Here is a 57,671-nt window from a genome sequence, read left to right on the forward strand (position 1 = left end):
ATGAGTTTGGGCCAGGTTATCCCTCGCCTCAAGGTCAATCCGGAAAGGGCGGACGACGATGTCATCGACCAGGACATCATTTTGTACTGGGGGGAAGAAAAGCACGTTATCACCGGCTCGGATATCCTGGGTCGGCTTTTGCGGGGAATTGTCCGAACCGCCCCTGTCTCAGGAATGAAATAAAGACCTGTTTGCAAAACAAGGCTTCCTTTGACTTAAAGTACTTGGCAGATATCGACCACACCAAACTTGAAAGAGTCTAAAAATTCCAGACTCCAAAGATCGTACAACCCACAGGAGGTGCAGCTTGGCCGAGAATAAATCTGACCACCAGCGTTCCTGGTACAAAATCAATCCCCCGGTCTTTTTTGGATCCGCTGTAATTACGGTCCTGTTCGTAGTGTTTACCCTGCTCAGCCCGGACAAAGCTGCTGAGATATTCGGGAGCATCCAGGGATGGATTACTGAGACAGTGGGCTGGTTTTACATCCTGGCAGTGGCCTCCTTTCTTTTATTCGTGGTCTTTCTGGGTCTGTCCAAATTCGGCAGCATCAAATTAGGGCCGGACCACAGTGAACCCGATTACTCCTACATGTCCTGGTTTGCCATGCTCTTTTCAGCCGGCATGGGCATTGGTCTCATGTTTTTCGGGGTGGCAGAGCCTGTCATGCATTACATGAGTCCCCCGGTGGGAGAGGCTGAAAGTATTGAGGCCGCCCGGGAGGCCATGAAGATTACTTTCTTTCACTGGGGAGTCCATGCCTGGGCCATTTATGCGGTGGTGGCCATTTCCCTGGCTTACTTTTCCTACCGCCATGACCTTCCTTTGACCATCAGGTCGGCCTTTTACCCCCTGATCGGGGAGCGCATCCACGGACCCCTGGGGCATGCCATCGACATCTTTGCCGTATTCGGGACCATGTTCGGCGTGGCCACATCCCTGGGACTGGGGGTTATGCAGGTCAATGCCGGTCTTGAATACCTGTTTGGTGTACCCAACACGGTGTTTGTGCAGATAATCCTGATTGCAGTCATTACCGCCATGGCCACGATTTCGGTTGTGCTGGGGCTGGACGGAGGAATCCGCAGACTGTCAGAGCTGAACATGATCCTGGCTGTGTCCATTGTGGGCTTTGTCCTGGTGGCAGGGCCAACAGTATTTTTGATGCAGGCCTTTACTCAGAATGTCGGCGCTTATGTGGCTGACATCATCTCCATGACATTCAACCTCTATGCCTATGAGCCCACCACCTGGCTGGGCGGATGGACCCTTTTCTACTGGGGATGGTGGATTGCCTGGTCCCCCTTTGTGGGCATGTTCATTGCCCGGGTCTCCAAAGGCCGGAGCATCAGGGAATTTGTCATGGGAGTGCTCATGGTCCCGGTGGGCTTCACCTTCATGTGGATGACCTTTTTCGGCAACACAGCCCTGCACATGATTCTGGTCCAGGGCATAACCCAGCTGGGAGATGCCGTGTCCGCAGACACCACTGTGGCCCTTTTTCAATTTTTTGAACATCTTCCCTTTTCCACCCTGGCCTCTCTGGTTGCCACCATCCTGGTGGTGACATTCTTTGTCACATCTTCAGACTCGGGCTCTCTGGTCATTGACATGCTGACTTCAGGGGGTGAAGAGGATGCTCCTGTCTGGCAGAGAATTTTCTGGGCCTGCACCGAAGGAGTCGTAGCTGCAGCCCTTCTTTTGGCAGGAGGACTGGGTGCCCTGCAAACCGCAACCATTGCCAGCGCCCTGCCCTTTACCGTGATCATGCTTCTCATGTGCTGGGGCCTGCTCCGGGCTCTGCGTATTGAAGTGGTCAAACGGGCAAGTCTGCGCACCGCCACCCTGATGCCCACAATTCCTCACCACAGTCCGGATTCCTGGAAAAAAAGGCTAAAAACTCTTATCCACCAGCCCACCATGGATGAAGTTAAAACCTTTATCAGGGATACTGCTAAGCCAGCCCTGAATGAGGTGGTCCAGGAACTGAAAAAAAGAGACGTCAAGGCCAGGGTTCTGGACGAAGATGATGGCCGGGTCTGGATGGAGGTCCTGCACGGTGAAGAGATTGACTTTTTCTATTCGGTCCGGCCAAGACCCCACACCCCGCCCGCCTTTGCCCTGCGCGACACCAAAAAGGACCGCACGGAAAAACTGAAGTATTACCGGGCCGAAGTCCATTTAAGTGAAGGCGGCCAGGACTATGACGTAATGAACTGGACCAGGGAACAGATCATCACTGATGTCCTGGATCATTATGAAAAACACCTTCATTTTCTGAGTGTGGTCAGGTAGAGACGCCCTTCAGCAGATCCTGTCCGGGCCTCTAAGACCAGGCCCGGACAGGAAACAATCCAGAAACAATCAGGTACCGGAAAAAATTAATGGTTTCCATTAAGGCCAGCCTGGAGATATCTTTTAGGCCTGGCCCAGGGCAGCCTTTTCAAAGACCTTTAATCTTTCCCGGTAGGGAGGATATCCGAAAAAAGCCGACCCAGATACCAGAACATCAGCCCCCTGACTGACCAGTTCATATGTATTCTCTGGAGTAACCCCCCCGTCCACCTGGATCAGGGTCCGGGCATTTTTTTTCCTGATCATTTCCTTGAGATCCCTGATCTTGTCCATGCTGAACGGAATAAATTTCTGCCCCCCGAATCCGGGATTGACACTCATGATAAGAACCATGTCAAGCTGTGGCAGAATATACTCAAGGACATTCAAAGGGGTATGCGGGTTCAGGGACACAGCCGGTTTCACTCCCAGGCGGGCGATTTCAGCCACTGTACGTTCCAGGTGAGTACAGGCCTCAGCATGGACACACAAAAGATCAGCCCCGGCCCTGGCAAAGTCCTCCAGATATCTGTCGGGGTCCTTGATCATCAAATGGACGTCAAAGAAGAGGCGGCTTTTTTTCCGACAGGCAGCCACCACCGGAGGGCCAAAGGTGATGTTGGGCACAAAGGCCCCATCCATGATGTCCCAATGGACCCAGGTCAGGCCTGCCTCTTCCAGATCAGTCAGTTCCTGGCCCAGCCGGGTAAAATCAGAAGATAAAAGGGAAGGGGAAATTATAACTGAATTATCACTTTTCATCACGCTTCTCCAAATGGTTGCAACAAGGCATTGCCCGGCCTAATGGGGTTCCCATGAGGCTGGGGCTGCCTTTATGGGAAAAACCTGGACCAGGCCGGCTGGCAATGGGTTTATTAAACAAGGTCCGGCAGCAGCCAGGACCGGACAGTGGTCAAAAAAACAGCCAGAGTCATCTGTACTTGATGGCGCTGACCCGCATGAGCTTGTCAAAGGAGTGCAGGGCCTCGATGCGTCTGAAAGTTCCTGTTCTACCGCGCATAACCATGGAATGGGTAATGGCTCCTTCTCCGGTAAACTCCACTCCCTTGAGAAAGGTTCCACCGGAAATGCCGGTGGCTGCAAAAAATACGTCATCGCTGGAAATCATCTCTTCCAGGGTCAGGACCTGGTTCAGATTGTACCCGGCATTCAGCAAGGCCTTGGTTTCCTCTTCTGACTGGGGATCAAGCATGCCCTGCATCTCTCCGCCCATGACCCGGATGGCCGTGGCTGCCAGCACACCTTCGGGAGTGCCGCCGGTACCCATCATTACATCCACGTCTCCTCCCGGAGTAACAGCCATGAGGGCTCCGGCCACGTCTCCATCTGTATGGAGCTGGATCCTGGCGCCGGCCTGACGAATCTCACTGATCAGATCCCTGTGCCGGGGCTTGTCCAGGACAAAGACCACCAGGTCGTCCACTGCCTTGCCAATGGCCCTGGCCACCTTACGCAGATTTTCAGCCACCGGCATTTTGATGTCCACCTGGTATTTGGCCTGGGCCGGAACAACCAGCTTCTTCATATAATAGGCAGGGCCGGGATCGTACATTGACCCTTTGGGGGCCAGAGCCACCACTGCAATGGCATTGGGCCGCCCGTAGGCCAGAAGCCTTGTTCCTTCAACCGGGTCAACCGCCACATCCATTTCCGGACCTTTGCCGGTACCCAGTTTTTCGCCATTGTAAAGCATGGGGGCCTCATCCTTTTCCCCTTCACCTATAACCACTGTTCCCCTGATCTCCAGAGCATTGAAACTGAGGCGCATGGCATCCACTGCAGCCTTGTCCCCCTGGACCTTGTCTCCCCGGCCCAGCCAGCGGGAGGAAGACAAGGCAGCGGCCTCAGTAACCCGAACCAGGTCAAGGGCCAGATTTCGATCAGGTGCTTCCTGAATCATGGCTACTCCTTTGTTATTGTTGGCAGTTTTGATTCTCTTTTTTCTGGACACTGGACTGTCCTTTTGCTGGTTCAAAAACATAGGATATCTCCCCTGGAAATTAAAGAGAAAAAATCCAGTACTCCAGGTCCTGCTAAACTGTTTTCTCAGCCTTTGAGGATTGAGCCCTCTGACTTCCATAGATGCCAGGCAGCAGATTGAAGCAGTCCACCTTTTTCCTGTTCTTGAAAATCAGCCCACAATTGTATACATAGTGACACATGTGCAACAAAAGACAAAAGCCCTTGGGCAGAATCCATGGATTCCTGGCCAGCTTCAGCCTCCGGGCCGCCCTGGTGGCATATGTCATCATTCCCCTGACCCTGGCCCTTGGCATTACTGGTCACCTGGCTCTGTCCGCCCTGGAAAAAAACGTCGAACAAAGCATGCAGCGGGATCTGGAACTCATTGCCAAGTCCCTCCAGCTTCCCCTGAGCTATGCTCTGGAATGGGACGAAACAAGGGCCATCTACAGTGCCCTGGATTCAGTCTTTTCCATTGGTGAAATCTACAGTGCCTATCTTTATGATCAGGATGGAAAGGAAGTGGCCCTGGCCGGAGCTCTGGAGGCTGAACCTGAAAGCGAAAAGCTCATCGGGCTCCTTGACGAAGGTGAAGAGCATGGAGAATACGGAGACGTGGCTGGAAGTGAAGTCTACTCTTACTTCATACCTTTGACGGATTCAGGGGGAAGGGTAAGTGGAATGCTCCAGCTGACCCGCAAAAAAAGCGATTTCATAGAATACATCCAAAGCATCAGGACCCAGGGACAGGTGGTCATGGGCCTAGGCCTGCTCATCATGACCGGCCTGGTGCTCTACGGCCAGCACCGGGCCCTGGGCAGACATTTTGCCAAACTCATCAAGAGCATGTCCAGAGTGGCTGACGGAGATACCAGACACCGCTTTGAAGCCAAAGGTCCCAGAGAGATCATGGTCATCGGCCGTCAGTTCAACCAGATGTTGGACAGCATTGATGAAGCCCAGATTGAGCTGAAAAAGAGACGCCAAAAACAGGAACACCTCCAGGAGCAGCTCAGAAGATCTGAGAAGCTGGCCGCCATTGGCCGGCTTTCAGCCGGCATAGCCCATGAACTGGGTACACCTTTGAGCACTGTCAGCGCCAAAGCCCAGCGGGCCCTGCGGCACAAGGATATTCCCGGACATCTGGCTGAATCCTTCCAAAGCATCCGGGGTGAAGTCAGCCGCATGGAATATATTATCAGACAGCTTCTGGATTTCAGCCGAAGTTCCTCACTTCAGAAAAGGCAGACCTCCTTGAGCATGCTGGCCCATTCATCCCTGGCTGCGGTTTCTGAAGAGGCTGTCAGGCTGAACTGCCAGATCAGGGCAGATGGAGAACGCCTGAAAAAAAATATCCTGGTTGATCCCATCCGCATTGAACAGGCCCTGGTCAATCTTTTGCGCAATGCAATCCATGCAGCCGGTCAGGGCCAGGTAGTTCTTTCCTGGGGGATGGATCATAAAAATGCCTGGCTCCAGGTGGATGACAATGGACCAGGAATATCAGCCGAGATCAGACAAAGGATATTTGAGCCTTTTTTCACTACCAAAAACGTAGGCTCTGGAACAGGACTGGGGCTGTCAGTGGCCCATGGAATCATTGAAGAACACAAAGGTAGGATCATGGTGGTTCCAAGCAGTCTCGGCGGAGCCTGCTTCCGGATCACCCTTCCCCTTAACAGCCCGGAAAAAAACAACCAGACCGGCCTGGAAAGCAAATCTGACCGGTCTTCTTTAGAGGATGGATCATGACAATCCACACCCTGCCGGATAATGCCCGGATACTCATTGTTGAAGACGACCAGGAACTGGGAAATCTGCTCAAGGAGGAAGTTCTGGACCATGGACTTGAGGCCCGGTGGACCGGAAGTGCAGAAGAAGCAGCCCAGATCATGGAAAAATGGCTTCCAGACATGGTCATCACCGATCTGAGGCTGCCCGGGGCCAACGGACTGGATCTGCTCTTGAAGACCCACAGGGATTACCCTGAAACCCCGCCCGACTTTCTGGTCATCACCGCTTTTGGCACCATTTCCAAAGCTGTGGAGACCCTCAAGGCCGGAGCTGAGGATTTTCTGACCAAACCCCTGGACCTGGACCACTTTATGATCACTGTCAGCCGGATCCTGCGCAACCGCAGGCTTCGCATGGAAATAAGCATGATCAAGAGCCTGCTCCACGACGACGGATTTCACGGTCTTTTCGGCAAAAGCAGGGCCATGAATCTTCTGTTTGATCAGATCAGAAGGGTGGCCAAGGCTGACGGTCCGGTTCTTATTGTCGGTGAATCAGGCACTGGCAAGGAGCTGGTGGCCAGGGCTATCCACCAGGAGAGCCGTCATCATGAAGGTCCTTTTCTGGCTGTAAACTGCGCAGGGGTGCCGGAACACCTTCTGGAAAGCGAATTTTTCGGCCACAAATCCGGAGCTTTTACCGGAGCCGGCAGATCCAGAGACGGACTCTTTGCTGAAGCCCATAACGGAACCCTTCTTTTAGATGAAATTTCAGAAATGCCTCTGCTGCTGCAGGCCAAACTTTTGCGAACCCTGCAGGACGGAAAAATCAGGCCGGTGGGGGCCAACCATGAACAGGAGACCAATGTCCGCGTCCTGGCCGCAACCAACCGGGACCTTGAGCAGGAAACCAAAAACGGCAACTTTCGAGATGATCTTTTTTTCAGGCTGGAGACCTTTACCTTAAATATCCCTCCCCTGCGAGACCGCCAGGAAGATCTGGAGCTGCTGGCTGGAAAATTTCTACAGACATTTAATGTCCAAACAGGCAAAAACATTCAGGGGTTTGACGAATCATCCTTGCTCCTGCTTGAACAGTATCCCTTTCCAGGCAATGTCAGGGAACTGAAAAATGCCGTGGAAAGGGCCGTGACCTTTTGCGACGGCAAGCTGATCCTGCCGCGGCATCTGCCCTCAAGGATACGGAAATCAACTGCCCTGATCCCCGGGATAAAAGATCTGCCCACCCGGACAGCCTGGAACTCTGAACATCTGAAATCCCTGGCCATGGTCGAGCAGGACTACATCAGGCATGTCCTGGAAAGAGTCCAGGGCAACAAGAGAAAGGCGGCCTCAATCCTGGGCATCGGCCGAAGAACCCTTTACCGGAAGCTGGACCAGTCCGGCCGGGAAGAGCAGGATGGTTAACAGAACCTGGTCAGACTGGTAAGGGTCCAGGGAGGGCTCATGCATCAGGAATTATCCGGCCGGCAATGTCCCGGACCAGAGACAGAACTTCAAAAGGCTTTTTCCCGGCAATGCGACTGACGGTCCCTGGACAGGAATCAGTCATCCAGAAATGGGTGAAGTCATCTGCTGCAAACCTTTTCCAGGCACCATCCGGAAAAACTCCATGGGTGACAAAGGCACTCACCTTTGCTGCCCCGGCCTTCATCAAAACCTCCCGGCACTGGATCAGAGTACCTCCAGTCATAACCAGATCGTCAACAATCACCACATGCCTGCCTCTAGGCTCTCCATCCCTGATGACCACTCTGCGCCCATCCTTTTCCCGGACCTTGTGGGCCGTGACCAGGGGGTAGCCTTTGAACATCCGCCCAAACCGCTTGCAGGCCCCCTGGTCGGGAAAAGCTACTGTAATATCATTCATTCCTCCAATCCGGTCCAACAAAAGGGGGATCGCTGTTTCCAGCCTTGGAATGATCTGGTCGGAAAAATAAAATCTCTCCTGCAGGGCATGGATATCATAAATAAGAATCTGGGCCGGCCCGGTCATGGTACCTGGAACCCGGGAAAGCATCCTGGCCAGGGTGGCTGCTGTGGCGATTTCCCCTTCTTCATCCACCCTTTCTTTGGTTCCAGTGGGGAAATAGGGCAGAACGACCTTCAGAGACTTTACTCCCAGTCTGGGAAGTTCGTAAATTATTGAAAGCTGTCTGAATATTTCTCCTGGATCTTCCAGAGATGCCAGGAACACCACCGGCTTGTTCCGGAGGGACGGGGCATCCAGGACCTTGAGATCTGGAAATCCGTCTCTGAAATTCCGCCAGGATATCTCGCCCAGCTCAAACTCATGGCTGATCCGGCCAAGCTCCTGAGCCAGGGTGGCCATCTGGGGGCAATAAAATATTTTGATCACAACGTCCTCTTTTTTAAAAAACAATATGTTTTTTAAACTTTATCCAACCTATCCAAATCCGGTGGAAAAATAAAGTGCTGGAACCAGATATCCTGTATTTCACTTTTTAAACTGCAGTGCTATAATATTCAAACAATAACATTGACAAAGGCACTTGACCCAAGATAAGGATATTAAAAATCAATTTTATACATACAGGTACCATGCAGGAAGCACGAGACCAATTCTTCAATTATCTGGCCAAAAAAAAGCTGAAGATCACATCTCAGCGAGGCATTATTTTTGATGTGTTCTGGAATGTAAAGGATCACATCTCTCCTGAAGAACTCTACGGACTGGTCAAGGAAAATGACCCCTCCATAGGGCAGGCCACTGTGTACCGCACCCTTAAGCTTCTTTCAGATTCAAAGATAGCCAGGGAAGTTGATTTCGGAGACGGAGTCACCAGATATGAGCCTTATTTCGGCCAGAGCCATCACGATCACCTCATCTGCAAGGAATGCGGCAAAAGTGTGGAGGTCGTGGATGAAAAAATCGAACGGCTCCAGGAGAAACTGGCCAAGAAACACGGCTTCACCCTGAGTGGCCACTGCATGTACCTTTACGGCCACTGCAGTGAATGTGCTAAAAAACTGACTTGACAAGTCCTGCCAGTCCAGGCTAGCAGAACTACCTGCGAAAGACAGTCTAAAAAAGTCAACTTTGCTTGACTTTTTTTTAATGCAAATTTAATGATTATGAAAATCAGTCCGCTAATCAAGAAGAGGTTTAAGATGAGCTGGATACCTCCTGTAATTAAAGCCTGGGAAAAATTAAGCAGTGCCTCCAGGGTATTGACCTGGGTCTATTCCAAGCCGTACAAGCAGGTCCTGGAGAATGAGATCCGCCTTGGCAGACTGTGCTCCACTGATGTTGTTTTAAACATAGGCTGCGGAGCAGTACCTTTCACGGCTCTCTATCTGGCCACTTTGACTGGAGCCAGGGTCTATGCTGTGGATATTGATCCCCGGGCTGTGGCTCTGGCCAGAAAATGTGTGCATAATGCCGGTCTTGGACACAGGATTTCAGTAATCCGGAAAAACGGTACAGAGCCTTTTGACAGGCCTTTTTCCGCCGCCATTGTTGCCCTGCAGGCCGAGCCCAAGAACCGGATCATGCAGGTCATGAAAAAAACCGCCTGCTCCGGGGCCAGACTCATTTTCCGGCTTCCCAGCCCGGCCTACAGAGATCATTACGACAACCTTTTGACCGACCAGACGGCTGCCGGAGTGGCCAGCCAGCCCATGCGCACCTTTGACCGTTCGGTCTTATACCTCAACGCAGCCTGAAGGATTCATGACCAGGATAATTCTATTTTTCTTGGGAGTGGCCGGACTCATAGTCCTTGCCCTGGCTTTTGGCGCCGGGCAGGTCAGAGAAGCTTTGACAGTCATTACCGCGCAGTCCGTGCTGATCCTCTTTTCCCTGCAGCTGGCGACTCTGCTGGCTGGCGCCTGGATATGGCACTTTCTTCTGAGCCGCAACTCCAGGATATCCTTTGGAACTGTTTTTTTGATCAACCAGGCCGCAGCGCTGGTGGAAAGTCTGACTCCGTCAGTTAAGCTTGGAGGGGAGGCAGCCAAGATATACCTGCTCAGAAAAAAGACCTGCCAGCCCCTCGAGGGGCTGGCAGGGGTGATGCTTGTCCACAAATTTCTGACCATGTCACCTTTTGCCCTGCTCTGCCTGCTCCTTCTGGCCCCTGGACTGTTTTATTTTGACCTGCCCTGGGTCTTTTATGTTTCTCTAGCCGGACTGGTCCTGATCTGCCTTGTCCTGGGCCTGATCTGTTACCGGCTTCCTTCTTCGTCCAGCCCCAAAACAATCAAACCAGCCAGGGCCGAACTTTCCAGACTGAAAAAGTTTTTTTCCAAAGCCGGCCTTTTTCTGGCTCAGGCCAGGATTTCAGCTTCTGGGCTGCTGGACTTCAGGCAAACCATGGGGGTCTTCACGGTTTCCCTGGCTATCTGGATACTTTACCCGGTCAAGGTATATCTGGCCTGCTCTTTTCTAGGCATGGATGTCCACCCGGTGGTCATCGGGCTGGCAACAGTTTTTGCATACATGATCAGCATGATCCCGATTTTCCCTGGAGGCCTGGGCAGTTATGAGGGCGGCATGACCTTGCTCTTTACCTTGGGCGGATTGAGTCCGGCTGAAGGGCTGGCCATAGCACTTGTTTCCAGACTGACAACCTTCTGGTTTCCTTTGCTTCTGTCAGCAGGGTCCTGCTTGGTCCTGCTCAGAGAAGACAGCCTGGCCCTGCACCGTTCTGAGCCTGACCAGTCCACGATCCAGGCCTGACCATCAATCTTCAACCAAAACACAACTTCAGGAAAAAAATGAAAACCATTCCCGTAACCAAGGAAACAGCCTGGGCAGAAACCGGGCAAGGCAGCATTAAGCTAAGCTCCCTGTTTCTTTTTTTCATTAAAAAAATGGAGTCACTGGGTTCTGCCTGCCCCTGGCTGGGCAGGGCATACTTCAAGTTTTTTTATTCCAGCATGGTCCAACGAGAATTATCCCTGTCCAAAGCTCTTCCCGGCATGAAAGTACTGCACATTGGCTGCGGCCCCTATCCCATGACCGCCCTTTTTCTTGCCTCCAGAGGTTTGATGGTTACAGCTGTCGACACTGATGAAGGTGTTCTGGACCGGGCCAGAAAGACCGTAGCTCATCATAAGCTTGATCATCAGATCAGAATTACCCAGGGCTGTGGCACATCAATGAAATATTCCGGGTATGACTTTATATGGTTGTCCCTGCACGTCAGTCCCATGGGCCGGGTAGTTGAACGGGCCCTGAATTCCATGGATCAGGACGCAGGCATAATATTCAGAGGTCCCAGAGGCAGTTTAAAAACCATATATAAGGAAACCAACCCTGCTGGAACAGCAGACCGGGTCGTTTGTCAGGAAGTTAGCCAGCCTTTGGGTAAAAAAAGTGTTCTCCTGAAAAAAACTCCTCTGAAGGATTAATTATGATATTTGCTCTTGACTTTTTCTAAAAAATATAATTTGATAATTACATTCAAAGTCAAGCCAGTCCTTGACTTTTTTATAAAATTTCCTGGTGATATTGAAAGTCAAATCGGCAATCACGGCAATCGCACTGCAAGTTGCTGATTTCGCAGAAATAAAGGAGCCTGAATATGTTTAAGCAATGGTTTGGACGAGGAAACTGTCCTGCTGACGCTCAATGTTCTGACATTGCTGCCTCCCCTGATACAATGACTCTTGACTGCCTTCAGTTGAATGAGACAGGCGAAATTGATGCTGTTCCTGAAGAATCCCTCCTGAGTGCCCTGGGTTTCAGGCCTGGAAAACAGGTTTGCCTGCGTTGCCGCACACGGTTCGGAGGACCGGTGGTAGCTGAAATTGAAGGCCGGCACACAGCTGTGGCCAGGTCCCTGGCCCGGAGGATCCGCCTGAGGAACCGACACGCATCCTGCCCTGCGCATGACTAAAAATCATATTCTGCTCATGGGCCCGCCTAATGTGGGCAAGAGCGTTATTTTCAATCACCTGACCGGCCTCAACGTAAGTTGCGCCAATTATGCCGGAACCACGGTAGAGTTCGTGGCCGGAAAAACAAACTTTGGCAATGGAAAGCTTTTTCTGGTGGATGTCCCGGGTACTTACACCCTGAGTGCCACCAATCAGGCCGAACAGGTAGCCGTGGACATGCTTCAGGGAAAACACAAGCCCGGAGCTAAATCCACCTGCGCCCACTGCCGGGAGGACACAGAGGTCTGCGCTGACGACCTCTCTGCCAAACCGGCCGCTGTTGTCTGCGTTGTTGACGCCAACAATCTGGAGAGCAGCCTCTACCTTCTGCTGCAGGTCCTGGAATTCAATCTTCCCACCATTATTGCTCTGAACAGAATAGACCTGGCCAGGGACAAAAACCTGGACATCGACCTGGACGCCCTTGGCAAAGAACTCGGCGTGCCAGTCGTCCCCATGGTGGCCATTGAAAAAAAGGGGCTGCCCGAGCTGGAAAAAGCTGTTGAGTCGATGTTAAGGGCCCCGTCTGCGCCCAAAGTCAATTGGAAGCCAGGGGATGCAGATCTGTGGTCCATGGCTGAGCAGCTGACCAGAAAGGTCTGCCGCCCTGGGCAAACCCAACAAATTTCCAAAAGAAAGGTCTGGGGGGAAAGACTGGTCCATCCCTGGCCGGGCCTGCCTCTGGCCATCCTTATCCTGATCCTGTCCTTCGCCTTAGTGGTGGGCATCGGCATGCAGATGCGCCAGCTCATCCTTCTGCCCCTCTTCCGCGGCCTGATTATTCCCCAGATCGTACAGATCGTGGAGGCACTCATTGCTCCAGGCATCATCCGCAATATCATGGTGGGAGAGTACGGCTTTCTGGTCAAAGGCATTGAATGGCCCTTCACCCTGGTCATGCCCTATGTGCTGTCATTTTACGGGGTCATGGCCGTGCTTGAAGACAGCGGCTACCTGCCAAGGCTCGGGGTGCTCCTGGACGGCCTTTTAAATAAGATAGGCCTGCAGGGATCAAGCATAATCCCTTTACTCCTGGGCTACGGCTGTGGAATTCCCGGAATCCTGGCCAGCCGGGCCCTGTCTTCGGGCAAGGAAAGGATTATGATCGCCACCATGATCTGCATGGCCATTCCATGCATCTCTCAGACCGGGGCCTTCATCGCCATGCTTTCGGAACGTTCGGTCAGCGTTGTGGTGGCAGTATTTCTAGTCTCCTTTGCCGCCCTGATCCTGGTGGGGATCATCATGGACAAGTTCTTTAAAGGCCCCAGGCCTTTGACTATCATGGAAATCCCTGAACTTCTCCCCCCAAGAGTGGACGTACTTTCCAAAAAGATCTGGGTCAGGCTCAAACGCTACGTTACTGACGGAGCCCTGCCCATGGTGGTGGCAGTGGGAATTGCAGCTGTGCTCTATGAAACAGGAATCATGGCTGCAGCGGGCAGCTTCCTGAGTCCCCTGGTGGTCCACTGGCTCAGGCTCCCGGAGGAAGCATCCATTCCTCTTATCCTGGGAATCATGCGCCGGGAACTGGCCGTGCTTCCCCTTATTGAAATGCAGCTCACCACCCTGCAGCTCTTTGTCGGGGCGGTGGTGGGTCTATTTTATGTGCCATGCATTGCCATTGTGGCTACCCTGGCCAGAGAGTTCAGCGTCAAGACCGCGTTTTTCATGCTTCTGGTGACCAGCACCACTGCATTCCTGGTGGGCGGAATTTTTGCCAGGATGAGCTTTCTCTCCCTGATTTTCTCCTGATCATCGCTAAAAACTCTTATCAGCCTCAGCCCGGTCCAGACCGATGAGCCGGCCCATCCTTTCTGGAAACCGGCTAAAATTCATTGACCTGTGAATTTTTTCCTTTTAGTACAAAAATTCACATTAACATTAAACGCAGTACTGTTTTAAACGAGGTCATGTCATGCAAAATGTTTTCGGCCCGGGTGGCCCCACCGGACCGGGTGGTCCACACCAGCAAACTCCCCAGTTTAACCTTGAAGACCTGGACATCTCCAAGATCTACCGTTTTACCAGGTATGGTCTATTTGCCCTGGCCCTCATCTTCCTCTGGATGGGAATCAGCTGGGCCCAATCATTCTACACAGACTGGCTCTGGTACCAGGGCCTTGGCTATGAGTCGGTCCTGCTGAAAGTTGTCACCACCAAGGTCGGACTCTTTCTGCTGGGAGTTGGCCTGGTCCTGGTCCTGATAGTGCCCAACCTCTATCTGGCCCATACCTATGCCGGAAAGTACAAGCTCATCAATCCTCAGGTCCCTGCTCATCTTTACCAGTCAGCCAGAAGGCTCCTGGGCTGGGGCCTTGTTGGAGTCACCGTTCTTGGAGCCTATTTCCTGGGCCGGGCCCCTGCCTATGAATGGGAAATGGTCCTTCGCTTTCTGAACCACGTCTCCTTTGGAGAAACCGATCCAGTATTTGGCAGAGATTTTTCCTTTTACGTATTCGTGCTTCCAGCCCTTGACTTTTTCCGTTCCTGGCTGGTGGCCGTGTTAATAGCTGTCATGCTCTTTGTAGGAGGCTACTACTATATCAGCGTAACCATCCGGGGAGAAATGTTCTCCTTCACTGGAAGGGTCAAATCTCACCTGGCCCTCCTGGGTGCCGGGGTCATGGTCCTGGTGGCTCTAGGACACTGGCTCAGCCGTTACGAACTTCTTTATTCTCCCCTGGGCGCTGTCTATGGTGTCGGGTACACAGACCATAATATTGTGCTTCCAGCCCTGACCACCATGACCCTTGTGGCCCTGGCCTGTGCCGGAATCCTGGTGGCTGCGGCATTTTACAAAGGCAAAAAGGCTATCCTGGTAGGCGTGGGCCTCTGGTTCGGCCTGAACATCCTGGCTGGAAGCGTAGCTCCGGGCCTGGTCCAGCGTCTGGTGGTCGAACCCAGCGAACTGGCCAGGGAAAGAAGCTATCTGGCTGAGAACATTAAGCACACCCGCGATGCCTTTAACTTGAACCAGATGACCACCAGAAGCCATCCAGCCAGGGGTGCTCTGGACAGGCAGACCATTGAAGACAACCCCGGGACCATTCAGAACGTCCGCCTCTGGGATGAAGGTCCTCTGCTCCAAAGCTACAACCAGATCCAGTTTTTCCGGCTGTATTACGACTTTCTGGCCGTGCATACTGACCGGTACACTGTAAATGATGAACTGCGGCAGGTCATGCTGGCCACCCGGGAACTCTCGGCAGACAAGCTGCCCACCGAAGCCCAGCGCTGGGTTAACAGGCATCTCCAGTTCACCCATGGATACGGGGTGGCCATGACCCCTGTTACTGAAGTTGAGGAAGGCGGCAGACCCGGCTTTTTTATCCAGGATCTCCCTCCAAGGGGCGAGATTGGACTTGATCGGCCTGAGATTTATTATGGACTCAAGAGCCTCAACTACCTCATTGTCCGGACCAGGATGCAGGAATTCAACTACCCGGGTGAAGAAGGACCGGTTTATACCCACTATGAAGGCGAAGGCGGTGTTGCCCTCAATTCCTTCTTCCGCAGGCTCATGTATGCCTGGGAATTCAGAGACATCAACATCCTGATCTCCGGCGAAATAACCCCTGAAAGTCTTATTCAGTACCGCCGGACCGTGCCCCAGAGATTCAGGACCATTACTCCCTTTTTAAAGAAAGACCGGGAAGCTTACAGTGTGGTTGCTGACGGACGGCTCTTCTGGATCCAGGACGCCTACACCACTACCACCCGCTATCCATACTCAACCCCGTGGCAGAACTCCTTCAATTACATCCGCAACAGTGTCAAGGCTGTAGTAGATGCCTATCACGGCACCATTGATTATTATGTATCAGATCCTGATGATCCCATTATCCAGACCTATCAGGCCATCTTCCCGGACCTTTTCAAACCCATGGAAGAAATGCCTGAATACCTCAGGGAACATGTCCGCTACCCTCAGGACATGTTCACGGTCCAGACCCAGATGCTTCTGCAGTATCACATGGAAGATCCTGTTGTATTCTATAACAAGGAAGATCAGTGGTCCGTTCCGGTCCAGCACTCCTTTGGCCGGACCGAGGTGCTAAGGCCCTACTATATCGTGGCCAGGCTCCCTGGCGAAGAAAAAGAAGAATTCCTCCTTATTCAGCCCTTCACTCCCATCAACAGGCACAACCTGGTGGGCTGGATGGCGGCCAGGAGCGATGGAGAGAACTACGGCGAACTGATGCTCTTCAGATTCCCCACTGGCCGGCACGTGGACGGACCCAACCAGGTCGAGGCCAGGATTGACAACGACGCTATCATCTCCGAGCAGTTCACCTTGTGGGGTCAGGCCGGTTCCGAGGTCTTCCGGGGTATCCTGCTGGTCATTCCAGTGGGAGATTCCCTGCTGTACGCTGAACCGGTATTTCTGACGCCAGACGCCCTGGAGTTCCCGGAACTCAGGCGAATCATCCTGGCCGATTCCAGGCAGGTGGTCATGCATCAGACCCTGGACGATTCCATTGATGCTTTAGTGGGAAGGCTTCCAGCTGTGGCCCCTGTGGTCGAAGTTGACGAGCCTGACCAGCCAGCAACCCGAATCCTTCCGGACCTCAGAGATAATCTGAAGGACGGACTCACGGAAGCCATTGACAAACTCCAGGAAGCCCTGGACCATCTCAAGGGGCTTGTCAGATAGAATAAAGCATCCTTGATTCCTGCGGGAAAATACATATAATCTGTATATGCCCAGCATCAAGACAACCCAGGCGCCACCTGTCCGGACACTTTTTATAATCCTGTCCGGGCTGGTGGCCCTTGTTTTATCCTTTAAACCGGTCTTTTCTCATCCCCATGTTTTTGTGGAGTCAGAACTTGAGATTGAGCTGGACCAAAAAGGAATCAAGGGTTTCTGGCAGCACTGGTCCTTTGATGAATATTTCAGTGCCTGGGTCATTGATGAGTACGACACTGACAAGGACGGTCAATTCTCTCCTGAAGAGACCCAAAGGCTTTACCAGGAGGCATTTAAAAATTTAAAAAACCACGGCTATTTCACCAGAGTACTGAACAACGGTCAGGAAATCCCGGTCAGGGAAATCCAGAACTTTTCCGTCAGAATCGAAAACAACATGGCTGTGTATTCCTTCTTTGTTCCCCTGAACATCAGCATTGATTCCAGTACAAAAGATATCTTCATTGCTGTTTATGATGAGTCGTTCTACTGCCAGATCTTTTTCCCGCCCCAGGAAGTCGAATTCAGGGGAAGCACCGCTGAGTGGAAAACCAGCGTCACTACCCAAAAAATGCCCGAACTGACCTACTATTTCGGATTCGTAACCCCTGTTGCTGTCAGGGTGTCCATTGTTCCTTCATGATCAGACCCTTATCCATCACTCTATTTTTTCTGCTCTTCCTGGGTCTTTCCGGCCAGGCATCAGCCCAGAGCCCTTTCCAGGCTCCAGCAGCAACTGATCAGGAAAAAACAGAACAAACTTTCTCCCCAGGGAATCTTCTGCCTGGATGGATCAAGGAGCAGGGTCAGAAGGCCATGGCCAGAATAATTCTCTGGCAGTCCCAGATCAGACAGACAGCAGGAACTTATGCCCGCCAGATCAAGGAAAACCCCTGGGGAACTGCTTTCTGGTCTTACCTGGGGCTGGCCTTTGCATACGGTGTGATTCACGCCCTGGGTCCGGGCCATGGCAAGGTCTTTGTCAGCACCTATTTTTTAAGCAGAAGGGCCAGAGTCAAACAGGGGGTGCTCATGGGCAGCCTCATGAGTTTTCTCCACGTCCTCTCAGCCGTTATCCTGGTCTTTTTATTCTATTTCGTGCTCAAATCAGGAGGACTGGGATCAGTGGACGATGCCGGTGGGCATCTGCAGAAAATCAGTGCCGGTCTGATTGTCTTGGTGGGGTTATTTTTGGCCTGGAAATCGCTGCGCTCAATTTTTCAAGACTCTTCTGATCAATGCGCCTGCTGCAATTCTGATCCTGACAACAAAGGCATTCTCTCCCTGTGTCTGGCTGTGGGACTTGTGCCTTGCCCAGGAGCAGCCCTGATCCTTTTCTTTTCCATCAGCCTGGATATCCTTGCTGCCGGAATCCTGGCCATGTTTTTCCTGGCTGCCGGCCTTGCCCTGACCACGGTTTCCTTTGCCCTGGTCTCCCTCTGGGCCAGAAATATTCTGGCCAGGGCTTTTTCATCAACCTTTCTAAGCTCAAGGATTTACCATATCCCTGCCTTGATAGGAGCAGTGTTCATCACTTTTTTAGGAGCAATTCTTTTTTTTAACCCGGTCGTCTGATCCCCCCTTACCAGGGCAATCATCAAAAACCTGAACCATCAGGAAAAAAGGCCAATGAGCAGGGGCATTGATCCTGCAGCAACAACGGTTTGAACTGTGATGATGGCAGCCATCATGTCCAGACCTCCGCCCAGCTGTCTGGCCATGACAAAGGCTGCAGCTCCACAGGGCAGAGACGCAAACACAACCACCACCAGAATTGAGGGCTGGTCCAGGCCCACCCAGACAGACATCAGCCCCATCAGCAGAGGGAGCAGAACCAGTTTGAATACTGAAGACCATAGAATTGGTCTCCATTTGGAGGCAATGCCCCTGAACTCCAGTCCTGCCCCAACAGCCAGCAGGCCCAGGGACAAAGACGCCTGGCTCAGAATTCGCACCACCTCTTCTGTACCCAGAACAAGTCTCAGTCCGCTCAAATTAACTCCGATCCCCAGAAAGCAGGCCAGAATCAGAGGATTGCTGACCAAAGAGATAAAAGCTTTTTTCCACCCCTTGCTCTGATTATTTCCAAACCTGGTCACCACTGCCACACTGATGAAATTGGCCAAAGGAATCATTACAGCTATGACCATGGCCGCCAGGGCCAGGCCCTCGGCCCCCAGGAATACAAAGGCCGCTGAAATACCTACATAGGTGTTGGGCCGGAGCCCACCCTGAAACAAGGAGGAAAAATCAGCTTCACTGACCCTGAACACAGGCCGAAGCAGGAGCATGATCAGACTGGTAGCAAGCATGGGAACGCTTACAGCCAGGGCCATGGACCAGAACCGGGTCTGGCTGAAGTCGGCGCTGTACAGGCTGAAGAACAAAAGGGCCGGGAAAAAAACATAATATGTGATTCTTTCAGCCATGGGCCAGAATGATGATCCTGGGAATCCAATGCGCTGAAATACCCATCCCATGAGGATGAGGATGAATATGGGTGACAGGGCCAGAAACACGCTGTTCAAATCCATTCCTTTGCAAATATCCTTGACAGGAGTTTTTTCATGTTCTTAGCATGTAACTAGTTTTAACCGAAACCGGTCATTTGAACGTATCCTTAAGGAATGCCTTTCATTTCGAGCACTCAAGGTGGAGTGGGAATCTCGTAATAACCGGCCGAAATTGTCTTAGCCAGACCTGAATCTCACCAGAAGGATCTCAGCCTGATGACCGCCAAAAAACCGCCCCTCGATCTTAACATGTGAAAGCATAACCAGAGTCCAGGCTACCTGCAATATCCGGATTTTCAAAGTCCTTCAGGAGTCTGGTGCCTTGAATAAACAAAGGAGGTTCTCATGTCCATCACCAGAAGAAAGTTCATGCACAGTTCAGCCCTGGCTGCAGGAGGACTGGTGTTCAGCTCCATGGGCATGCGTTTATACGCCTATGATCCGGACCAGATCAGCCCTGACCGGGACGAAACCCGTAAAAGCTATTGCGGGCTGTGTCATCCCAGATGCGGAATCCTTTTGCATATGAAAAAAGGGAAGGTGATTCAGGTCACTGGTGACCCGGACCACCCTTTGACCAGGGGGGTCATATGCCAGCGGGCCCTTTTGATGCCCGAGCATATCCACCACCCCGGACGGATCAATTATCCCATGAAAAGAACAGGTCAACGCGGACAGGGACAGTGGGAAAGAATCTCCTGGGACCAGGCCCTGGACGAAGTGGCCGAAAAGCTCTCCCGGCTCAGGGATGAACATGGACCTGAAACCCTGGCCTTTACCCACGGAACCAGCCGGACCCACCATTGGGACTGCAGGCGTTTTTTCAACTTATTCGGATCACCCAATATTGGTGGGGCCAACAATATCTGCATGTGTCCCAGCTATGCTACTGAATTTGCCACCTACGGAGGCATGGCCAGAGGTGACGTCAGAAACGCCAGGTGCGTGGTCATCTGGGGCAGGGCCGCCTCCAAGTCAGCCCCGGTGACTTCCTATCCAGCCCTGGAACATGCCAGGCAGCAGGGTGCCAGATTCATCGTCATTGACCCCAGACAAATTGAGGAAACCAAGTTTGCGGATAAATGGCTTCAGATCCGACCCGGAACAGATCTGGCCCTGATGCTGGCCTGGATCAGGATTATCATTGAGGAAGACCTTTACCACAGGGAATTCGTGGAAAAATGGACAAAGGGATTTGACCGGCTTAAGCTGGCAGTCCAGGACTACACCCCGGAAAAAGTGTCCAGAATCACCTGGATTCCTGAAAAGGATATCCTGGAGTCGGCCAGGATGTATGCCACCACGAGCCCGGCTGTAATTCCCTATGGATATGGCCTGGACAAGCAGGGTATCAACTCCAACCAGTGTGCCAGGGCCAGAGCCATATTAAGGGCCATAACCGGAAACCTGGAGATCCCCGGCGGCGAAATCATGAGTCAGGCCCCGGAAATGGCCAGGGTCAGGGGTGAGTTCGACCTGGTCCAGAGCGATGCCATAGGGCCGGAACAAAGGGCCAAGCAGATCGGCATTGACAAGTATCCCTTTTTCGGCTTCCCGGGTTGGGAAAAAAATGTCCAGAACAATAAACGGCTTCCCCAGGGATACATTGACCCGCCCTCCATGTACCGGACCTGTGTAGGTCATCTGCGGGAAATCTTCAAAGCTGCCATAACCGGAAAACCTTATCCAGTCCGGGCCATGATGTCTGTGGCCAACAACCCCATGCTGGCCTTTCCTGACGTCAACCTGACCCATAACGCTCTTACTTCCCTGGATCTTTATGTGGTCATGGAGTACTATATGACCCCGTCAGCAGCCCTGGCCGACTATGTATTTCCATCGGCAACCACTGTTGAGCAGCCTCAGCTCTGGACCAGCGGAGGCTTCTGCATGACCTGCCCCCAGGGACTTGAACCCCTGTATGAACGCAGGGATACCTATCAATTCTACCGGGGTCTTGGGCTTCGTCTGGGGCAGGGACAGGACTGGCCCTGGAAAAACCTGGAACAGGTTTATGACTACTGTCTGGAGCCGGCAGGAGTGACCTTCCGGGAACTGAGTGAAACCTACGGATTCTTTGGCAAACGGGAATACAGACAGTATGAAAAATACGGCTTTGGAACTCCTTCAGGCAAAGTGGAGCTGTATTCCACAGTGTTTGAGGATCTCGGCTGCGATCCCCTGCCCAGATATAAGGAACCCCTCTGGAGCCCCGAGGCTGATCCGGAACTGACCAAACAATACCCCCTGATCCTGATCACCGGCAGCCGATTCATGCCCATGTACCATTCTGAACATCGCCAGATTGAATCAGCCAGGGAGCAGGTGCCTGACCCGCTGGTCTGGATGCATCCAGACACAGCCGTCCAATATGGATTAGCGGAAAATGAATGGGTTCATGTTGTCAACCCCAAGGGCAGAATAAAAATGCGTCTCAGGACTTCGACCATCATGCATCCTCAAATGGTGGATGTTCAGCATGGGTGGTGGTTTCCTGAAAGAAAGGAGGGAACGCCTGATCTGTTTGGAGCATTGGAGTCCAATGCCAACGTGCTCTGTCCCATGGACGAGGAACACTGCAGCCCTGAAATCGGCAGCTGGCCCCATTCAGCCCTGATATGCCGGGTGGAAAAAATCAGCTGAACAAACCATGATCAGCAGGCAGGCCGGGCCGCCAAGAAACATCCCAGCAGCCCGGCCCGGCTCAAAAAGAGTCCATTTTCTCCTAGAACCTGTACCTCAGACCCAGGACATAGAAGTCCGAGGCCCCCCGGACTCCTCCGAAAAGTCCGAACACCCCGGATCGGTGATGGATTCTGTAAACCAGACTGTACTTCGGATATCCGGGCAGGGTCAGGGCCAGTTCAAAGGCCAGATAATTCAAAAGCCGCTGGGACTTTCCCCTGATCTGAACTTCCCGCTCAGGAGTCTTGGAAGTAAGAGACATGCCATCGCCTATAGCCGCTGACGTATGCAGGACATGATTCCATGGAAAGTTGTCATACCTCAGCAAAAAGGCCAGCACGTACTCTTCGTAATCCTGATGACCCTCTTTGTGCCTTCCATGATGCTTGGCAAAAATGCCTTCCAGCTCCAGGGCGAAATCATCCCAGAACCGGGTCAGCTCCCTGGAAAGACCCAGACCATGCAGATACTTTCTCTCAAATTTGCCCGGGATATTGAAAGTGGTCTTGCCAAGGGTCCGGTTTGTGTAAACGCCGTTGTAAAGGGTCAAGGCCCATTGGTAATCTTTTACCCTGGCTGGGGGAGAATCATTCTCACCAGCTGCACCTGGTGCAGCCGTCAACAACATCACCATAAGGCAAAACCATGCCCCAAAAAATTTCAAGCCCACGTCATTCCTCCCTTGGGGAAAACCAGTTCCAGAAAGAAAAGCAGTTTTACCAGAATGCACCAAAAGCCGTTTGAAAAGGAAAAATTTCAAGCCAGGTTCAAATTCATCTGGACATGCGCTTCTGCAGAAATTCCAGGGAGTTTTTAGAGAGACCCAGCTCTTCCAGGCTGCCATCCAGCATCTTTGAATCTGTGTATCCGCCAAGGATGCCGTTAACTCTGGCTGCAGCCGTAGAACGGACCAAATCCTTGAAGTCAGGATAGATGACCTGAAATTCATCCCTTAAACTGGAATATCTCTGCAGGTAAAATTTCTGATGATAGTCTTCAGCTGGAAAAAATTCCACATATCTGAGTACCTGGGTGACCACATTTCCGGAAAGCCTGTCCATGCTTTTAAGGATCTTTTCCTTTTGCTCATCCGTGTGATAAAATACCGCATTCATATACTGCCTGGACCAGGGCTGACTGTTGTAGTCATGTTCGCCCCAGAATTTCCTGAGCAGATCTTCATAAGAAATCCTTGCTGGATCAAACCTGATCTGAAGGCTTTCCATGTGATCCCCGATATTGCGATATGTGGGATAAGGACTTGTTCCCCCGGTGTAACCCACTACAGTTTCATAAACCCCGTCCATGATGCCGAATCCGGCATCAGGCCCCCAGAATCAGCCCAGGGCAAAGGTTGCTGTTTCCAATTCATGGGGCCTGGACCCGTCTACAGGTGGAATTGCTTTGGGGATAAAATCTGATTGACTTGATGCAGTGCCCATGCTTCCTCCCATCCCGAAAATATTAATCAGCAAAACAATTGTAAAAGTCAGCCGGAAAAAGAAATATCTTAAAGACAAACCAGAGCCTGGCCAGCAAGCTCCGGCATTGTTCATTCCAGGCCTGTCAAGGGTCAAAACGGTTGTTTCCAGCCGGAATGCTTATGTTGTGTTTCTTGATCTTGTAGTGGATGGCCCTGCGGCTGATTCCCAGGATATCAGCCGCATGTTTTTGAACCCATCCGGTCTTTTCCAGGGCCCGGATAATGGCCTGCTTTTCACTTTCATCAAGGGACATGGGGTCCTGGTTCAGACTCTGACCGGTTAAGGATTCCTCAAGCTGCAGGTCCTCAGCCCTGAGCATCCTGCCCGGACAAAGGAGTACCCCAGCCTCCAGGACGTTGGACAGTTCCCGCACATTGCCTGGCCAGTGATATCCCAGCATCCTGTCCATGGCCTGGTCAGAGATCACCGGCCGCTCCAGGCCGCTTTTCTTAGAGAGGCTGTCCAGAAAATAGTCTGCCAGAATCGGCAGGTCTTCCAGACGATCCCGCAGCGGGGGAACCTCCAGCTTGACCACCTTCAGCCTGAAATAGAGATCCTCCCTGAATTTTCCGGCCCGGACCAGATCCGGCAGATTGGCATTGGTGGCAGCCACAACCCTGCACTCAACCTCAATGGACCTGGTGTCTCCCACCCTGCGCATGGTCCGCTCCTGTAAAAAACGCAGCAGCCTGGTCTGCATTTCAGGAGAGATGTTGCCTATTTCATCCAGAAAAAGAGTGCCGCTGTGGGCGGTTTCAATGAGTCCTTTTTTGTCTTGAACCGCATGGGTGAAAGCACCTTTAACATGTCCGAACAGTTCGCTTTCCAGAAGGGTCGGCTGGGTTGAACCGCAGTCAATGACCACAAAGGGGCCATCGCTGCGATGGCTCCACTTATGGAGCATATTGGCCACCAGCTCCTTGCCTGTACCTGACTCGCCCTGAATGAGGACCGAGACATCACTGGGGGCGATGCGGCGCATCATCCGGCTTAATGCGGCCATGCACGGACTTTTTCCCAGGACCATGCCCTGTCCGGCATCCAGAGCAGCTCCCTCTTCAGGATAGGCCCGGGCCAGCAGCCTATTGATCCTGGATACCAGCTCACCACCGTCAAAGGGCTTGGAAATGTAGTCAGCCGCCCCCTGGTGCATGGAGCTCACCGCATCGGACACATTGCCGTAGGCTGTCAGCAGGACAACTGGAATCCCTGGCCAGGTCTCGGTTACGGTCTCTAAAAGCTCTCTGCCGTCCATTCCGGGCATCTTGACATCTGAAAGCACCAGATCCACAGCCTGACTGCTCATTATCTCCAGGGCCTGACTGCCATTTACAGCGGTCAGGACCTTGTATCCGGCTGAGCCAAGCCTGGCTTCCAGAACCTGGACAATGCTCGGATCGTCGTCAACCACGAGGATTGACAGTCTTCCTGGATCAGAAGGCAAAAAAGTTTGACTGGCCATTATTCCAGAAGCTGCCTTTTCTGTTGCTCTATCAGGCTGGAAAGCTCTTCCAGCTCCTGGATCTGCCGCTGCAGGGTCAGTTTTTCCTCTTCCAGCTCACTGATCCGGTTTCTTGAGGCCCTGTGCCGGGCATTCAGGGATCGGTTCTCCATTTCCAGGGTCCTGTTTTTCTCAATGACCTGGGCCAGTAAGGCCAGCAGTTCCGGGTACAGACTGTGGTCACTGCTGATTTTTTCAATCCCTTGTTCCAGTTTTTTCTTCCAAGCCTGGAAATCCGAGTCGGTTTCCGAGGTCAGCATTTCAGCCAGAATCACTCCCATCCTGGCTTCCAGCCTGGTCAAAGGCTCAGAAGCAATGTTCTGGGCTTCCTGGAACATCTGCCCGGCCTGGTGGTAATCTCCTGAACGCATCCTGACCATGGCCTTGTCCAGGAGGTCATGGGTTAGTTTCTGCAGTTCATGGGCTTCCTGGGAAATGGGGCGGTCCTGAACCTGGACCTGAGTTTTGAATACAGTACATCCGCTCAAAGTCCAGGCCAGCCAGACAAAGATGATCAAATTCCATGAAATGCGAAGATATGACAACAACCTGTGACTCCTCTTATCCGTCCTGATCGGCTTCAGCCGGGAGGTTAAAGCAGAATACGCAGCCGGATGAAGAATTTTTTTCCAGCCACAATTCACCTCCATGCGCCCTGATGATATGCCTGGATATATTCAGGCCCAGCCCGGCCCCGTCGGTCATGTTGCTGATGTTTTTGCCCCGGTAGTATCTTTCAAACACCAGATCCTCTTCTTCTTCAGGTATTCCAGGGCCCTGGTCAACAACACAGACCACAAGGTCCCTGCTCCCGGAACCAATTGACGCGCCAAGGATAATTTGACTCCCGGCCGGGGAAAATTTCACTGCGTTTCCCAGCAGATTAAAGAGCACCTGCTGGATATGGCTGGGGTCAGCATGTAGAATTGTGCTTGTCTTTGGCGTGGTTACTTTTATGTCCACCCTTCCGGCTTCAGCTACCGGCCTGATCCTTTCTACAGCCTCCTCAAACAGTTCATAAGCCTTTACCCGGACCGGTTCAAGTCTGATCTTTCCGGACTCCAGACTTGAGGCCTGCATCAGGCGCTGGAGCAAATCAGACAGCCTGATGGTTTCCTTGTGGGCGATTTCCAGGAATCTGGCCTGATCCACGGAACTGCTCCCAGCCACTCCATCCCTGACCAGGTTAATGGACTCCCTGATGCTGGTCAGGGGCGTCCTGATCTCATGGCTCAACATGGATATGAACCTGGACCGCATTTCTTCTTCCTGTTTGAGCCTGATCCCCATCCTGTTGTAAGCCTTGGCCAGCTCCCCCAACTCTCCATATGAACCTACCCTGACCGGCTTGAAATCCTCACTCAAACTCATGGCTGAGATACTTTTCCTGAATTCACGCATGGACCGGTTCAAAAAATAGGCAATGATCAGACTTCCAAGCAGTCCCACCAGGGTGACCAGCACGAATCCGGTGAACCCAAGACGCTGGGCCTGCACCCCCCGGTCATACATCCTCTGCATCCTGTTATTTATCCGGTCCAGATATCCGGCCCGCAGGGTGGTGACACTCTGGATCCAGGCTGACAAGGCTTCTTCGCTGGGAAGGCTGATTTCCACTGCCTCTGAACCATCCATCCGGCTCAGACCCATTATCTCCAGACCCTGTTCCAGCTCAGGCAGGCCGGTTCCACGGGGCAGACTGGTCAAAAGGCGCTCAAAGGACTTGAGATGTTCCAGGGACGCCAGATGATACTCCTGCCGGCCCAGGATCTCATATTTTCTTCTGTTTTCCACAAAAAGCAGGGTAGTGTCCACCAGTTGTTCAGTGATGGCCACCACCTCGAAATCCTTGTTCACGATACCATCGGTGGTGGAGACCAGATCCCGGATGCCATGGGAAAAATAGCCGATGATCAGGCCGAAAATCACCATCAGAGACAGAGACCAGGCCAGCAGCCTGGAAGTGATGCTCATTCTTGAGAAAACCTGTCTGATTTTCATTGGTTATTCTCCAAAATATCCGGTGCTGGCAACAGGATCAGCCAACCGTTTTTAGTGTCCATTGGAATATTTTTTGCATATTTTTCCAGAATTATTCCAGCACTGCAAGATTTTCCATCCTGCCTTGCTGGTTTGTGAGCCTGGTATCCCTGGAGACGCTTGAGCATAAGCAAAGCCTTTTGTTTGGGCCCCGATACTGCTGGCAACTGGCTTTGGGACCGACCTGAAGCCCTCTGGCAAAGGCGAGAGCTATCCAGTCAACCTTTGGACTTCCCTACGGACAAATATGTCGGACAAAGTTCTTCTGGTGGACGATGATCCCCAATTTCTGGAAATCTTTGAAGCAATCCTTAGCAGACACTTCAACATCCAGGCTGCATCAGGCCCTGAACAGGGTCTGGAAATCCTGAGCAGCGACAACTCATTCCAGGTGATAGTGGCCGATCTCTACATGCAGCCCATGGACGGCATTGAATTTCTCTACCGGGCCCAAAAGCTTGTCCCTGCTGCATCGGGTATCCTTATCACCGGCCACCCCAGCCTGGACAAAATCATCCAGGCCGTAAACAAAACCAGAATTTTCGGCATTTTTGCAAAAAGCGATCCCGTATCCCAGCTTGTAAGCAGGATTCGCCAGGGAATCCAGGCTTCAGGACCAGCCAGGCCAGGAAAGCATTCAGCTAAGGTCTCCCTTTCCCGGGACGAATTGATTTTCTTACAGACCTTTCCTTTTTCACACTCCAAAGAGTAATGCGCCCCCAAGGGCCTAGCCTGCCGGGTGGGCAAAAAACGTAACCGGATCCACAATTTTTTCCCATTTCTTCCCTTAAGCCGGATGCAAATGCCGGAGCTCATCGTCCATTTCCCAGTGGCACCATGCTTGCAAAATTACAGCGTATACTTTTAACCATTTATCAAACCTTTTTTCTCACTATGAACAACATTCGCTTTTTCAATCTGCTGCTGCCCATGATCCTCATTTTCCTGCTCCGGCCAGATCCGGCCTGGACAGAGCAGGAAAGCCATTTGCTCATTATGGGGTGGGTGGAAAAAACCAGGCTCCTGCCTGACGGCCCTTTTCTGAAGGCCAAGCTGGACACCGGAGCCCGGACATCTTCCATGCATGCCCGGGACATTGAACCTTTTGAAAAAGATGGCCAAAAAATGGTCCGGTTCACTGTAGATGCCCAGTGCGCAAGGACTGGAGAAAAACAGGTTCTTCAATTTGAGAAACCCCTCAAAAGAAATGTGCTCATCCGCCAGCACCAGCGCGACCCCATGCCCAGGCCTGTGGTTGTCATGGATTTCTGTCTGGGCGGCACAGTCCATTCTGCCCAGTTTTCCCTTACTGACCGCTCAGGGTTCAACTATCCGGTTTTGCTGGGCAGGATATTTCTGGAAGATGTAGCTCTGGTGGACTCAGGCTCCACCGGTCTGATGTCCCAGGTCTGTCCCGGACCGTGACTGGTCACCAATAAACCCATACACCCAGGAAAACATGCTCCACAATAACCGCACAACCATCATCATAGCCCTTCTGATCTGCCTGGTGGCTGGATCAATTTTTTTCTACAAATCCAACCGGCTTGGTCTTCCAGTTACCAGCGACCAGACCGTGGATCTGTGGAACATTGAGGTCAGAATCAGCTTTGAAGCACCCCCAGGACCCACTCAGGTCAAAACGGTCATTCCCATGTCACTGCCGGGATACCGACTCATAGGAGAAGACTTCATTTCCGGCAGCTACGGGCTGAGCGTTGAATCCAACGATCTGAACCGCTACGCCCACTGGACCGTGCGCAGAGCCCAGGGTCATCAGTCCCTGTATTACCGCATCCAGCTGATAAAGTCCCCTGACATTGAGCTTCAGGATACCGAGCTTCCCCTGCCTCCTCAGGTCCCTGACTACGGAGACATGGAAAAGGCTGCTGCCATGGCCATACTGGAGGAAGCCAGGAGATCCTCTGCTGATGTCGCCACCTTTGTCCGGGAATTTCTGAAAAGATTCAATGATCCCAATCCATCGGAAAACTACCGTTTTTTTCTCAGACAAGCATCCAGTCCCATGGAGCGGGTACTCCTGCAAAAGCACATCCTGGCCGGAGCCAGAATTCCCACCAGAATTATTCAGGGCTTTGTCCCGGTGGATGGCAGCAGGTCCCTGGAACTCACCCCCTGGCTTCAGGTCCACAACGGGACCAGGTGGCTGACTTTCAACCCAGAAACAAGTGAGCAGGGACTGCCTCCAGGCTTCCTGACCTGGCAGGTAGGTGGTGATCCTGTGGTAGCAGCCCAGGGAGCCAACAGTATCAGAACCACCTTTTCCGCCTCCAGAATACCTGAAAATCTGCTGGCCCTGGCCAATGACCAGGCTGGCCAGAACAGATCTTTCTTGGTCAAATACTCGTTCTTGAATCTGCCCCTGCATATCCAGAACCTGTACAAGACAGTGCTTCTGATTCCCCTGGGGGCCCTGCTGGTGGTTTTCATGCGCAATGTCGTGGGGGTGCCCACCTTTGGGACCTTCATGCCTGTTCTGATTGCCCTGGCTTTTAAGGAGACCAACCTCATAATGGGCCTGACTCTGTTTTTGATCATCATGGCCCTGGGGATGACCCTGCGCTCTGGCCTGGATAAGCTGCGGCTGCTTCTTGTGCCGCGCCTTGCCTCGGTCCTGATCCTGGTCATCATGTCCATGGCCGCCATAAGCCTGATTTCCCATCATGCCGGAATACCCAGTGGACTCTCTGCAGCCATGTTTCCCATGGTTATTCTGGCCATGACCATTGAACGGATGTCCATTGTGTGGGAGGAAAGCGGACCATTTGATGCCCTGGGCCAGGCCCTGGGAAGCATGGCCGTTGCAGTAATGGGTTTCTGGATATTTCAAAACAGTTTTCTGGAACACCTGTTTTTTGTTTTTCCTGAACTGATCCTGGTTGTCCTGGCCGGATGCATCCTCCTGGGCAGATACACAGGATACAGGGCTGCTGAGCTCTTTCGGTTCAGGACAGCCTGATAAACCCGGGATAAAGGATGCTAGTAACCAGAGTATTTATTTTTGCGCAACCAGCAATGCTAATCACTTATAGTCCCTGGACTGGGCCATGATCGCAACACCCGGCAGACTGAAAAAACTTGGGATTCTTGGAATGAACAGGCGTAACGCCGATTTCATCCTGCCCTTTAACCCCCGCCGGAATTATCCCCTGGTGGACGACAAGGTCCTGACCAAGGATCTGGCTGGCCAGGCCGGTCTGGCAGTTCCCAGGCTTTTCGGGGTGGTGGACTCCAACTATCAGCTCAGGAAACTTGCAGAACTGCTGGCTGACCTGGACAGTTTTGTGATTAAGCCTTCCAGGGGCAGTGGCGGCAACGGTATCCTGGTGGCCCAGTCCCGCCAGGGCAGCCATTTTTTCAAACCTGACGGAAGCGTTCTTGACCTGAACAGGATCAAGTACCACGCAGCCAATATCATCAGCGGGATGTACAGTCTGGGAGGGATTATGGATAAGGCCATGATCGAATACAGGGTCAGGTTTGATCCGATATTCAGGGAAATCAGCTTTCAGGGTGTGCCTGACATCCGGGTAATCGTGTTCAAGGGGGTCCCGGTCATGAGCATGCTCAGACTGCCCACCAGACTTTCTTCAGGCAGGGCCAACCTGCACCAGGGCGCCATAGGTGTCGGGGTGGACATTTCTTCGGGAACCACCCTCAAGGCGGTCTGGAAAAACAGACCCATAACCCGTCATCCAGACACGGCAGCCCCTCTGAAATCCATCACCATCCCCTGCTGGGATGAAATCCTGCTCAATGCGGCCCAGTCTCGGGAAATCGCAGGTCTGGACTATCTCGGAGTGGATATTGTGCTTGATGCGGAACTGGGACCGCTGATCCTTGAATTCAATGTCAGGCCTGGTCTGGCCATTCAGCTGGCCAATGGTCAGGGTCTGGCTCCAAGGCTGGAAAAAATTCAATCCCTGCCAGCCATTCCGGAAGACCCGGAAGAGAGGGTCGTGCTGACCAGGACGCTGTTTTGTCCTGATCCTGAGTCGTGACCCCTGGCTGGTTCAATACTTTCCACGGTTGCATCGGGTTGCATGAGCAGTATAAATAAATTAAGCTTGGACTCATCCAAGCCTAGATTGTTTTTTAACATCATCCAGGAGGTCCATTATGGCTAAAACATCAGCTCTCATCTTTACCCTGGCTCTTTGTCTGGTGTTTGTTTTTGGAGTCAACCTGAATGCCGGCATCCAGGAGGAAGGCGACCGGATCCTTTCCCAGCGCTGCTCTGTCTGTCATGATCTGGCCAGGGTCAAGAATGCTGACAAGACCAGAGCTGAATGGGAAAATACTGTAGACCGGATGATCAGCATCGGCGCCAGAGTCACTCCTGAAGAAAAGCCGGTCCTGATCGACCATCTTGCCCAATAGTCAGGCTGGACTAAAAGCATATGCAGTACTCATTTGTCTATATAACCGCATCAGACCTTGCAGAGGCAGAAAATATCGGTCAGGTCCTGGTCAGGGAAAAGCTGGCTGCCTGCGTCAATATTTTCCAGGGCATGAAGTCCATTTACATGTGGCAGGGAAAACTGGAAGAATCCAGAGAAGCCGTGCTCCTGGCCAAGACCAGGGAAGATCTCAGGGAAAAACTCCTGGCCAGAGTCAAGGACGTGCACAGCTATGAATGTCCTTGCGTGGTCTTTATTCCTGTAGCTGGAGGAAATCCTGAGTTTCTGGAATGGATTGGTCTCCAGACCACTTCCTGATCCCCTGCTTTCTGGGAATGATATGTTTTAATCTGAAGCTGCAGCTGCCCGGGACAGGGCCGCCAAGTCAACCTCAACCCTGCTGCCTGGTAAGCTGCAGCAGGAGCCACGGAAAAACTATATGCTGGAAATGAAGCTGGAAAACCTGGAAAATTACTTAAGATCCATCCTGGACGGCAAGATCGAACTGACTGGTATCGGAGAAATTGGATCCCTGGACGAACAGGGGATGAAGGACTTTGGATACGGCAAGCCCATGCTGATCAATTTCAGACAGGACGGGAAACCCGTCCAGGCCGTGCTTTCAGCCATGAAGGGTGACCGGTACGGGCATCAGTTCTACTGGGACCGGGCCGCAATCCTCATGTTCCAGTATGAAACCGGTGGCCTGATGAAGCATCATGTCCGGCCCATGGGTCTGGGCTATGTGGATGGATCAGGCCGGCTGGTCCCGGTCAAGGACGTCAATGAATTCTTCATCCTCAACGAAAAGGTCGAGGGTAAGGACTACTTCCTGGATCTGGAACGGATTAAATCCGGACAACTTCTGGAAAGGGATATAGGTCTGACTGCTGAATTCGCCCTGTGGCTGGCTGACCTTCACTCAGCCAAAAGCCCGGAAAAAGACCTCTACCACCGCAGGATCCGGCAGCTTATCGGTGATTCCGAATGCATATTCGGCCTCATCGATGCCTATCCCCATCCCTTTGAGCACTTTCCTGAAAAAAGATTCATTGATCTGGAAAAAAAACTCATTGAATGGCGCTGGAAGCTTCGCAGGTATGACCACCGTCTGAGTGAAGTCCACGGAGATTTTCACCCCTGGAATGTGCTCATCCGGGAGGATGGCGGTTTTTCCGTGCTGGACCGCAGCCGGGGACAATGGGGAGAACCGGCTGACGATGTATCCACCATGACCTGCAATTATCTGCTCTACTCCCTTTATTCCGGTCCCAGGCTTTCAGGAGACTTTGAACAGCTGTACCGGACCCTCTGGGACACCTATCTGGACAAGACCAATGACCGGGAGATCCTGGAAGTTGTAGCCCCTTTTTATGTCTTCAGGGGGCTGGTCATAGCTTCGCCTGAATGGTATCCAGGGCACCCCCTGGAAGTCAGGCAGGCCCTTTTCCGATTCCTGGAAAATATCCTGGAGGAAGATGTCTTTGATTACCAGAACATCAACAAATATCTCCAGGGATGACCTAGACAAAAAGGATCAAGACTCAAGTGACAAACATCAGTTCACCCCCTGCTGAAGGCTTTGCTGTCTGGTTCACCGGTCTGCCCGGATCCGGAAAGAGCAGCATCAGCAGAAAAGTGTCCCAAGAGCTGAAAAAAGCGGGAATAGATGCAGTCCACCTGCAGATGGACCAGCGCCGCAAGGTTTACTTTCCTCATCCCCGGTACACTTCTGAAGAAAGAAGCAGGGCTTACCAGCTCTTTGCTGAAGAAGGTGCTGATCTGGCCGGGCAGGGCAGGTTCGTGGTAATGGATGCCACAGCTCCCAGAAAATCCATGCGGGATCTGGCCAGAAAACTTATTTCCCGCTTTGCTGAAATCCATGTGTCTTGTTCCCTGGAAACAGCCATGAAGCGGGAAGGCAGCCGGCCCGAAGGTCTGGTCATGGCCGACCTTTACGCCAAGGCCCTGGAAAGGAAGAATACCGGCCGGGACTTCCCCGGACTTGGCCAGGTCATAGGGGTTGATCTTGCTTTTGAAAAAGATCCCCAGGCCGAACTGGTCATTGAAAACGACCAGCTAAGCCTTGACCAGGCTGTTCAGCAGGCCATGGATTTCATCCTGAACCATTTCATCCAGCATTGACACCTGGATCTGACGGGTTAAGTTTCCTGTAAATGAAGTATCATATTCTTACTTTCGGCTGCCAGATGAATGTGGCTGACTCCGGCTGGCTGGACCGCTCCCTGACCAGCATGGGATATGAAAAAACACCGGACGAAGACCAGGCTGATTTTTTCATTGTCAATACCTGCAGTGTAAGGGAAAAGCCAGAGCAGAAAGTCTACAGTCTGCTGGGCAGGCTCAAGGAATTTCAGGAAAAAAAACCTTGGGTTTTTGCCTGTGTGGGCGGATGCGTGGCCCAGCAGGTGGGAAACTTTTTTTTCCAACGCTTTCCCTTTGTCCGGCTGGTCTTTGGAACGGACGGTCTGGCTATGGTGCCAGCAGCCCTGCAGCGTCTGGAAAAAGATGAACACCTGAAGATCAGCCTTCTGGACTTTCAAGATCTGTACCCGGAGCGGACCAACCACTGGCCGGACAAACTTGGCCCTCAGGCCTTTGTCAACATCATGCAGGGCTGTGATAATTTCTGCGCTTACTGCATTGTGCCCTATACCAGGGGCAGGCAGAAATCCCGCTCTTCAGCGGAAATCTTAAGGGAGTGCCGGGAACTTGTGGATCGGGGGGTCAAGGAAATCACCCTGCTGGGCCAAAACGTCAACAGCTACGGCCAGGACAAAGACGGGCAGGAAATCTCCTTTGCCCGCCTGCTGCGGGAGGTGGACCGAATTAACGACTTAAAAAGGCTTCGCTTTACCACCTCCCATCCCAAAGACATGAGCCCGGAGGTGATAAAGGTCTTTGGAGAGCTGGAGACCCTGTGCCCGCAACTTCACCTGCCATTGCAGTCCGGATCCGATGACATCTTGAAATCCATGGGCAGGAAGTATACCTCCAGTAAATACCTGGATCTGGTTGAAGCCCTGCGTTCTGTATGCCCGGACCTGGCCCTGACCACGGATCTGATTGTGGGCTTTCCTGGTGAAACTGACACGGATTTTCAGCAGACCCTGAACGTAATGAACAAAGTGGGCTTTGATTCCTGTTTTTCATTCAAATACTCGGACCGGCCAGGGGTGCGTTCCAGCCTGATGCAGCCCAAGGTGTCTGAACAGGAAAAAACCCTGAGGCTGGACATTCTGCAGCAATTACAGGAAGAATGGACCAGGAAAAGGCTGGAGAGCAGGGTCGGCCGGAAAGACCTGGTGCTCATCGAAGCCCCGAGTAAAATGCAGAAAGCCGGAACCAGGTCCTGGAAGGGACGGGACTTGGGAGGCCGGGTGGTTAACGTGGGTCTGGACAGCAGTGACGACTTGACCGGTAAAATCCTGGAAGTAGCTGTTATCAGGGCCAAGAAACATTCCCTGGAGGGAGAGGTGATTAGATGATGATCAAAATGGAAATATTCGGACTGGCAATGGATGAAAAGACCAACATGCCCCTGGTCATCCTCAAGGACAGCGAAGACAAGTACATTCTGCCCATCTGGATCGGAGCCCTGGAGGCCATGGCCATCTCTCTGCCCCTCAAAGGCATGTCCATGCCCAGGCCCATGACCCACGATCTCTTTCTGGATACCTTGAATCAGCTGGATGCCAAGCTGCTGCACGTTGAAATCAGTGAAATCAAGGATTCCACATATTATGCCATCCTGGTCATGGCCAAAGGAGATGAGGAGCTGAGGATCGACAGCCGGCCCTCGGACGCCATAGCCATGGCGGTCCGGGCCAAAATTCCCATCCTGGTCAACAAGACCATCCTGGAACAGATCATGAAGGAGCAGGACGGAGACTATCAGGTGGTCTTAAACGACGAGGAAGGCAAAAAATGGACCGAAATCCTGGAAAAGTACAATCTGGATGACATAAAGTACAAGATGTAAAAAAGCTGGCCATGGCTTTTAAACCTGATTTTTCGGAGCAGAACATTGATAGATTTGCATATGCATACCGTCTACAGCGACGGTGAGCTGATCCCGGCCGAGCTGGCCAGGAGGGCCAAAGTGGCTGGATACCGGGCAGTAGCCTTTACAGACCATGCTGACCACTCCAATGTTGAGCACATCCTGGCCGGGATGCTCAAGATGGTCCATGACTACTCCCTGTACGCTGAAATCGATATCCTGGCAGGGGTTGAACTGACCCATGTCCCTCCGGCCCTTATCCCGGATATGACTGCCAGGGCCCGCCAGCTTGGGGCCCAGATCGTCATAGTCCACGGCGAAACCATTGTTGAGCCGGTTGCCCCCGGGACCAACCACGCTGCCATCATGGCCGGGGTGGACATCCTGGCCCATCCAGGGCTCATCACGCCCCAGGACGTGGAACTGGCGGCTGAAAAAAACGTCTGTCTGGAAATAACCACCAGAAAAGGCCACAGTTTGACCAACGGCCATGTCACCAGCCTGGCCAGAAAGCATCAGGCCAGACTGGTCATCAACAATGACGCCCATTCCCCCGGGGACCTGGTGGACAGGGACATGCGCCGCAACATCGCTCTGGGAGCCGGAATGAGCGAAGATGAGTATCTTCGGGCTGAACAGAATTCTGTGGATATCCTGGCCCGGATAAGGAGCAGAGCCAAGTGAGCAGCTTTCAAAAAGAACTCTGGGCCAAAGCGGCTGATATTTTAAAAGAATCCAGGCTGGCCATTGCCATGACTGGAGCTGGGATCTCCGTACCCAGCGGGATTCCGGACTTCAGAAGCCCTGGTGGACTGTGGTCCAAATTTGATCCGCAACAGGTCTGCTCAGACTGGGCTCTGATCAACAACCCCCACGGGGTGTGGGAATTTTTGCTGGAGGCTGTCAAAATGTTTGCCGCTGCCCGGCCCAATCCAGGCCATCTGACCCTGGCCAGGATGGAACAGACCGGCATCATTAATTCCATCATTACTCAGAATATTGACAACCTTCACCAGCTGGCCGGTTCAGCCAATGTAATTGAATTTCACGGAGGATGCGGTTCATTTTATTGCAACCAGTGCAGAAAAGACTTTGACCCGGCCCTGGCCCTTAACCTGAATGAAAAGGATATTCCATGGCTTTGCAATGATTGTCAGGGTATCATCAGGCCTTCAGTGGTCTTTTTCGGGGAGCAGATCCCGGCCCAGGCCATGCTCCAGAGCCAGGATCTGGCTGAAAGGGCTGATGTGGTGCTTATTGTAGGCACTTCTGGCGAAGTCGCCCCTGCCAATGTCTTTCCCCAGTGGATCAAAAGACGGGGCGGAAAAATAATCGAGATCAACCTTGGCTCAACAGCCTATGACGGCCTGTCCGACCTGAAGCTGGATATGCCGGCAGAGATCGCCCTGCCAGGAATCATGGATATGCTTGACAGACAATAATCCCCAAACAGCAGTGTAAAAGGTTACAACCATATGAACATGTTCATGCCTGAACAGGGTCTTTGGGCCATGCTGGTCCAGTCCTCCCTGCTCATCCAGATCATCATGCTGGTCCTTCTGGTCATGTCGGTTTCCAGCTGGACCATCATCATTTTCAAATTCGTCACTTTCAGGCGGTTCAAATCCCTGATCCAGGACCAGATCCAGAATTTTGAACGGGCTTCAGATCTGGCTGAAGCCATGAAGGCCTCCAGACAGAGCGCCCAGTCCCCCCTGTATATGATAGGTCTGTCCGCTCTCAAGGAGATCCAGAAGCTGGAGCAGAGCCAGCTTTCAGCCAGTGTCAAATTCCGCATTGCCGAGGACAACGTCAGAAGAGTACTTCGTCAGGGTGTCAGTGCCCAGCTCAAAGAGCTGTCATCATCCCTGCCCTTTCTGGCCATCTGCGCCAACTCCTCCCTGCTCATCGGACTGCTGGGTACGGTCTGGGGGATCATGAATTCCTTCCATGCCATTGGCATTCAAAGGGGGGCCACCCTGGCAACCGTGGCTCCAGGCATATCCGAAGCTCTGATAACCACTGCCTTCGGACTGGTGGTGGCCATCCCAGCCACCATTTTTTACAATATGCTCTGGGAAAGATTGAACAACATCCAGTTCGATCTGATTAACTTTGCAGGATCATTTCTGAACAGGGCCCAGCGTGAGCTGCCCTGGATGGAAAAAAAGTAGGGGACAGCCGTGGATTTTGACCCATTGGGCAAAGGATTCATCACCCAGACCAATGTCACTCCCATAGTGGACGTGATGCTGGTTCTGCTGATCATCTTTATGATCACCGCACCCATGCTCACCCAGGGCATTGAGGTGGATCTGCCCCAGACCTCCACAGTGGATGTCCTGCCCGAGGACCATGACAACCTGGTCATCAATGTGGACCGGGAAAGCAGGATCTATATTGATGAGTACGAGGTCGGACTGGAAGAGCTGGCCGGCCACCTGGAAAGAATGATCCAGGGCCGGGACAGGCTGGTCTACCTGCGGGCTGATGAAGTGGTGCCTTACGGACTGGTGGTCAAGGTCATGTCCAGGGTAAAAGAAGCTGGAATAGACAGACTGGGTGTGGTGGCTGAACCAGAGGGGGACTGACTGTATGCGGTTTGCCGCCCTGATGGCCTCTTTTTTCATACATCTGGTTCTTATCCTGGGTTCTCTGACTTATATTGGAACTACCAGGCCCCTGTCCATAGACCTGGACAGGGAGATCCACATGGTGGAACTGGTCTATCTGGCCCAGCCAGAGCCGGAACCGGCTCCGGCCCCTCCAGAAATTCCTGCTCCAAAGCCGCCGGAGCCTCCCAGACCTGAGCCTGTTCCCAGTCCGCCTGAGCCCAAAGTGGAGGTTCCAGCACCTCCCACACCAGAGCCTGAACCAAGACCTGAGCCCAAGCCCGAACCCAAGCCTGCTCCCCGGCCTGAGCCTGAGCCAGAGCCGGCCCGGGAAAGGGCTCCCACCCCAGAGGAAATAATGGCTCAAGAGCTGGCTGCCTTGCGCAGGGATGTGGAACGTTCAGCCCAAAGTCAGGCTCCCAGAGAGCAGGCCGGGCTTCTGGAGATTTATGCGGCCATGGCAGAGGCCCGGATCAAGGCCAACTGGCGCTTCCCCCGGGTTGGAAGCACCCAGGATCTGGTGGTCCAGGTCCGGGTGGGCATCGATTCAACCGGACGCATCCACAGTGCCAGGATAATGAGAAGTTCCGGAAGAGAAGACTTTGACAATTCAGCCCTCAGAGCTGTAGAGGATACAGGACAATTGCCAGAGCCCCCTCCAAGGGGGATAAGAGAGCTGGATATTGCCTTCAACCTGCAGGATCTGCGCTGACAGCCAGATTTCCAGGCCACGGAAAAACTCAATTCGGAGAACATGATCTTTTGATGAAACAAAAACCAATTAAAAAACTGATCCTGGGCCAAGGCCCGGGCAGATGCCTCTTCCTGATCATTCTGGGTCTTTTTTTGCTGACCCCTGGCCCGGCCATGGCTGAAAGCCTGAAAATAGACATCTTCGGCCCTGGTCAGGACAGGATGAACATCTTTGTGGCTCCAGCCAGATCCCTGGATCAGGCCGACTTTACTGATAAAGAAGTCCCGGAACAGATCCGTTCCCTGCTCGTGGACAACCTGGCTCTTTTGCCCTTTCTTCGCAATACCAGGGACGGGGAAATTCTGGGTGGTCCAGGAGTGGACGGGATCCGGGGAGCAGACATTGACTTTCGCAAGTTCAGCCTGTCCAGAGTGGATCTGCTTTTGACCATAGGAGTGGACCAGAGGGCCGGCCTGCCCGGTTCAGTGGAAATAAGGGCCTTTGAAGTGTTTGGACAGCGCATGGTCCTGGGCAAGGCCTATACCCTGTTTGCTAAGGATCAGGTTCCCCTCATGGTTCGGCGGTTCTGCGCTGAACTCATGGAGTACCTGACCGGTCACGGTGATTTTTTTCGCTCCATCCTGGCCTTTGAACGCAAACAGGGTGACGTCAAGGAGATCTGGTCCGTCAACCCCCTGGGTCAAGACCTGGAGCAGCTGACCAGTCTGGGGTCCATTGCCCTTAGTCCGGACTGGTCTCAGGACGGGGAAAAAATTGCCTTTACCCTGCTTCAAGACAACCAGCACTCCCTGGGGGTCTGGTCCAGGGCCAGCAGGCAAGTCCAAATCTACAGCCTCCCAGGAAACACTGTCATTTCCCCGGCCTTTTCACCCAATGGACGCCTGGCCGTCAGCATTGACCCTATGGGCAGACCCGACATATACTGGCTTGATGGGAACTTTCGCATGGACCGGTCCATAATGGAGCATTGGGCCATTGATGTCTCTCCCAGCTTTGACCAGGCAGGAAGGAAAATGGCCTTTGCCTCAGGCCGGCTGGGCAATCCCCATATTTTCGTCCTTGATCTGGAATCCAACCGGGTCCAGAGGATCACTTACGAAGGCAGGTACAACACCAACCCCAGCATCAGTCCTGACGGCAGGCATATTGCCTTCACCCGCCAGACCCCTGATGGGCACAGGATTTTCCTGGCCAACCTGGAAACAGGCCGGGAAAGGCAGATCAGTTTTGGTCCTGGAAATGATGAAGACCCCGGCTTTGCCCCGGACGGGTACTTCATCGCCTTTTCCTCCAACAGAGATGGAAAATACAGACTGTACCTGACCACCAGGAATGCGGACAGTCCGGTTCTGATCCCCACTGGAGACGGCCATGCCACTTCTCCGGCCTGGGGTCCGGAGCCCGGATTTTAAATAATGGCGGCGTAACAATTGGCTTATACATTTTTTGGTTCCCAACAGGAGGAAATCATGAACAAAAAAACTTTTCTGATTACGGCTGTTCTGCTTCTGGCCTTTATTCTAAGCATGGGTTGCGCTAAGAAGGAAGTAGCTCCCACTGATCCGGCCCGGGCTGAAATCTCGGCCGAGGAACGGGCCAGGCTGGCTGAAGAACAAAGAAGAAAGGACATGGAAAGGCAGGCCCTTGAGGAAAGGCGCCTGCAGGAAGAGAGACTGGCCAGGGAAAGGGAGATGGATCAGGCCGAAAAAAGGGTCCAGGACGCAGTGGATGAAATCCTGGCCAGCAGGATCCACTTTGATTTTGATTCATACGAATTAAAGCCTGAAGCCAGGTCATCCTTGCAGAAAATATCCGAACACATGAAAAGGTTCAGAGATCTGCGCCTGGTCATTGAGGGGCATTGCGACGAACGGGGCACTGCTGAATATAACCTGGCTCTGGGAGAAAGAAGAGCCAGGGCTGCATACGAGTTCCTGATCCTGCTGGGGATTGAATCCAACAGACTGCAGATCATCAGCTATGGTGAGGAAAGACCCCTGGATCCAAGGTCCAATGAAACAGCCTGGGCCCAGAACAGAAGGGCTGAGTTCAAGATTCTGCAGTAACACCAGACTTGGCATTCTGAGGATTTTTTTAAGCTGTGCCCCGGTGGTGGGACCCATGGTCATCACCCATTGGGGCGCAGCTTTTTTCCGGTATCCTTCTACTGCTGTTCAGCTTTAAACAGACCCTCCAGCTTGGGCAGGTTGATTTTGGGGCACGAGCTCAGCAAGTAACAGGTGTCGCATCCGTCCTTGAAAGGATAATAGGTCAGGGTGGAATACTTGTAGTTGAGGGAGCCCTCATCAAAGAGTTCCAGCCCCACCTTGGCCAGGGATTTCTTAAGCACCTTGCCCGGCCTGGGAACAGGAGCACACTGGCTGGTCCCGATCTGAGGAATAAGCTCCCGCAGGGCTCCGATGATCATGGTCTGGACCAGAGCCTGCAGTTTGAACCCTTTTGAAGGCGATTCTTCCCACAATCTGTCAATTTCATCTTCAACCTGACGATCCATAAAGGCAGCCAGATAACCTCTTTTTCTGCCAAAGGTGTACACCTTGAGGTGCGGCCTCCACCTGGACCAGAACTCCACGAGTTCAACCGTTTCTCTGCCTTCAATCCCTTTGACCTGGGCAAGGCCCATGAAGGTTTCCATGTCAAAGGGAATATGTACGTCCATTTCCCTGGCTTCCAGTATCTTCAATGCTCTCTCCTTGTTTGGCTTATTTTCAGACGTCCTGGACTTCATTCTGGCTGACAGCCTCAATCAGACCTGTATCTGCATACCGGTCATTTTTGCCGACCCCCTTATAATTCATTCCAGTCAAAGATGACAGCCATAAAAATCTAAGCATTATGTCTAATTATTACAGGATATTACATTCAGCTTGCTCAATCAGGCCAAATAAGATTAATATTAAAACTTTTGAACTTGCATAGTGAGTTTGCTGCTGAATCCAAGTTGAGCCTTCCCCAAAATTCCAAAGGATGTTTGCCATGAAAAAGTACGACCTGAGCCTGACTGATGAGCTCAAAAGCATTGACAGAAAAATTGCCTCCCTCATCAGCAAGAGATCCAGGCTTATGGGCAGGGTGGCAAAGCTCAGGCAACAGAACAGCAAAAGCCTGGCTGATGCAGCACTGGAAAAAGAACTCTGGATCCTCTGGAAGGAGGAACTCAAGAAATCAAATCAGAGCCTGGTCCGCCAGCTCTATACTCTGGTCAACAGCCTTGGCTACTCCATGGCGGAAAAGGCCTCCTCGGATAAACCCTTTTGTCTCTATCCCCCCAATGCCCCGGTCAGCCTGGACATTCCCGGACCTTCCTCCATCAGCAGGTCCCTGTACACAGCCTTTCTCTGTCTCCAGACCAAAAAGCAGGTGGAGCTTGCCGGTTTCATCATCAATGACAACATCATTGAACTCATTAAAATGGCCAACCAGTGCGGGGCAGGCCTCACCTGGCAGGACAGCACCCTTGCCAGCCAGGGAGGACATGACCTGGACATGGACAACCAGAGTTTATTTATCAATCACAGCCTGCAGAACTTCTATCTCTTCCTGTGCCTGGCCCTCGGCCAGGCCAACAGGCTGAAATTCAACAGCTCCTCCATGCTCAAGACCGTGGACCTCAAAAGGATTCAGCACCTTCTTCCTCAACTGGGCGCCCGGCTGAGTTCCATCGAGCCCCAGAGTTACTCCCTCCCGGCCAGGCTGGAAACCAGCGGCCAGCTGCCCCGGGAGATCCATATCCCGGCTGAAGTGGATCCTCTGTTTGTGGCCTGTCTGACCCTGGCAGCACCTTCCTATGAGCACGGTCTGGCCATCAGCTATCCCGGCCTTGGGCATCCAGTCTTTTCCCATGTCTTGAGTATCCTGGAACAGACCGGAATAAATTTATCCAAAAAGGATCAACAGGTGGTTGTTCATCCAGGTCAGCCTGATCCGGACAAGGCCACCATCTTTCTGGATCCTTTTCTGTCCGGATTTGTCCTGGCCATGGCCCATCTCAGCCGGGGTAAAGTCAGCCTCAGTGGTGTCTGGCCGGCCAAGGACCCGGTGGCCCGTCTGGTCCAGGGCTTCCTGAAGCAATGCGGCGCTGACCTGAAGGTTGAGGCTGAAAAAATCACTGCAGTGCATGGAACCAGAAAAGCTGACTGCATGTTTGACCTGACAGACACTCCTGAAGCAGCCCCCCTGGCCCTTCCATTGGCCCTTTGCTGTTCCAGTGGAGAAGACATGGAATTTTTAATGGTCCCGGACACGGATCATTACCATGCAGCCCTGGATTTCCTGACCCATGCCGGCTATGATTTTTCCACCCACTCCAGGGGAATCAGGGTCGGCTCCCACCGGAAAATTTCCGAAAAAAATGACCCCTGGATCAGTCCGGACCCTTATTGGATCCTGGGCTACTGCCTGCTTTCATTTAAGCACAAAGGAATATGTCTGGCCAATCCAGGACTGATCACCGCTCTCTGGCCTGGATTCTGGAAGATATTCACCAACCTGTCTGGTAAGCTTGGTGAAAAAAAACCCTCTCAAGGAGACCTGAATGACAAGCCCTCTCGTAGAAGAATCCGTATCTGAAGAAATAGCCCGACTGACCAGTCAGATGGAGGATTTTATTAACCAGCGCAGCCAGTGTCGAAAAAAGATCAGGGAACTAATGGCTGCTGAAGACCCCAAAAACAGGATCTTTCACCATCAGGAGATCTTTACCCTGCAGCAGGACAGTCTGCGTCTGGAGGTGGAAGCAGAACTGTGCCGGAAAAAGATCAACCGGCTGAATCTGGGATACCAGTAGGCTGTAGGCCTTGATTCTTCTGCATAATCCACCCGGACCATCCAAGATTTTTTTCAAATGACCAGGAGGCAAAGTGAGTCTTAATCTTACCCAGAAAATCATAAAAAAACACCTCATCCATGGAACCATGGAGCCGGGCCGGGAAATCGGACTTGGAATAGACCAGACCCTGACCCAGGATGCCACCGGGACCATGGCTTATCTTCAATGGGAAGCCATTGGGCTTCCCAGGGTTAAAACTGAACTCTCAGTGAGCTACGTGGATCACAACACCCTGCAGATGGGTTTTAAGAATCCGGATGACCACAAGTATCTGCGCAGCGTAGCTGCAAAATACGGTATTGTTTTTTCCCCGGCCGGCACCGGCATCTGCCATCAGCTGCACCTGGAAAACTTTGCTGTGCCGGGCAAGACCCTCATTGGCTCGGACAGCCACACCCCCACTGCCGGTGGTCTGGGATCGCTGGCCATGGGGGCCGGCGGCCTTTCCGTTGCCCTGGCCATGGCTGGAGAGCCTTATGTCCTGAACATGCCCAGGGTTGTGGGTGTCCGCCTGGAAGGTGCCTTGACCGGCCATGCCGGGGCCAAGGACGTTATCCTGTACATCCTGAAAAAACTCAGTGTCAAAGGCGGCACAGGCCGGGTCATGGAATATTACGGACCCGGAATCAGGGATCTGTCCGTCCCGGAACGGGCCACCATCACCAATATGGGAGCTGAACTGGGAGCAACCACCTCCATTTTTCCGGCCGATGAAATCACGGAAAAATTCCTGCGGATCATGGGCCGGGAACAGGATTTTGCTGAACTGGGTCCGGACCCCGGGGCTCATTACGATGAACAGCTGGTCATTGACCTGTCTAGCATTGAACCCATGGCAGCCAGACCCCACATGCCCGACCTGGGGGTCAGGGTGGCTGAACTGGACGGTCTCAAAGTGGACCAGGTGGCCATCGGGTCCTGCACCAATTCATCCTACTCAGACCTGAAAATATCAGCCCAGATCCTCAAAGGCAGAAAAATCAGTCCGGACACGGACCTTCTCATTTCACCCGGCTCAAAACAGGTCCTGAAAATGCTGACCACTGAAAGCCTTCTGGGTGATATCCTGGACAGCGGAGGTAGGCTTCTGGAATGCGCGTGCGGTCCGTGTATCGGCATGGGGGGCTCCCCTGTCTCCAAAGGAGTAAGCGCCCGGACCTTTAACCGGAACTTTGAAGGCAGAAGTGGAACCCAGGACGCCGGGGTCTACCTGGTCAGTCCGGTAACAGCAGCCCATTGCGCCATTAACGGCAGGTTCACAGATCCGGCCGGATGGGGCGACCCCCTGCCCAGGCCCGGGTTTCCGGATAAGGTTCCGTCCATCAGGGATCTCTTTGTATTCCCGGATGACACCAGAAGGGTGGATATCTACCGCGGCCCCAATATCGTGCCCCTGCCCCAGTTTGACCCTTTGCCTGAAAAACTCGACCTGCCCATTGTCATGAAATGCGGAGACAACATCTCCACTGACCATATCCTGCCCGGAGGGGCAGAAATCACTGCCCTCAGATCCAACATCCCGGCCATCAGCGAATACATATTCTCCCGCATTGACCAGGAATTTCTGGCCAGGATCAAAAAGACCAGCCAGGGAATCGTCCTGGGCGGCGAAAATTACGGTCAGGGTTCCAGCCGGGAACACGCCGCCCTGGCGCCCAGGTATCTCGGGATACGCATCGTCCTGGTCAAATCTTTTGCCAGGATTCACCGGGCCAACCTGGTCAACTTCGGAATCCTGCCCCTGACCCTGGCCAGGGCTTCAGATTACGACATCCTGGAACAGGACCAGTTCCTCAGTCTGGACACCACCTCCTTAAAACCGGGGCAGAACTCCTTCATCCACACCAGATCCGGCCAGGCCATTGAGGTTGGAAACGATTTGACTGAGGCTGAATTGGCCATTATTAATGCTGGAGGACTGCTGAATCATGTCAAAAACAAGGCCCGGTAATCCACAGGAACCGGGGTCAGGGAGAAAAAAGAATGCTTGATGTTTTAAGAGATAATGCCCAGTCATGGATCGTGAAACTGCTCTTTGCAGCCATTGTCATTGTATTCGTGTTCTGGGGAGTGGGCAGCTTCACCAGCGACCGGGAAGGGATCCTGGCCATGGTCAATGACCAGCCCATTCTCATCAATGACTTCATCCGGGCTTATGAGACCACTGCTCAGTCCGTGCGGGAACAGAACCCGGATCTCACCAGCGCAGACCTGAGGGAAATGCGTTTTAAACAGCAGATCTTTAACCAGCTTCTCAATTCCCAGCTTCTGCTGCAAAAGGCTTCGGATCTGGGTCTGAGTGTCAGCACTGCTGAACTGCAGAAACAGATCACCAGCCTGCCTGTCTTTCTGAGCGAAGACAACCGGTTCGACCCCCAGATCTATGAAGGGGTGCTCAGATCCCACCGCATGACCCCGGCCCAGTTTGAAAAAGATTTTCAACACAACCTGCTCATGGAAAAAATTGAAAATTATGTATCCCTTCCAGCCAGGCCTAATCAGGAAGAAGTCCTGGAATTCTTCAACTATATCCGGTCCACTGCCAGGGTTGACTACCTCAAGGTTGCAGGGGCTGATTTCAAGGATCAAATTGAGATAAATGACGACCAGATAGAAGCTTACTACAATGAAAATCTGTCCAGGTTCATGGAACCGGAAAAAATCCGGGCAGCCTACCTCAAGCTGACTCCCAGGGCCCTGGCTCCCATGCAGAATGTGACCATGGAGGAGATTGAGAGATACTACCAGACCCATCTGAGTGAGTTCACCCGGGAGGAAAGGGTCTCAGCCAGGCACATCCTGATCATGGTGGATGAAGATGCAGCCCAAGAGGACCAGACCCAGGCTCTGGAAAAGATCAACCGGATCAGAGCTGAGCTGGACCAGGGAACCGGATTCGCCGACCTGGCAGAAAAATACTCTGATTGTCCCAGCGCAGCCCAGGGAGGAGATCTGGGCAGCTTCAGGCGGGGCCAGATGGTCCCGGAATTTGAACAGGCCGCTTTTGCCCTGGAACCAGGCCAGATCAGTGAACCGGTTCGGACCATGTTCGGATGGCACCTGATTATGGTGGAGGAGCATATTCCTGCCGGCACCAGGGACCTGGACGAGGTCAGAGCCCAGATCAGGATGCGGGTGGGAGAAGAAAAGGCCATGGATCAGCTGGCTGACATCATGGACGATATCCTGGAAATAATCTTTACTGGAGGAGACCTGGCTGATGCAGCCCAGAGACTCAACCTTGAAACCAGGACCACCGGCTTTTTCTCCAGGCAGGACGGCCCCCGGGAGATAGACCTTCCAGAGACTGCTGTTCACAGGTTGTTCAACATGGCTGTTACCGAGATTACTGAAACGCCCATCATGGTTGAGGACGGATATATTTTTGCCCAGAAGCTTGAGGCTGTGGATGCCCGAGTCAGAGACCTGGAAGAAGTCAAGCCCAGGATCAGGGAAACTCTGGCCCGACAGAAAAGCATGGACATGGCCAGGGAAAACGCTCATGACTACCTGAAAAAATTCATGGCTGGGGAAGAATCAGACCAGGCAACGGCCCGGCTTCAGACCAGCAGCCCCTTTGACAGACAGGGATTCATCCCGGATCTGGGGATGGTTCCCGGCCTGGCCAGGGCTGCCTTTGCTGTCTCACCAGGCCAGTGGCTGGATAACACCTTTCAGGTGACTGAAGGATATGTTGTGGCCAGGGTAGCTGAGCATATATCCCCGGCTCCGGAAGAATTTGAAGAGGAAAAGGATTTCTGGCTGGAACAGTATGGCCGCATGCAAAAAGAAGAAATGTTTCAGTCCTTCATTACCATGCTCCGCAACCAGGCCAAGATCAGGATTCTGCGACCTGAGATCCTGGAAAACTGATTCTGGGCTGAATTCACAACAAAGGCCACAGAGGAAGGAAGACTTTAATATTGCTGATCAGCTGGTCAGCCCTGGCAGGGATTCTATCCATTGTGGCCTGAGATTCAAGGGACCAGCAGCCCCTGGACCTGGCAGTCAAAGCCTGTCTCCTTTATAGAGCCAGGCCGTCCTTTCGATACTCATTGAGCTTATTGCGCAGGGTCCGCACGGATATGCCCAGAAGCTCTGATGCCTGGGTCCGGTTGCCTCCGGTCTTTTCCAGCCCTTTGATGATCAGCCTTTTTTCCATCTCAGATATGGGGATTACTTCATCAAAATCCAGGCCCTGAGGACTGCCCGGCCTTTCCACCTCTTTAGCCGGATGGGGCTCGTCAGATTCTGCTTCATCCAGCCAGTCTTCATCACCCAGCAGGAAATGGGCTTTTTTAATGACCCCTCTGGAACCGGCCAGGAGCACGGCCCGTTCCATAAGGTTCTGGAGTTCGCGGACATTTCCCGGCCAGTCATAGTCAGTTAGCCACTTTTCAGCTTCAGGATCAAAGACCAGCGCTCCCAGTCCGTACTGGGAACAGAAATCAGCCACAAAATGTCTGGCCAGCAAAAGGACGTCATCTCCACGCTCCCGCAGGGCCGGGAGTTTCAAAGGGATCACATTGAGCCGGTAAAACAAATCCTGCCGGAATTGACCCCTGCTTACGCACTCTTCCATGTCCCGGTTGGTGGTGGCCAGCACCCTGACATCTACTTTGACGGTCTCAGTACCCCCCACCCGGTCCACCTCGCTTTCCTGCAGGACCCTGAGCAGTTTGGCCTGCAGAGCCATGTCCATTTCAGATATCTCGTCCAGCAGGATGGTTCCTGTATCAGCCAGCTCAAACTTGCCCATTTTCCGGCTGATGGCCCCGGTGAACGAACCCTTTTCATGGCCAAAGAGCTCACTCTCCAAAAGATGCTCAGGCAGAGCTGCGCAGTTGATGGCCACAAATGGCCCTCCTGCCCTGGGGCTGTTGGAATGCAGGTATCTGGCAAACATCTCCTTGCCTGTGCCTGATTCTCCGCTTATAAGAATGGTGGCCTTGGACGGGCCAACCTGTCTGGCCAGGGTCAGAACCCGCTTGATGGACTGATGGTTGCCAATTATGGCCTGGCTGGACGGCCTGGGTTTTGGAGGCCGGGGATGGGGTGCAGCAGGTTCCTGGGGCAGGACAGCCTGGATCTTTTCCCAGACCAGGGGGGCCAGCCAGTAGTCTTTGGCTCCAAGCTCCAGAATCTTTCTGGCCTCCTCTGAAGTACCGTGTTCAGCAACAACAATTACCCGGCCTGAAACAGCCTGATCCTCCATCCCGGAAAGGAACTGGTCCGCACGGAATCCTGGCAGGACGGCCTGGGAAAAGATAAGTTCTGGAGTCCGGTCCTTCAGAATCTTCATGGCTCCGCTAAGACTTTCGCTCATGAGGATCTCAAAACCCTGATCCCTTAGCTTGGACATGACCGGCCCCGCAAGATCAGGCCTGGCAATAAACAGTATGGATTTAGCGGACATGATTATTTTTTCATACAAGTAACAGGATTAATTTTCAATGCGTTTGTTGCCCTGGTCCTGGATCTGATTTGCTTTTTTAAACAGTCTGATTTTTTCCGCCCCTGATCCGCAGTCTTGGGCGTAGTGGGATCAGAAACAGCCAAAAGCTGCCTTGCAAAACCCCTGGGGTTAATCCCTGCAATTGGTATCTAAGCATGATGAAAAAAGAACTCTTGTCAATCCTCGAAAAAATATCATCCGGACAATTGACTCCGGATGAAGCCTTGAACCAGATTGTCCACCATCCGTATCAGGAAGCGGCCAACGGTCTTAATCTTGACCTGCACCGGGGCATGAGAACCGGAATATCCGAGGTGGTCTTCGGCCAGGGCAAAAGCATTGACCAGCTCCACTCGGCCGTGGAGACCCTGGCCCGGGACAAAAATCCGGTCCTGGTGACCAAGGTTGGCCAGGATAACGGACTGGATCTTGAAAAACGCTTTCCAGGCGGCAGATACTGGGATGTGCCAGGAGTTTTTATTCTGAATAAGCAGCTGGACCTGTCCCATCCCTGGCCTGGTACCGGCCGCATTCTGATCATTTCAGCCGGAGGAGCTGATCTGCCCGTGGCTTTGGAGGCCCTGACCACCTGCCTTTTTTTTGATCAGCAGGCCGGACTTATATCTGATGTTGGTGTGGCCGGGCTGCACAGACTCTTTCCCCACCTGGACACCCTTTCCAGGGCTGAAATCCTCATAGTGGTGGCCGGCATGGAAGGGGCACTGCCCTCTGTAGTGGCCGGACTGTGTGACAAACCCGTGGTTGCAGTCCCCACCTCTGTAGGCTATGGAACAAACTTCAGCGGTGTGACCCCCCTGCTGGCCATGCTCACTTCCTGCGCTCCCGGCATATCCGTGGTCAACATAGACAACGGCTTTGGCGCGGCCTGCTTTGCAGTCAAGGTCTGCTGCACCCATGAGTAAAACAAGCAAGAAAAAATTCAAAAAAATTAAACGGCTGTTCTATCCCCTGGGTGGAGGATTTTTCCTGTTGCTGGGTTTTGGCCTCAGAATGATGAGCAGGAACCAGGCCCTGAAACTCAGCCGGATCCTGGGCACCCTGGCTTTTGACCTCTTGAGAATCAGGCGGGGTCTGGTTCTGAAAAACTTAAGTCTGACCTTCCCGGAAAAAAACAGCCTTGAAATTCAGGGACTGGCCCGCCAAGTTTACCAGAATCAGGTCCTGAACATAGTGGAACTCCTGCGCATTCCCCTGATCCAAAACAGAGAGGATGCCCTGCAGCTGGTTTCAATGGATGCAGATGAAGAATTCCAGCAGGTTATTCAGCAAAACAGCGGAGCAGTGGTTGTCTCCGGACACTTGAGCAGCTGGGAGATTATAGGCGTCTGCACTGGACTGATCCTCAAGCCCATGCACTTTATTGTCAAGCCCATGAGAAACCAGTATCTCAATGATCACCTCAACCATTTGAGGACCCTCAGAGGCAATAAGATCATCACCTCGGACAAGGCCCTGCGGGAAGGCATCCGGGCATTGAAAGAGGGAGAGGTGGTGGTTGTCCTGGCTGATCAATCTCAGCGCAAGGTGGACCGGCACATCAGCTTCCTGGGCCGCAGGACTTCGGTGTTTCTGGGTCCGGCCTTTCTGGCCCTTAAGGCCGGAGTACCCCTCTTTGTTGAGGTTTCAAGGCGGACCAGGGACAACACATATCAGCTGGAAATAGTCCAGGTCAAAACAAGCGATCTTGCCTGCTGCAAGGACGATATTGCAGAACTGGTCAGACGCTATCACCAGGTTCTGGAGGAATTCATCAGAGACCATCCCCAGGAATGGCTCTGGCTGCACAACCGCTGGAAAAGATCATCCAGGATCTCCTCCTGAACCAAAACCGGAAACATGTCAGACAGTCGTTTATCCCAGCACATAGGAAAATCTCTCAAGAATTCACCTGGCAGGACCAGTCCGGCTATAACTGAAAAAGCCTTTTTGGAACTCTGTCACCCAAGGCTTTACCCGGCCATGTTCAGGGCTAATGTTCAGAAATTTATCCGGGAGTGTCTTCAGAAAGTCATTACCCGCCCGGCTGAAGAACTGATGTTCAGTCTCTGGCAGAAAAAAACCAGCCTGGGAAAATGGGTGGAAAAGGCCGGTCTGCCCAGACGGAGCATTGAAGCTCATTTTCAGGCGGCCTTGACCCTGGAGGTTGATCCTCATTCTTTGAACACTCTGATTGCTTTTGAAAACAAGTATCAGCGCCGCAGCCTGGGCAACCGGTTCATCTGGGACGGAGACTGGGACAAGAACACCAGGCATTTTCATGATACAGAGCGCTACAGGTTTCTGGCTGATATCTGGGAGCACCGGTCTGATCTGACCAGAAGTTCCAGGTTTCAGGAGCTGACAGCCATGTACAGAAATAAAAAGCCCTACAGCTCGTATCACAAAGGGGTTTATCTGGACACCGACTCCAAGGTTCACCGCTTCCTGGAAATATATCTGACCTTCATGAAACAGCTTGAACAGGACGGCTACAATCCTTCTCTGGCAGAGGATCACATTGGCATAGCCCTTGACAGAAAAGGGCACATGGTAAAGATTAACAAAGGCCTCCACCGCCTGGCCATGGCCCAGATCGTGGGCTTAAAAAAATTACCTGTATGTATCAGGGCAGTCCACAGGTACTGGTGGAACACCAATAACGCTGAGCCGGGAAAAAAACCATGGGCAATCCCCGACCATCTCACTTCACAGCTGTTCTCCGAACATTGAGGGCTATGAACACTCTACCCACAATCCTTTGATTTTATTGACACCTTAACAATAGGTTATATCCAAACCAATTATTGAGAACATGATGCAGATTAAAAAAATCTTTTCTTCCCATCCACCTGACTACTGGTTGCTTGGATTGCTAATTTTACTTTATCCCACTGCAGTCTGGCTAGTACCCAGCGGTGGGAGCAGTATATTCAATATCCTGGGATTAGGTGGTTTGTTATGCTGGCTGACCATCAGGAAATGGCCCTGCGACCAACAAACAAATATTGTCATAATCACGCTTCTGCTTTACATGACCGTAACCGCAATTTCCTGGCTGGTAAACGGCATGGAGGATGCTGCTTATAAGTTACTTCGCAGGCACATGCTTTTTATCCTTGCAGCATTCGGAGCGGTTTGGCTGGCTTGGCGAAAGCCAGGAGAAGAATATTATTGGTGGGGCGTTACCATTGGTGCCAATTTTATTGGATTAACAGGCTGTTATATTTTTTTCCTCGGTGATAGTTTCCGTGCAAACATTAACAATCTCACTCAAGTAAATCCTATCGTCTTTGGGCAGCTCTGTGTTCTTTTGTTTACATTAACATCAGCATCGTTCACCTATTTTTATAGATTTAAGCCTTGGGGATTTCTGCTTCCAACTTCAGGCTTAATACTAAGCTTAGTTGCAGCAATCGGTTCTGAAACTAGAGGAGCATGGCTAGCCCTTCCAGTAGTATTAATAATTACAATTTTTCACTACCGAAAAGCTTTAGTTAATAACTTCGGGAAATCATTAATTTCCATTATTGTTTTCTTTACTCTCTTCTTTTCATTTTCTGGCTGGCAAATTGTAGAAAAAAGGCTTAAAGATGCTACTGAGGAAATCAACACATACTTTGAAGAAAAAAATATAAATGATAGCATTTCTGTAAGAACTCGTATTGATATGTGGAAAGCAGCATTCGAATCTGGCAAAAGATCAATCATAATTGGTCCAGGCAAAGATGAGTTTCAAAGAGTAGCCAAGGATGGCGTAGAAAAAGGGTTATACATAGAAAGCGCTGCATCACATCATTTTCCACACAGCGAACTCGCTACTGCGTTTGGCTACCACGGCATTATAGGAATAACCGTCTTGCTATTTGTATTTCTTACACCAAGCATCATTTTTATAACTAAAATAAGGAATAGCTCTATACCAGAAAAACAAAGCCTTCCTTTGGCTGGTCTAATGACTGTTGTGTGCTTTGCCATATTCAGCCTAACAGACTCTCCATTTGAACAAAGGCCAACTATAATGATTTTCTCCCTCTTGATACTACTACCACTGAATCTCAAAACAATGTCACATATAAAAAATGAAAGCAAACAAAAGCGATTAACACAATCTCATTCTATCAAACAATAATCTCATAACACTTAAAAGTTAATTATGAATTATAAAATAGGACTTGAAGCAACTGCTTTACTTTCAAGTCGCCTTTCAGGGATACAAAGATACATCCTTGAACTATCTAATGCATTGATGAAATTAAGTTATCCAGCATCAGACACAAGATTCGAACTTTGTCTTAAAGGAACAAGAATTAAAAAAGCATACTTACGACCCACGACAAGCATGGACCATCGCTGGTACCTGCCTTTCCCCGGCTTTTCATGCAAGCGTTACTCACTTGTCCATGCATTGGATACGATACTTCCATCGCCACTGCCACCCAGGATAGCCTGTACTATACATGATCTTTTTTCTATCGTTATAAAAGACTATAGTAAACCTCGTTTCAGAAGACACAAGATCCGCTCATATCAGAGAATTATCAAACACTGCAACGCCATTATCGTCCCAAGCAACACTACTAAACGTGACCTGCTTAACAACTTCAAGTATCCTGAAGAACGAATCTTTGTTATTCCGCATGGAGTAAGCCCAAGATTTTTTCGACAACCTAGTTCCGAACCCTCTAATAAAATTGAACAGCTGACAAGGCCTTATATCCTCGCCTTTGGAGGAAGAGAAAGAAAAAATTTTCCTAGAGTAGTCCAGGCTTTTGTGCTCTCCAAACTTAACAAAGACTATGACCTTGTAGTCATCGGAGGCATAGATAGGGGTATCCAAGATGTTGTTCAGGATGATGAGCTTGGCCAATCCATCCGAATAATGAATAATGTTTCAGACGAACATTTACCGACGTTATATCATAAAGCTTCGCTTCTTTGCTTTCCGAGCCTATATGAGGGATTTGGCTTGCCAGTCTTGGAAGCGATGGCGTCCTCAACGCCTGTATTAACCAGCAATGTCGGAGGCGTGGCTGATATAGGACTGGGACACGCTACCTTGGTTGACCCTCTTTCAGTAGCAGGAATAGCCACAGGGATGCACGAAGCATTGGCAGTTAGTAAAGAAGGACTTGAACAGGCAAGGTTATATGCTAAAAAATTTACCTGGGAAAAAGCCGCACTTGCCACCAAGAACGTCTATAAATATATTTTACATTCTGAATAAAAATTTAATATGGATACCACCAGGAGACACCTTTAGGTTCATTGCGACCTGCACCGACCAAAAGTCTACGGAATCTTTTGAACCAACGTCTGAAGCTGAAGCCGCCCAAATACCAGAATCTAAATAATATCCAGTCTTGCCAGGATAGCTCACGACCTAGGTATTGAGCCAAAAAAAATCTCTGTCCCTCAGTCGAGAGGTCTAAACGTCTCAAGCATCGTAAATCATAGAATCTTTGCATCCATTCAGGCAAAAGAAAATTTCCTGGCCTTACATGATCGGTGTCTATCAAGGCTAATTCACAGCCTTTGTCACAGACAAGAAAATTATGAGTAACAATATCTCCATGTCTTATACGAAATTGATGCATTTTACTGCTTAAGTCAGCCATACAGGAAAGAAGGGCGATGGCCTCGCCTGTGGCTGACTCACCTTTTTCTCTCCATAGCCTTTGCAAAGCTTGACTAAGAGTTTCCCTGGCACACACTTTCTCATAAATGTAATAACTATCTTTTGCTAATCCTGATCCAGACTGCCACCAAGCCAAGGGGCTTGGCGTTGGAATACCCGCAAGTTCTAAAGCAAGTGAACCATTGAAAGCGGTACGAGCATAATTCCTATGAATACCCTTAATCAAAATTTCAATTTTTCTAGAAAATGAAACCCCACATCCTCTTCCAGATGTCCTTTTAAGAACTACCGGCCTTCCATCACCTGGCAACTGGAACACTTGCAAAGTGTTTTTTGCTCTCCCGGTTTTATAATTTGAATAGTTAATATCACCATTATACTCCAAACTCTTAATAAACTCCATAATGACGCTTGAACAACCGGCCCCGGTATTTATCGCGCCCTTAACATATCCAGTATTGAAACTCCCCTTTTCTTCTGAAGAGTACACTTGGCACCAGACATTCTTATGTACTTGGCGATATTTTTTTTCCTTCTTGAGCTTTGTCTTCATCTTCTTAACACATTATGCCATTCAGAAAGATAGTCAGCATGAACCAAACCTAATTTGGCGGGTATAATCTGAATGCCCAACGAGATAGCCATGGCAATCCTGTGACATCCGGATCCTCCGAAGATCGGATTTCCCTGTCTATCCAAATGAATAAGTATGCCTGAGTTCTCCAGATTTTTTTTTCTGGCTCGGCCTAGTTCACTGGCATTACGCAATTTACCTTCATTTTTAACTTGCTTATATACTTGATCAAGCCTATAGTATCTAGCCTTAATATCGTCCAGGGTACGCAGGCCATCAACCCTGCCTCTTTGTCGAATAATTTCCAGAAGGTACTCAAAGCACCCAGTTTCTGCCCAAGGAATCCCCTGCTGCCAGTGCATAAGGCTGAACTTCACCTTTGGGCAGGTATAGATGGATGCAGTCTTATTGTCCCAATCTCCGCCAACAATCAAGCCGGACAACCTGTGAGGTCGAACAGCGTAGGGCTGGGCTTCAGGCGGGAGGAAGGGTATCTGCTCTGACACCTTGGCATATATGCGCTGACTGTGTCTTGGCGCATTTATTCCATATATCAGCTTGTTGCGAAGATTTCTTAAAATAACATATAAACGCATGCCATTGCCTGTGGTTTATTCAGGTGATGCCTGAAGCGAAGAGGTCTCTTTAGTTATTGGCTTTTTTTCAGCCTGGCATTTTTTTTATATAGAAACAGCCTGTAACCTGGTGCAGCCAAGTACCTGGCTGTTCGCATCCATCCTGGTTGTTTTTTCCACTGCTCAAACGTGCGCCAGATTCGATTCCAGATGAAATCAGCCCATAACATGGTAATGGCCTTGTGGGTAAACTGCTCAGCCTTGATATTACCTCTGGTCACCAGGGCATTAAAAAGATCAGGAGAGTTTTTCAGCATTTCAATCTGGTACAGAGCTTCCTGCATGGTATCTGCTCCAAGGTAATCCTTGCCCGGCTCACCGACTTGACAATATGCTGATTCAGTTCCTCCAATAAATGGTATGCCCGCAAGCCATGCATTGATAAGCTTGGTTGGAGGCTTGTTGGGAAAGCTTGTTGCTTTGTTGCTGGTGCGGATGCCTACCAGGCAGTCAATATCCTGAAGCTGTGCCCAGCTCTTTGGTCCCAACACTCTGAACTTGATCCCAATTTTTGCAAGTGCCTGTTCCCATGCCCGGACGTCACCCTGCAGGTGCTTTTCCCGGCCAGCAAATGCGCATACTCGGAGATCGCTTCCCCGTTCTTTGTTCCGGACTTTTAAACCGGGTTGAGGCCAATGCGGCATCCAAAAAAAATGCCTGTCATCAGCTTGCAGTTTGTTTTGAACCACATGCTTGACTGCCAGTCCTGAAGGCCTGCGGTCAGCCATGATGGCTACCAGAAAATGATCCGGCCTGAAATGGACCGGGTTAATCCTGGCCACATGAGCGATATTCGGGCAACCCTTCATGGGACGATTGCTGGCCAGAACCGGAAAACCCATCTTTTTCAGTTGCAGGTACAACTGCACTGCCCAGGCAATGGGACCGCTGCGAAAAGACCTCCAGTCCTTTTCCAGATCTAAACTCGTCAGTTCTGCAACTTCCTGTGGTGATTTATTGGAAAGCAATACACAAACATGCTTGTCCTTGGGGATGTCTTGCACAAATCCGTTGATCAAAACATCCCCCCTGCAATAAACCATATAGGCTGACAGCTCATATCCTTACAGGTCAGCAACGCTTCTTCCACCACGATTATCTTGACGTTTCAGCTGCATCATTTTGGCAGACATGATCATTTCAGCAAATGCGGACATGGCTGCAATCAAAATACCGCGCCAACCATCCAGCAAACCCAGCCTGAGTACACTGTCTTTAAAAAACCTGATTGGAGGGCGCAAAAAAAAATGTATCAGTGCTGCAGGATTGCCCTTTTCAACCTTGTCCATGGCCTTCCAGGTGGTGTAGCGGTTAATCTTGACCACCCAGGCTTCCATGGATGGAATAGGATAATGAAGGATTGCTTCTTTCAACCTCCCGGCTTTTGGCACCTTAAACTCAGCATGAACTCTTTTATTCTCTTTTCTCCCTAAGTCTCTGCGAAAAAGCCTCAGCACCCTGTCCCGTCCCCAACCGGAAAAGCGGATTTTTTTCCCGAATAGGTGATTACTCCGTCTGATCCAGTAACCATCGATCTTGTTATTTGCCAAATCCAGATCCCTGATCTCTTTTGCCAAGGTGTCTGGAACACGTTCATCAGAATCCACCACCAGCACCCACTCATGACTTGCCTGAGGAATTGTCCAGTTTAGCTGGTCTGCATGGCTTTGATACTCCCTTTGAAAAACCCGGTTTGTATACCTGCCTGCAATTTCCAAGGTGCGATCTGTACTGAAAGAATCCACTACCAGAATTTCATCAGCCCATGCAACGCTTTCCAGGCATGCGCCGATATTGTCTTCTTCATTAAAACAGGGGATAACCACACTGATTGGCACATGAGCCATAAACTAAGCCTT

General features: G+C 51.7%; 54 protein-coding genes and 1 pseudogene (1 of these 55 running past the window's edge). 40 read left to right on the forward strand and 15 right to left on the reverse strand.

Features of this window, described 5'->3' with window-relative positions; all coding sequences use genetic code 11:
* Window positions 1-183, forward strand: the 3' end of a protein-coding gene (locus P771_RS0114140) for a DUF21 domain-containing protein (protein ID WP_084301949.1). 846 nt of this gene lie to the left of the window's left edge; the window shows 183 of its 1,029 coding nt (coding positions 847-1,029); the start codon falls outside the window, past its left edge; the stop codon is at window positions 181-183.
* 124 nt (window positions 184-307) lie between these two features.
* Complete coding sequence (locus tag P771_RS0114145; protein WP_028575655.1) at window positions 308-2,296, forward strand: BCCT family transporter; 1,989 nt, start codon at window positions 308-310, stop codon at window positions 2,294-2,296.
* A 123-nt stretch (window positions 2,297-2,419) separates the two neighbouring features.
* On the opposite strand, the gene rpe is transcribed toward P771_RS0114145, so the two are convergent.
* Entirely contained in the window at window positions 2,420-3,097 is a 678-nt protein-coding gene (gene rpe / locus P771_RS0114150) for a ribulose-phosphate 3-epimerase (protein ID WP_028575656.1), read from the reverse strand.
* A 169-nt stretch (window positions 3,098-3,266) separates the two neighbouring features.
* A complete protein-coding gene (glpX, locus tag P771_RS0114155; RefSeq protein WP_028575657.1) occupies window positions 3,267-4,256 on the reverse strand; it encodes a class II fructose-bisphosphatase in 990 nt (329 codons plus the stop codon).
* A gap of 260 nt (window positions 4,257-4,516) precedes the next feature.
* On the opposite strand from glpX, the gene P771_RS17790 reads away from it, so the two are divergent.
* Both P771_RS17790 and P771_RS0114170 read left to right on the forward strand, forming a co-directional pair.
* Entirely contained in the window at window positions 4,517-6,070 is a 1,554-nt protein-coding gene (locus tag P771_RS17790) for a sensor histidine kinase (protein ID WP_084301951.1), read from the forward strand.
* Window positions 6,067-7,479, forward strand: coding sequence for a sigma-54-dependent transcriptional regulator (locus P771_RS0114170; protein WP_028575658.1), 1,413 nt, complete (start codon window positions 6,067-6,069; stop codon window positions 7,477-7,479). The genes P771_RS17790 and P771_RS0114170 overlap by 4 nt, the downstream gene beginning before the upstream one ends.
* Before the next feature lie 37 nt (window positions 7,480-7,516).
* Here P771_RS0114170 and prs read toward each other — a convergent pair whose 3' ends face one another.
* On the reverse strand, window positions 7,517-8,431 hold the full coding sequence (gene prs / locus P771_RS0114175; RefSeq protein ID WP_150112214.1) for a ribose-phosphate diphosphokinase: 915 nt from the start codon (window positions 8,429-8,431) through the stop codon (window positions 7,517-7,519).
* Window positions 8,432-8,634: 203 nt separating this feature from the next.
* Here prs and P771_RS0114180 point away from each other — a divergent pair, with 203 nt between their 5' ends.
* From P771_RS0114180 to P771_RS17810, 9 genes are all read left to right on the forward strand, one after another.
* The gene (locus P771_RS0114180; protein WP_028575660.1) at window positions 8,635-9,072 is read left to right on the forward strand and encodes a Fur family transcriptional regulator; all 438 of its coding nucleotides are present in this window, start codon (window positions 8,635-8,637) and stop codon (window positions 9,070-9,072) included.
* 132 nt (window positions 9,073-9,204) lie between these two features.
* On the forward strand, window positions 9,205-9,759 hold the full coding sequence (locus P771_RS18515; RefSeq protein ID WP_161635991.1) for a nicotianamine synthase family protein: 555 nt from the start codon (window positions 9,205-9,207) through the stop codon (window positions 9,757-9,759).
* Between the two features lie 7 nt (window positions 9,760-9,766).
* The gene (locus P771_RS0114190) at window positions 9,767-10,774 is read left to right on the forward strand and encodes a lysylphosphatidylglycerol synthase transmembrane domain-containing protein (protein ID WP_028575661.1); all 1,008 of its coding nucleotides are present in this window, start codon (window positions 9,767-9,769) and stop codon (window positions 10,772-10,774) included.
* 38 nt (window positions 10,775-10,812) lie between these two features.
* Window positions 10,813-11,448, forward strand: a complete 636-nt coding sequence (locus P771_RS0114195) for a class I SAM-dependent methyltransferase (protein ID WP_028575662.1) — start codon at window positions 10,813-10,815, stop codon at window positions 11,446-11,448.
* A gap of 251 nt (window positions 11,449-11,699) precedes the next feature.
* Window positions 11,700-11,936: a FeoA family protein gene (locus tag P771_RS19255; RefSeq protein WP_353740017.1), complete on the forward strand. Its 237-nt coding sequence runs from the start codon at window positions 11,700-11,702 to the stop codon at window positions 11,934-11,936.
* Window positions 11,929-13,731 (forward strand): ferrous iron transporter B, encoded by a 1,803-nt coding sequence (locus P771_RS0114205; protein WP_028575663.1) that lies wholly within the window; start codon window positions 11,929-11,931, stop codon window positions 13,729-13,731. Before P771_RS19255 ends, P771_RS0114205 begins: the two co-directional genes overlap by 8 nt.
* A 163-nt stretch (window positions 13,732-13,894) precedes the next feature.
* The gene (locus P771_RS17805) at window positions 13,895-16,633 is read left to right on the forward strand and encodes a UPF0182 family membrane protein (RefSeq protein ID WP_051617374.1); all 2,739 of its coding nucleotides are present in this window, start codon (window positions 13,895-13,897) and stop codon (window positions 16,631-16,633) included.
* Between the two features lie 46 nt (window positions 16,634-16,679).
* Entirely contained in the window at window positions 16,680-17,312 is a 633-nt protein-coding gene (locus tag P771_RS0114215) for a DUF1007 family protein (protein WP_028575664.1), read from the forward strand.
* Window positions 17,309-18,244, forward strand: coding sequence for a nickel/cobalt transporter (locus P771_RS17810; RefSeq protein ID WP_051617376.1), 936 nt, complete (start codon window positions 17,309-17,311; stop codon window positions 18,242-18,244). The genes P771_RS0114215 and P771_RS17810 overlap by 4 nt, the downstream gene beginning before the upstream one ends.
* Before the next feature lie 38 nt (window positions 18,245-18,282).
* Here P771_RS17810 and P771_RS0114225 read toward each other — a convergent pair whose 3' ends face one another.
* Complete coding sequence (locus tag P771_RS0114225; RefSeq protein WP_051617377.1) at window positions 18,283-19,203, reverse strand: AEC family transporter; 921 nt, start codon at window positions 19,201-19,203, stop codon at window positions 18,283-18,285.
* 324 nt (window positions 19,204-19,527) lie between these two features.
* Here P771_RS0114225 and P771_RS0114235 point away from each other — a divergent pair, with 324 nt between their 5' ends.
* Window positions 19,528-21,825, forward strand: coding sequence for a molybdopterin-containing oxidoreductase family protein (locus tag P771_RS0114235; RefSeq protein WP_084301954.1), 2,298 nt, complete (start codon window positions 19,528-19,530; stop codon window positions 21,823-21,825).
* A gap of 82 nt (window positions 21,826-21,907) precedes the next feature.
* Here the strand turns inward: P771_RS0114235 and P771_RS18520 are convergent, their stop codons facing one another.
* The 5 genes and pseudogenes from P771_RS18520 to P771_RS0114260 form a co-directional block, all read right to left on the reverse strand.
* Window positions 21,908-22,489 carry a hypothetical protein gene (locus P771_RS18520; protein WP_150112215.1) on the reverse strand — a complete coding sequence of 194 codons (582 nt, stop codon included), beginning with the start codon at window positions 22,487-22,489 and terminating at the stop codon, window positions 21,908-21,910.
* A 151-nt stretch (window positions 22,490-22,640) separates the two neighbouring features.
* A pseudogene (locus tag P771_RS17820) lies at window positions 22,641-23,192 on the reverse strand (peptide-methionine (S)-S-oxide reductase MsrA); the annotation flags it as partial.
* A gap of 241 nt (window positions 23,193-23,433) precedes the next feature.
* Window positions 23,434-24,813: a sigma-54-dependent transcriptional regulator gene (locus P771_RS0114250; protein WP_051617386.1), complete on the reverse strand. Its 1,380-nt coding sequence runs from the start codon at window positions 24,811-24,813 to the stop codon at window positions 23,434-23,436.
* Window positions 24,813-25,397, reverse strand: a complete 585-nt coding sequence (locus P771_RS0114255) for a hypothetical protein (RefSeq protein WP_150112216.1) — start codon at window positions 25,395-25,397, stop codon at window positions 24,813-24,815. The genes P771_RS0114250 and P771_RS0114255 overlap by 1 nt, the downstream gene beginning before the upstream one ends.
* A gap of 16 nt (window positions 25,398-25,413) precedes the next feature.
* Window positions 25,414-26,853: a HAMP domain-containing sensor histidine kinase gene (locus tag P771_RS0114260; protein WP_028575669.1), complete on the reverse strand. Its 1,440-nt coding sequence runs from the start codon at window positions 26,851-26,853 to the stop codon at window positions 25,414-25,416.
* Between the two features lie 286 nt (window positions 26,854-27,139).
* Between P771_RS0114260 and P771_RS0114270 the strand changes: the two genes are divergently transcribed.
* The 17 genes from P771_RS0114270 (at window position 27,140) to pal (ending at window position 40,730) form a co-directional block, all read left to right on the forward strand.
* Entirely contained in the window at window positions 27,140-27,604 is a 465-nt protein-coding gene (locus tag P771_RS0114270; RefSeq protein ID WP_028575670.1) for a response regulator, read from the forward strand.
* Between the two features lie 182 nt (window positions 27,605-27,786).
* A complete protein-coding gene (locus tag P771_RS17825; protein ID WP_244147339.1) occupies window positions 27,787-28,317 on the forward strand; it encodes an ATP-dependent zinc protease family protein in 531 nt (176 codons plus the stop codon).
* A gap of 34 nt (window positions 28,318-28,351) precedes the next feature.
* Complete coding sequence (locus tag P771_RS0114280) at window positions 28,352-29,872, forward strand: inactive transglutaminase family protein (protein WP_028575671.1); 1,521 nt, start codon at window positions 28,352-28,354, stop codon at window positions 29,870-29,872.
* Between the two features lie 88 nt (window positions 29,873-29,960).
* Entirely contained in the window at window positions 29,961-30,914 is a 954-nt protein-coding gene (locus tag P771_RS0114285; RefSeq protein ID WP_028575672.1) for an alpha-L-glutamate ligase-like protein, read from the forward strand.
* A gap of 118 nt (window positions 30,915-31,032) precedes the next feature.
* Window positions 31,033-31,293, forward strand: coding sequence for a hypothetical protein (locus P771_RS0114290; RefSeq protein ID WP_028575673.1), 261 nt, complete (start codon window positions 31,033-31,035; stop codon window positions 31,291-31,293).
* 20 nt (window positions 31,294-31,313) lie between these two features.
* Complete coding sequence (gene cutA / locus P771_RS0114295) at window positions 31,314-31,631, forward strand: divalent-cation tolerance protein CutA (RefSeq protein ID WP_028575674.1); 318 nt, start codon at window positions 31,314-31,316, stop codon at window positions 31,629-31,631.
* Window positions 31,632-31,752: 121 nt separating this feature from the next.
* Window positions 31,753-32,835 (forward strand): aminoglycoside phosphotransferase family protein, encoded by a 1,083-nt coding sequence (locus P771_RS0114300; protein WP_150112217.1) that lies wholly within the window; start codon window positions 31,753-31,755, stop codon window positions 32,833-32,835.
* A 26-nt stretch (window positions 32,836-32,861) separates the two neighbouring features.
* Complete coding sequence (locus tag P771_RS0114305) at window positions 32,862-33,458, forward strand: adenylyl-sulfate kinase (protein ID WP_208595979.1); 597 nt, start codon at window positions 32,862-32,864, stop codon at window positions 33,456-33,458.
* Window positions 33,459-33,490: 32 nt separating this feature from the next.
* Window positions 33,491-34,822: a tRNA (N6-isopentenyl adenosine(37)-C2)-methylthiotransferase MiaB gene (gene miaB / locus P771_RS0114310; protein ID WP_028575677.1), complete on the forward strand. Its 1,332-nt coding sequence runs from the start codon at window positions 33,491-33,493 to the stop codon at window positions 34,820-34,822.
* Window positions 34,819-35,316 carry a bifunctional nuclease family protein gene (locus P771_RS0114315; RefSeq protein ID WP_337833578.1) on the forward strand — a complete coding sequence of 166 codons (498 nt, stop codon included), beginning with the start codon at window positions 34,819-34,821 and terminating at the stop codon, window positions 35,314-35,316. The genes miaB and P771_RS0114315 overlap by 4 nt, the downstream gene beginning before the upstream one ends.
* A 45-nt stretch (window positions 35,317-35,361) precedes the next feature.
* On the forward strand, window positions 35,362-36,021 hold the full coding sequence (locus P771_RS0114320) for a histidinol phosphate phosphatase domain-containing protein (RefSeq protein ID WP_028575679.1): 660 nt from the start codon (window positions 35,362-35,364) through the stop codon (window positions 36,019-36,021).
* A complete protein-coding gene (locus tag P771_RS0114325) occupies window positions 36,018-36,779 on the forward strand; it encodes an NAD-dependent deacylase (protein ID WP_028575680.1) in 762 nt (253 codons plus the stop codon). Before P771_RS0114320 ends, P771_RS0114325 begins: the two co-directional genes overlap by 4 nt.
* Before the next feature lie 33 nt (window positions 36,780-36,812).
* Window positions 36,813-37,511: a MotA/TolQ/ExbB proton channel family protein gene (locus P771_RS0114330; RefSeq protein ID WP_028575681.1), complete on the forward strand. Its 699-nt coding sequence runs from the start codon at window positions 36,813-36,815 to the stop codon at window positions 37,509-37,511.
* A 9-nt stretch (window positions 37,512-37,520) separates the two neighbouring features.
* A complete protein-coding gene (locus tag P771_RS0114335) occupies window positions 37,521-37,928 on the forward strand; it encodes an ExbD/TolR family protein (protein WP_028575682.1) in 408 nt (135 codons plus the stop codon).
* A gap of 4 nt (window positions 37,929-37,932) precedes the next feature.
* Entirely contained in the window at window positions 37,933-38,661 is a 729-nt protein-coding gene (locus P771_RS0114340; RefSeq protein ID WP_028575683.1) for an energy transducer TonB, read from the forward strand.
* A 53-nt stretch (window positions 38,662-38,714) separates the two neighbouring features.
* Window positions 38,715-40,076, forward strand: coding sequence for a TolB family protein (locus P771_RS0114345; RefSeq protein WP_051617392.1), 1,362 nt, complete (start codon window positions 38,715-38,717; stop codon window positions 40,074-40,076).
* A 57-nt stretch (window positions 40,077-40,133) separates the two neighbouring features.
* Window positions 40,134-40,730 (forward strand): peptidoglycan-associated lipoprotein Pal, encoded by a 597-nt coding sequence (gene pal, locus P771_RS0114350; protein ID WP_028575685.1) that lies wholly within the window; start codon window positions 40,134-40,136, stop codon window positions 40,728-40,730.
* Between the two features lie 98 nt (window positions 40,731-40,828).
* Here pal and P771_RS17830 read toward each other — a convergent pair whose 3' ends face one another.
* On the reverse strand, window positions 40,829-41,368 hold the full coding sequence (locus P771_RS17830; protein WP_051617395.1) for a hypothetical protein: 540 nt from the start codon (window positions 41,366-41,368) through the stop codon (window positions 40,829-40,831).
* A 293-nt stretch (window positions 41,369-41,661) separates the two neighbouring features.
* Between P771_RS17830 and P771_RS0114365 the strand changes: the two genes are divergently transcribed.
* From P771_RS0114365 to P771_RS0114380, 4 genes are all read left to right on the forward strand, one after another.
* Entirely contained in the window at window positions 41,662-43,254 is a 1,593-nt protein-coding gene (locus tag P771_RS0114365; RefSeq protein WP_028575686.1) for a carboxyvinyltransferase, read from the forward strand.
* Window positions 43,220-43,471, forward strand: a complete 252-nt coding sequence (locus tag P771_RS17835) for a hypothetical protein (RefSeq protein ID WP_035244706.1) — start codon at window positions 43,220-43,222, stop codon at window positions 43,469-43,471. Before P771_RS0114365 ends, P771_RS17835 begins: the two co-directional genes overlap by 35 nt.
* Window positions 43,472-43,544: 73 nt before the next feature.
* Window positions 43,545-45,464, forward strand: a complete 1,920-nt coding sequence (locus P771_RS0114375; RefSeq protein ID WP_028575687.1) for an aconitate hydratase — start codon at window positions 43,545-43,547, stop codon at window positions 45,462-45,464.
* A 32-nt stretch (window positions 45,465-45,496) separates the two neighbouring features.
* Window positions 45,497-47,386: a SurA N-terminal domain-containing protein gene (locus P771_RS0114380; RefSeq protein ID WP_028575688.1), complete on the forward strand. Its 1,890-nt coding sequence runs from the start codon at window positions 45,497-45,499 to the stop codon at window positions 47,384-47,386.
* 151 nt (window positions 47,387-47,537) lie between these two features.
* On the opposite strand, the gene P771_RS0114390 is transcribed toward P771_RS0114380, so the two are convergent.
* On the reverse strand, window positions 47,538-48,929 hold the full coding sequence (locus P771_RS0114390; protein WP_028575689.1) for a sigma-54 dependent transcriptional regulator: 1,392 nt from the start codon (window positions 48,927-48,929) through the stop codon (window positions 47,538-47,540).
* Between the two features lie 194 nt (window positions 48,930-49,123).
* Between P771_RS0114390 and larB the strand changes: the two genes are divergently transcribed.
* The 5 genes from larB (at window position 49,124) to P771_RS18745 (ending at window position 54,192) form a co-directional block, all read left to right on the forward strand.
* On the forward strand, window positions 49,124-49,891 hold the full coding sequence (gene larB, locus P771_RS0114395; protein ID WP_028575690.1) for a nickel pincer cofactor biosynthesis protein LarB: 768 nt from the start codon (window positions 49,124-49,126) through the stop codon (window positions 49,889-49,891).
* Window positions 49,884-50,810 (forward strand): lysophospholipid acyltransferase family protein, encoded by a 927-nt coding sequence (locus P771_RS0114400; RefSeq protein ID WP_028575691.1) that lies wholly within the window; start codon window positions 49,884-49,886, stop codon window positions 50,808-50,810. The genes larB and P771_RS0114400 overlap by 8 nt, the downstream gene beginning before the upstream one ends.
* 15 nt (window positions 50,811-50,825) lie before the next feature.
* Window positions 50,826-51,698 (forward strand): hypothetical protein, encoded by an 873-nt coding sequence (locus P771_RS18530; protein ID WP_051617398.1) that lies wholly within the window; start codon window positions 50,826-50,828, stop codon window positions 51,696-51,698.
* An 82-nt stretch (window positions 51,699-51,780) separates the two neighbouring features.
* Window positions 51,781-53,097, forward strand: coding sequence for an O-antigen ligase family protein (locus P771_RS0114410; protein WP_084301959.1), 1,317 nt, complete (start codon window positions 51,781-51,783; stop codon window positions 53,095-53,097).
* Between the two features lie 24 nt (window positions 53,098-53,121).
* Window positions 53,122-54,192: a glycosyltransferase family 4 protein gene (locus P771_RS18745; RefSeq protein WP_084301962.1), complete on the forward strand. Its 1,071-nt coding sequence runs from the start codon at window positions 53,122-53,124 to the stop codon at window positions 54,190-54,192.
* 4 nt (window positions 54,193-54,196) lie between these two features.
* On the opposite strand, the gene P771_RS0114425 is transcribed toward P771_RS18745, so the two are convergent.
* Genes P771_RS0114425 through P771_RS0114440 form a run of 4 tightly spaced genes read right to left on the reverse strand, consistent with a single transcriptional unit; the run spans window position 54,197 to window position 57,659 of the window.
* Complete coding sequence (locus P771_RS0114425; RefSeq protein WP_028575695.1) at window positions 54,197-55,156, reverse strand: lipopolysaccharide kinase InaA family protein; 960 nt, start codon at window positions 55,154-55,156, stop codon at window positions 54,197-54,199.
* Entirely contained in the window at window positions 55,153-55,773 is a 621-nt protein-coding gene (locus P771_RS0114430) for a hypothetical protein (RefSeq protein ID WP_028575696.1), read from the reverse strand. Before P771_RS0114430 ends, P771_RS0114425 begins: the two co-directional genes overlap by 4 nt.
* 53 nt (window positions 55,774-55,826) lie before the next feature.
* Complete coding sequence (locus P771_RS18535; protein WP_150112218.1) at window positions 55,827-56,831, reverse strand: hypothetical protein; 1,005 nt, start codon at window positions 56,829-56,831, stop codon at window positions 55,827-55,829.
* A gap of 45 nt (window positions 56,832-56,876) precedes the next feature.
* Window positions 56,877-57,659: a glycosyltransferase family 2 protein gene (locus P771_RS0114440; protein ID WP_028575697.1), complete on the reverse strand. Its 783-nt coding sequence runs from the start codon at window positions 57,657-57,659 to the stop codon at window positions 56,877-56,879.
* Window positions 57,660-57,671: the final 12 nt, after the last annotated feature.

Source organism: Desulfonatronovibrio hydrogenovorans DSM 9292 (genome assembly GCF_000686525.1).
Taxonomy (GTDB): Bacteria; Desulfobacterota; Desulfovibrionia; order Desulfovibrionales; family Desulfonatronovibrionaceae; genus Desulfonatronovibrio; species Desulfonatronovibrio hydrogenovorans.

Coding starts and splice junctions, on each gene's coding strand:
- P771_RS17835 (WP_035244706.1), top strand. CDS start 43,220: ATGACAAGCCCTCTCGTAGAAGAATCCGTATCTGAAGAAATAGCCCGA.
- cutA (WP_028575674.1), top strand. CDS start 31,314: ATGCAGTACTCATTTGTCTATATAACCGCATCAGACCTTGCAGAGGCA.
- P771_RS0114315 (WP_337833578.1), top strand. CDS start 34,819: ATGATGATCAAAATGGAAATATTCGGACTGGCAATGGATGAAAAGACC.
- P771_RS0114410 (WP_084301959.1), top strand. CDS start 51,781: ATGATGCAGATTAAAAAAATCTTTTCTTCCCATCCACCTGACTACTGG.
- P771_RS0114285 (WP_028575672.1), top strand. CDS start 29,961: ATGATCGCAACACCCGGCAGACTGAAAAAACTTGGGATTCTTGGAATG.
- P771_RS0114190 (WP_028575661.1), top strand. CDS start 9,767: ATGACCAGGATAATTCTATTTTTCTTGGGAGTGGCCGGACTCATAGTC.
- P771_RS0114215 (WP_028575664.1), top strand. CDS start 16,680: ATGCCCAGCATCAAGACAACCCAGGCGCCACCTGTCCGGACACTTTTT.
- P771_RS0114195 (WP_028575662.1), top strand. CDS start 10,813: ATGAAAACCATTCCCGTAACCAAGGAAACAGCCTGGGCAGAAACCGGG.
- P771_RS18530 (WP_051617398.1), top strand. CDS start 50,826: ATGTCAGACAGTCGTTTATCCCAGCACATAGGAAAATCTCTCAAGAAT.
- pal (WP_028575685.1), top strand. CDS start 40,134: ATGAACAAAAAAACTTTTCTGATTACGGCTGTTCTGCTTCTGGCCTTT.
- P771_RS0114365 (WP_028575686.1), top strand. CDS start 41,662: ATGAAAAAGTACGACCTGAGCCTGACTGATGAGCTCAAAAGCATTGAC.
- rpe (WP_028575656.1), bottom strand. CDS start 3,097: ATGAAAAGTGATAATTCAGTTATAATTTCCCCTTCCCTTTTATCTTCT.
- P771_RS0114170 (WP_028575658.1), top strand. CDS start 6,067: ATGACAATCCACACCCTGCCGGATAATGCCCGGATACTCATTGTTGAA.
- P771_RS0114280 (WP_028575671.1), top strand. CDS start 28,352: ATGCTCCACAATAACCGCACAACCATCATCATAGCCCTTCTGATCTGC.
- P771_RS0114235 (WP_084301954.1), top strand. CDS start 19,528: ATGTCCATCACCAGAAGAAAGTTCATGCACAGTTCAGCCCTGGCTGCA.
- P771_RS0114225 (WP_051617377.1), bottom strand. CDS start 19,203: ATGGATTTGAACAGCGTGTTTCTGGCCCTGTCACCCATATTCATCCTC.
- P771_RS19255 (WP_353740017.1), top strand. CDS start 11,700: ATGACTCTTGACTGCCTTCAGTTGAATGAGACAGGCGAAATTGATGCT.
- P771_RS0114390 (WP_028575689.1), bottom strand. CDS start 48,929: ATGTCCGCTAAATCCATACTGTTTATTGCCAGGCCTGATCTTGCGGGG.
- P771_RS18745 (WP_084301962.1), top strand. CDS start 53,122: ATGAATTATAAAATAGGACTTGAAGCAACTGCTTTACTTTCAAGTCGC.
- P771_RS0114180 (WP_028575660.1), top strand. CDS start 8,635: ATGCAGGAAGCACGAGACCAATTCTTCAATTATCTGGCCAAAAAAAAG.
- P771_RS0114260 (WP_028575669.1), bottom strand. CDS start 26,853: ATGAAAATCAGACAGGTTTTCTCAAGAATGAGCATCACTTCCAGGCTG.
- P771_RS17810 (WP_051617376.1), top strand. CDS start 17,309: ATGATCAGACCCTTATCCATCACTCTATTTTTTCTGCTCTTCCTGGGT.
- P771_RS17825 (WP_244147339.1), top strand. CDS start 27,787: ATGAACAACATTCGCTTTTTCAATCTGCTGCTGCCCATGATCCTCATT.
- P771_RS0114205 (WP_028575663.1), top strand. CDS start 11,929: ATGACTAAAAATCATATTCTGCTCATGGGCCCGCCTAATGTGGGCAAG.
- miaB (WP_028575677.1), top strand. CDS start 33,491: ATGAAGTATCATATTCTTACTTTCGGCTGCCAGATGAATGTGGCTGAC.
- P771_RS0114300 (WP_150112217.1), top strand. CDS start 31,753: ATGCTGGAAATGAAGCTGGAAAACCTGGAAAATTACTTAAGATCCATC.
- P771_RS0114250 (WP_051617386.1), bottom strand. CDS start 24,813: ATGGCCAGTCAAACTTTTTTGCCTTCTGATCCAGGAAGACTGTCAATC.
- P771_RS0114425 (WP_028575695.1), bottom strand. CDS start 55,156: ATGAAGACAAAGCTCAAGAAGGAAAAAAAATATCGCCAAGTACATAAG.
- larB (WP_028575690.1), top strand. CDS start 49,124: ATGATGAAAAAAGAACTCTTGTCAATCCTCGAAAAAATATCATCCGGA.
- P771_RS0114290 (WP_028575673.1), top strand. CDS start 31,033: ATGGCTAAAACATCAGCTCTCATCTTTACCCTGGCTCTTTGTCTGGTG.
- P771_RS0114340 (WP_028575683.1), top strand. CDS start 37,933: ATGCGGTTTGCCGCCCTGATGGCCTCTTTTTTCATACATCTGGTTCTT.
- P771_RS0114345 (WP_051617392.1), top strand. CDS start 38,715: ATGAAACAAAAACCAATTAAAAAACTGATCCTGGGCCAAGGCCCGGGC.
- glpX (WP_028575657.1), bottom strand. CDS start 4,256: ATGATTCAGGAAGCACCTGATCGAAATCTGGCCCTTGACCTGGTTCGG.
- P771_RS17805 (WP_051617374.1), top strand. CDS start 13,895: ATGCAAAATGTTTTCGGCCCGGGTGGCCCCACCGGACCGGGTGGTCCA.
- P771_RS0114380 (WP_028575688.1), top strand. CDS start 45,497: ATGCTTGATGTTTTAAGAGATAATGCCCAGTCATGGATCGTGAAACTG.
- P771_RS0114430 (WP_028575696.1), bottom strand. CDS start 55,773: ATGCGTTTATATGTTATTTTAAGAAATCTTCGCAACAAGCTGATATAT.
- P771_RS18515 (WP_161635991.1), top strand. CDS start 9,205: ATGAGCTGGATACCTCCTGTAATTAAAGCCTGGGAAAAATTAAGCAGT.
- P771_RS17790 (WP_084301951.1), top strand. CDS start 4,517: ATGTGCAACAAAAGACAAAAGCCCTTGGGCAGAATCCATGGATTCCTG.
- P771_RS0114330 (WP_028575681.1), top strand. CDS start 36,813: ATGAACATGTTCATGCCTGAACAGGGTCTTTGGGCCATGCTGGTCCAG.
- P771_RS0114400 (WP_028575691.1), top strand. CDS start 49,884: ATGAGTAAAACAAGCAAGAAAAAATTCAAAAAAATTAAACGGCTGTTC.
- P771_RS0114440 (WP_028575697.1), bottom strand. CDS start 57,659: ATGGCTCATGTGCCAATCAGTGTGGTTATCCCCTGTTTTAATGAAGAA.
- P771_RS0114270 (WP_028575670.1), top strand. CDS start 27,140: ATGTCGGACAAAGTTCTTCTGGTGGACGATGATCCCCAATTTCTGGAA.